Source organism: Chitinophaga sp. CB10 (assembly GCA_001870995.2).
Classification (GTDB): Bacteria; Bacteroidota; Bacteroidia; order Chitinophagales; family Chitinophagaceae; genus Chitinophaga.
The window spans coordinates 230,687-288,357 of the sequence record MLAV02000006.1; the positions used below are offsets into that span (position 1 = coordinate 230,687).

Consider the following 57,671-nt stretch of genomic DNA (forward strand, 5'->3'; position numbering starts at 1 on the left):
CTGACAGCGGGATGGTGATTGTGCCTACCGAGCTGCTGCCGGATAACGGCTTGCTGCTGAAAAACATTGTATTGCAGCTGGCGGCCTACAACCAGCTGCCGGCCGATTTTGTACAGTGGCTGGACCAGCATAACCACTTCTGCAACTCCCTGGTGGATTCCATTATCCCCGGTGCGGCGGATATTGATTGCGGTTATGAGGATCAGCTGCTCATTATGTCGGAAGCCTACCGCCTCTGGGCTATTGAATCCGGCAGCGAGCGCGTAAAGGAAATACTCTCCTTTGCCGCGGCGGACAGCGGGGTGGTGATCACGCCGGATATCAACGTATTCCGCGAGCTGAAGCTGCGCCTGCTCAACGGCGCGCACACGCTGAGCTGCGGTATTGCGGCGCTGGCAGGCATCGACACAGTAAAAGCCGCCATGGGCAATGAGCCAATGGCCGCCTATATCGAAGGCCTGCTGCTGCACGAAATTATTCCTGCCATAACGGACAGCAATATACGCCAGGATGCGGCTGTGCGTTTTGCTGCCGCTGTGCAGGACCGTTTCCGCAATCCTTATATCGACCATAAATGGCTGAGCATTTGCGGAAACTTCACCTCCAAGCTGAAAACAAGGGTAGTGCCTATCCTCCTGCGCTATGAACAACGCATGCAGCAGGTACCGGCCCTCATCGCCCTCGGCTTTGCCGCACACCTGCTGTTTATGAAGCAGGAGCACGGCCTGCCGGTAGACGACAGCTTTGCCGCTTATTACAAACAACTCTGGCAGGAACATGAGCTGCCGGAAGTAGTACGGCTCAGCCTGGCCAACAGTGCGCACTGGGGCGCGGACCTCAGCGCATTGCCAGGTTTTTCCAGAACAGTAACAAATATGCTGCAGGCCCTGATCAGGGAAGGTATGAATGCTTACCTGGAAAGAGTAGCGGCGGAAATAATTATCTCCTGATCATGAAGCAGAAAGTATTAAAAGTACACCCGGCGGATAATGTGCTGGTGGCTTTACAAGACCTCGAAGCAGGCAGCGTGGTGACCTATAACGGTACCGACTATACGCTCAAGGAAAAGATTCCGGCAAAACATAAATTCACCACCAGTCCTTTGCAGAAAGGGGACAAGATCACCATGTACGGGGTGCTGGTAGGGAAAGCGCAAACGGACCTGGAAACAGGCGTGCGCATCTCCACCGAAAACGTGAAGCATGCGGCCAACGGCTACGCCCTTTCCCCGGAAAGGCGCACCGCCTGGCATATCCCGGACATCAGTAAATGGAAGGACCGCACCTTTATGGGCTATCACCGTGCCGATGGCAGCGTGGGCACCGGCAACTACTGGCTCGTTATCCCGCTCGTGTTCTGCGAGAACAGGAACGTGGAAGTGCTGAAAAACGCCATGCTCAAAGAGCTGGGCTATGCCAAGCCGGATAAGTATGCCTCCTTCATGCAACAGCTGATTAAGATACAGCAGTCCGGCGGCGATGTGCAGCAGGTACTCGCCACCACCTGGACGGCCGAAGAAGACGCCGACGCCGGCAAACGCATTTTCCCGAACGTGGATGGCATCAAATTCCTCACCCATGAAGGCGGCTGCGGCGGTATCCGCCAGGATGCCCAAACGCTTTGCGGGCTGCTGGCTGGCTACATCACCCATTCCAACGTAGCCGGCGCTACGGTGCTGAGCCTGGGCTGCCAGAACGCGCAGATCAGCATGCTGCAGGACGAGATCAAAAAACGCGATCCGAATTTTTCCAAACCACTCTATATACTCGATCAGCAACAAACCGGCTCTGAGCCGCTGCTGATCACCAACGCGATCAAACAAACCTTCGCGGGCCTCATGCTCGCCAACCAGGTAACCCGCCAGCCGGCCCCACTCAGCAAGCTGACGATAGGGCTGGAATGCGGCGGTTCCGACGGCTTCTCCGGCATTTCCGCCAACCCGGCCATCGGCTATACCAGCGACCTGCTGGTGGCGCTCGGCGGTTCCGTGATACTGGCCGAGTTCCCTGAACTCTGCGGCGTAGAGCAGGAAATGAGCGATCGTTGTAAGAGTGTGGAGGATGCCAACAGGTTCATTGACCTGATGCGTACCTACGCCCTCCGGGCAGAAGAGGCAGGCTCCGGATTTGACATGAATCCTTCTCCCGGTAACATCAAAGACGGCCTGATCACTGACGCCATCAAATCCGCAGGCGCCGCTAAAAAGGCAGGCACCTCGCCGGTGGCAGCCGTACTCGACTACCCGGAAAAGGTACAGCGCCCGGGTCTGAACCTGTTGTGCACCCCCGGTAACGACGTGGAGTCTACCACGGCGGAAGTAGGCAGCGGCGCCAACATCGTCCTGTTTACCACCGGCCTCGGAACGCCCACCGGTAACCCGATTGCGCCGGTCCTGAAGCTGAGCAGTAATACCAAACTATTCCAGCATATGCCTGAAATCATTGACATCAACACCGGTACGATCATCGACGGTGAGGAAACCATTGAAGAAGCCGGACAACGAATACTCGACTACGTGATAGAAGTAGCCAGTGGAAATATTCCAGCGAAATCTGTAGTAAATGGTCAGGATGACTTTATCCCCTGGAAAAGAGGTGTTTCATTGTAATATTCAAATTCCACAAACAGATGAGAAAGAAATTTCTGGACGAGAACTTCCTGCTGAATACAGGTACCGCCGAACGCTTGTACCATGATTTTGCGAAGGAGATGCCGATTATCGATTACCATTGCCACCTGCCACCCGCGCAGATTGCAGCCGATACCCAGTTTGAAAATATCACGCAGGCATGGCTGTACGGCGATCACTATAAATGGCGCGCCATGCGCATCAACGGGGTGCATGAAAGCTATTGCACCGGCGATAAATCCGATTACGAGAAGTTTGAGCAATGGGCGGCCACCGTTCCAAAAACCCTGCGCAACCCGCTCTACCACTGGACGCACCTGGAGCTGCAGCGCTACTTCGGGGTGAATGATATCCTCAACAGCGCCTCTGCCCGGAAGGTGTACGACCATGCCAGCCAGCTGCTCCAACAGCCGGAATACAGCGTGCGTGGACTGCTCCGTAGCCGCCATGTAAAAGTGGTATGCACCACGGACGATCCGGCGGACGACCTCCGGTACCACCAGCAAATGAAAGCCGAAAACTTCGGTATCCGCATATTCCCGGCCTTCCGCCCGGATGCCGCGATGAACGTGGATAACCCCGCGGTGTATAACGCCTACCTCCAAAAGCTGGAACAGGCGGCTAACGCCAGCATCCGTACCTACGACGATCTGCTGCAGGTACTGCAGCAGCGGCACGACTTCTTTGCGGAAAACGGCTGTACCGTATCCGATCACGGTATCGAGGAAATTTACGCGGACGCCTATACGGAGGCGGAAGTGCGCAGCATCTTCAACGAGGTAAGGGCCGGCAGGCAACTATCGCTGACGGATATACGTAAAATCAAATCCGCCCTGCTCTTTGAACTCGCCGTGATGGACTGGAAGAAAGGCTGGGTACAGCAATACCACCTGGGCGCCTTGCGTAACAACAACTCCCGCATGATGCGCCAGCTGGGCCCTGATACCGGCTGGGATTCCATCGGCGACTTCTCGCAGGCACGCGCCCTGGCGAAGTTCCTGGACCGGCTGGACAGCAATGACCAGCTGACCAAAACCATCATCTACAACCTCAACCCCGCAGATAATGAACTGATGGCCACCATGACGGGTAACTTCAATGATGGCAGCATTGCCGGCAAGGTGCAGTTTGGCGCCGCCTGGTGGTTCCTGGATCAGAAAGAGGGGATGACCCGGCAGATGAACGCGCTGTCGAATATGGGCCTCTTATCCCGCTTTGTGGGCATGCTGACGGACTCCCGCAGCTTCCTCTCTTACCCCCGCCACGAGTACTTCCGCCGCCTGCTCTGCGATATACTCGGGGAGGAGATGGAGAAAGGAGAGATACCGGATGATATGGAACTGGTAGGAAATATGGTGAAGGATATCTGTTATAATAATGCCAGCGAATACTTTGGATGGAAATAAAACCGAAAGTCCCCTGCAAACGCAGGGGACTTTTTCGTACTAAAATAAAAAACCAACCTCGGGAATAGGAACCAGTACTGTGGCAGTACCCGCCCCTTACTCTCCGAATATCTTTCTCAGTTCCTTATCCAGCTCATCTCCGCCGGTACCTACTTCTTTAAAGATGATCCTGCCGCTTTTATCCAGCAACAGTTTCGTCGGGAAACCGGATACGGCGTACATGGCCACCAGGTCCTGCTGATCCTTATCGTAATCGTTCAGTACATGCAGCCAGGGCAGGCCATCTGTTTGCACCGCCTTTTTCCATTTCTCTTCTGCATCCGCCAGTTCGGCCGATTTTTCGCTGGCTATACCGAGGATCTCAAATCCTTTCTCCTTGTATTTTGCATATAATTCCTTCAGATGCGGATTACCCTGCCGGCAAGGGCCGCACCAGCTGCCCCAGAAATCAATTAAAAGGTATTTTCCGGTGAGAGAACTAAGGGAGAGCGGGTTGCCGTTCAGGTCTTTCTTCGTGAATGCCGGCGCTTTACTCCCCACAGCAGTCGTCCTGATCCCTTTGATACGTTCCGCCAGGTTACTGCCCATCGGCGTAGCTTTCATATCCGGGGAAAGTTGGTTAAATGCCTTTTCCAGGTCGTTGATGGCATAGCTTTCATATAAGCGGCTCAGCAACACCACGCTGACGTAGGATTTGGGGTGCGAGGCAATGAATGCCTTCTGTAGTTTTTCCTGTTCGTCCGCAAGCTGTTGGATGCTGGCGCTGATGGCCTTTCGCTGATTGCTGTCCGCCGGCGTTTTGTATTTCGTCATCTCCCGCCGCAACTCCCAGATTTTTCGTGTAAGCGGTACCGTTTTCTTTTTCAGGCTGTTGAATGCTTCGTTTAGCTTGCCGCCTGTAACAGTGGCGCTAAACAGTTCACTGGCATCGCCCTTGATGGTAACGGGTTTGTCATCTATAAAAAATTCGAGGGTAGGGGCTGGCATAAACATGCCGCCTTTTACCATTTCGAACCTGGCGGAAGGATGGTTGCTGCTCATCATTACCAAAGCCGGACCTTTGATCGTGCCGGCAAATTCAAAATGGTCGCCTGACCGTACATGCCCGGTATCGGTTGTCCGGTGCATGCCGTCTACAACGGAGGCGGACAGCCGGTAACCGGCTGCGCCGGCAATATCGGCACTGATCGCATACCGCTTTTCCTGCGCCCGGGAAAGGGTGGCCAGCAACATTGTGCTGGCCAGGATAATGGTGGATTTTTGCATCATATAGTTCGGTTTAGAATCCCATCATGGGAGCGCTCATTACTTTTTTAGGGGCGGCTTTCGCGCCTTTTTCCAGGATATTTTTAACGGTAGCCTGCGCCTCTTCGGTAAAACCGGTGAAGCGTTCCATGATGTTGCCATCCGGGTCTACCAGGTACATGGTTGGAATGCCTGAGAACTGGAATTCTTTCATGGTCTTGTCCTTATTGTCGCTCAGGAGTTGCAGCCAGGGCATGTTTTCTTCCGTCATCGCTTTCTGCCAGGCTTTTTTATCCGTGTCGATGGAGATACTCGCTACATCAAAACCACGGTCCTTATAGGCATTGTACAATTCCTTCACTTTCGGGATGGCCTGGCGGCATGGTCCGCACCAGCTGGCCCAGAAGTCAACCAGCAGGTATTTGCCTTTGTACTGGTCCAGCCCGGCCAGTTTGCCATCCGGCATCGGGTAGTTCACGGATGGCATGGGTTGCCCTGTTTTCAGTTTCCTGGCCTGGTTGGTATTGTAGATGATATTTTCTTTCAGCGCCTTCGCTTCGGTGAGCCATGGGTATTTGGCTACCAGCTGGTCCAGCAGCTTCATGGCCTTGTCATACTTTTCGCCTGCTTCAGTGCCGGCCATGCCGCGGATGGCATAGATCAGCACCGGCCTGTTAGCATAGGCCTGTATCAACGCTTCGTTGCGGCGCTGATAGTCTTCATCCAGCGGATTGTAAATGCGCCTTTCATTCTTATACGCCTTTACATTGCTGTCATTCTTTTGTTTCAGGTAATAATCGAGGTTGTATTCATCGATCATCCGCAGGTAATTCAAATCCGAATTCAGCTTGCTGAGCTGGATGAAACCATTGTCGTACGAGCCTTCCACGAAGTTGTAATGCGGAATCTTGATCTTCATCCGGGCGGTGTCATAACCGCGCATCTGTACTTTTACATCGGCGTCGCTCCAAAAGGTGGCATAGTCCCAATACATAGCATTGATCGTATAAACGCCCTGGTGGTCCTGTTTCAGCTTAAAGGAAAAAGTATTGTCCGGGCCAATCAGCGCGCTGTCTACCGCTACGCCTTTGCCGTTGAGTCCATCTTTCATGAGCCATACTTTATGCTCCTTCTGGTTGGGATCTGTAAATTGCACGGTTCCTTTTACAGTAATGGATTTTACCACTTTATCCTGCTGCGCCAGCAGGGTTGTTGGCATGGCCAAAATTGCCAGCGGCATCCACATCTTTAATACTGCTTTTTTCATTGGTGGTATGTTGATTTAAAAAGTTACTTGCGGTAAGGTGGAATTGTTTGTTGAATTAAAAAGCTGTTTGCTGTAATCCGGAATTATTCCTTGAATTAGATAGCTACTTGCTGTAATCCTGAATTATCCCTTGATTTAAAAAGCTATTTGCTGTAATCCGGAATTTGTTCCAGGTAAGGATTAATAGAAAATTCCCTGGAAGGTATCGGCAGCAGGGCGTGACTGGCGGGCGCGCCAAAGGATTTTATCCAGGCTTCCCTTTTGCCGAAGCGCTGCATATCCTGCCAGCGTTGGCGCTCGCCCACAAATTCGCGCCTGCGCTCCGCTTCAATCTCCGTGAGGAATGCCGTCGCAGACGCATAGTCGCTGTTGCGCTTCACGCTGGCTTTGCGCGCGCTGCGCAGTTGATTGAACGCCGTCACGTCTACTGTACCCTTGCGGGCATTAGCTTCTGCCACAATCAAAAACGCCTCGCTGTACCTGCAAAGGGGATAGGAGTTGGTATTTTCCTGCGGGTACTTGGTGAGGAAGTACACGGTGTCTGCAATGCTGGCGCCTTTTGCGCGTACATAAAATGCCCGGCGTACGTCAGTGGATTCATAGGATTTTACAATCGCGGAATCCACCCAGTTGTTGCCATTGCCGGCAATGCTGGCTCCTGCTTCTTTCCCCGGCCCCAGGAGGTTAGGCATGCCGTACATATTGGAAGTAGGCACGGGTGTTTCGTTGAGTTTGAACACCGCTTCCGTACTGTTTACGCCGGATTTGAAAATATCGCCGAAGTTGTTGCTCAGCGCCAGTTTGCCGGAGCTGATCACCGCGTTGGCGAGCTGCAGCGCCGCATCGTTTTTACCCTGGTTGAGGTAAAGGCGCGCCAGCAGCAGCTGCGCGGCCTGCCTGGAGCCGGTGAGCGGATTACTGTAATCGTCCAGCAGCTCTGCCGCTTTGAGCAGGTCTTTTTCCACCTGCGCCTCCACTTCGGCTACGGTGTTGCGCACCCCGCGCTGCTTGGGATCTTCGTTGCCATATACCAGCGGTACGCCGCCAAAGTGATCGGCCAGCCATTGGTAGGAGTAGGCCCGCAGCAGGTATGCCTCGCCGGCGGCCATGCGGATGGCCGTATCGCCGGCATGCGCCTGTTCATAACGGATCACCATATTCACCATGGCAATGGTGGCATAGGGCTGGCGGAAAACGAAAGTCAGCCCGTTGTCCAGCGGGGATACATTGTTGACCTCCCAGGTAGGAAAAGTCATCGACGTAAAGTCGTCGGACATTACATCCTGGTAGCCATAAAAGGAATACAATGAATTGTTCTTTGTAAACGTCAGCTTCGCGCCATTGATCACCAGCGGCAGATTAGTGCTGGTAAGTTTGTCGAAACTGATTTGCGTGTCCGGCACTATTTCATCCAGGTTCTTACTGCAGGATGCCAGTAAACAGGCCGTAGCTATGAGGAGCGGATATCTTAAGCATTTCATGTGGCAAACGATTTAGAATGTCAGGTCAAGACCGATAACGGCGGATTGCGGGTTTGGCATGTTGGAAGTAACAATTCCGGAGTTGGAAGCCGCTTCCGGATCAAAGCCGATGTACTTCGTTATGGTGAAGAGGTTTTGCGCCGCTACATATACCCGTGCTGAAGTCATTTTTACTTTGGTCAGCACCGTGGCAGGCACCGTGTAGCCCAGCGTAACGTTGCGCAGGCGGAAGTAGGAAGCGTTGTAGATGAACTGCGTGGAAGGGCGGTAGTTCCAGTCCGCCGTTTGCCCCGCTCCATGCCTGCCGGTGATGGCCCTCGGCACGTCCGTTACATCCCCGGCCTTGCGCCAGCGTTTGTTCACGATGTCGAACATATTCGGCATCGCGCCATAGAAGTCGATATCATAACTGCGCAGCGTCTGCTCGTAATAGTCATAGATCTTATTGCCGGAGACATAGCTGAACAGCGCTTCCAGGCTAAACCCTTTGTACCCCATCGTGATAGTGGTGCCGCCGGTAAATGCCGGCACGGCGATGGGCACGGTGATCATATCATTGGAGTCCCATTTGCCGTCTTTGTTTTGATCCTTATATACCATATCGCCGGTTTGTGGATCCACGCCCAGGGATTCATACACCATCACGGAACCTACGGACTGGCCTACTTTTGCTTTGGATTGCGGGCCGCCAAAAATAAAGGTCCCGTAGTTGGTCAGGGAGTCCTTGAGGCTGATGATCTTATTCCGGTTCACATTGAAGTTGGTGGCCACCTTCCAGCTGAAAGCCCTGCCGGCCTTGCTGCTGAGGGCCATCTCCACATCCACGCCGCGGTTGCGGATGTTACCGATATTGTCCGGGATGGACTGTGCGCCGTATATCCAGGAGATTTCGTTCCTGCTCATGAGGCCATCCGTAAGTTTGCTGTAGTAATCCACCGCCAGCGTCAGGCGGTTCTGGAGCAACGTCGCGTCAATGCCGGCATCCACCTGTTTGGTGCGTTCCCAGCGGATATTAGGATTGCCAATGAGGCCGTTCATCTGCAAGGCGGAAACGCCGTTGTAGCTGGTGGCCACCAGGAGGTTTTGCGCATCCCATAAGCCCAACGGCCGCATGTTGCCGCTGATGCCGTAGCTGGTGCGGAGTTTCAGCTGGGAAATCAAGCGGTTGCCATAGAGGAAATTTTCTTTGGCGATATCCCATCCGCCGGAGATGGAGGGGAACCAGCTGTAACGGTTTTCCTTCAGGAGCTTGGAGGAGCCGTCCCGCCGGATGCTGGCGTTCAGCAGGTATTTGCCCTGCCAGTCCATACCCGTACGGAGAAAGTATCCGTCGGACAATTCTTTGCTGTACGTATTGTAATTCGCAATCGCGCCAATGCTGCCATAGGCGGAGCCTGCCCCCGGGCCGGTGATGCCGTCCACTTTCGGGTAGCCGGTGAGGTCGTACCCGAGGCTGCTCAACTCGTTGCTGTAGTACGTGTAACCTGCTGTGGCATTGATGCCCAGGCGACTGATACGCTTGTTGTAAGTGAAGTAGTTGTCGAACGTAAAGTTGAAATTGTCCGTACCGGAAGTTTTGGTAGAGCCGCCACCGGACTTACCCAGGTAGGTATAGGGAGAATAGAAATCCCTGCTGATGGTATTCACTTTTCCTGCATTAAAAGCAGAGCGGAATTGCAAATCCTTTGTGATAGTGACGTCAGCTGCCAGCTTGCCGATATAACTGTTGGTTTTATAGCGGTTCTTATTATCGAGCATGGCGCCCAGCGGGTGTTGCTGCATACCAATGTAATACCCCAGCGTACCATCTGCATTGTAGATAGGTTCCTCCGGCGTATCGGGCCTGGCCTGGAACGCATAGGCGATGGGGTTGGAAATATTTTTGGATACGCTCTGGTTGATAGACAGGCCTCCGTTGAGTTTCAGCCAGTTGTTCACGGCCTGCGTAACGTCCAGCCGGCCGGTATAGCGCTCAAACCGGCCGGTGCCCCAGACCACTTCTTCGGAATAACGGCCGAGGGACATGAAGTAACTGTTCTTTTCCCCGCCGCCGCTCATGCTGGCCTGTACGTTGCTGACAGGAGCGTTTTTATTTTTGATCTTCTCAATCCAGTTGGTGCTTCGGTTGGCTACATTCAGTCCGTTTACCTGCGAAGTCAGCGTTTTGATTTCATTGTTCAACTGGCTTTTCTGGTTAGGGTCCAGGTTGGCGTTCGGATCGTTGAGCAGCCGGTTAATGTCTGCCAGGCGGTTGTTGCGGGCATCCAGGAAAGCGGATTTATATTCTTCAGAAGTAAGCATGCGCCGGGAAGTATGCACATTGTTCACTCCCGTATAGGCGTTCACGTTAAAGGTTGGTTTGCTGTTGAACTTTCCTTTTTTGGTGGTGATGATGATCACGCCGCTGCTGCCCCTGGCGCCGTAGATAGCGGCGGAAGCGGCGTCTTTCAGCACTTCCATGCTTTCAATATCCTGCGGGTTGATGGTGTTTAGGTTGATGCTGCCGCCTTCGACGATCAGTCCGTCGATTACGAGTAGGGGGTTTGTATTGGAGGCTGCCACGGATTGCGCGCCCCTGATCTGGATATTCGGGCTGTTACCGGGGCTGCCGCTGGTGTTGGCCACCCACACCCCGGCCACCCTGCCTTGGAGGGCTTTGCCGGCGTCGCTGACGATGTTTTTTTCCGGCGCAAGGGCGGCGCTGCCCACGGTGGAAATGGAATTGGTCACCGTCGCCCGTTGCTGGGAACCATAGCCCACTATTACGGTGCTGTTCAAATCCACCGCACGCACTTTCATCAATACCGGCCCGGTGCTGATCAGCGAAGCTTTGATGATCACATTTTCAAAACCCATGCTCGAAATCTGCAGTTGGGCATTGGCCGGTACGTTCAGTTCAAATTCGCCCTCCGCATTGGTGGTAGCGCCTTTGGTACTGCCTATTACTTTTACCGTGGCTCCGGGTACCGGTTGTTTGGTCAGGGAGTCCTTTACCGTTCCCCTGAGTATTTGTTGCGCCGCAGCGGTCATGCTGCCCCCTAAAAGCAAAGAAAGGGATAAGATAATTAGCTTTCTCATACAATAGTTGGTTGATTTTTGTAATGGATACCCAGCTGGAATAGGCTCCCAAGGTACTTATCCGCTTTATTACTGTAGCGGAAAAAGGACGTACGGAATGAAAAAAAGTACAATCAGGATTTTTACAGGTACGAAAAAAAGAATGCCTTAATTCCCGCCATCTACGGGCAGATTAATGTAATTTCATCGCCTGATCATATGAAAGCGCATAAGGAACCATACCGCTATCTCGTACACCTGGCCATCTTCGTGGCGCTGTTGCTGTTGTACACCTACCGGCAGCTGCCCTACGCATTTGCGACTACCTTTGCCACCCGCTGGCTGCTGATACGTTATTTCCTCTATGGCCTCATCAACTTCCACCTCTTTTACCTGCTGGTGTTCTGGCTGATCAATCAACCCGTTAAGGAACACCGTTATTTCAGGTCCGTCTGGATAGCTGTTGCCACGGCAGCGGCCTTTACCTGCCTGAAATATGGCGTGGGGAAATGGATAGGAGCCGATGTGGTGCTGCAGAAGATGATCTCATTACTCTCCCCGAAGGGGGGAAAACCCATAGCCCCTACTTTATTTACCTTTTGGGAATATAGCCGGATGGCCTTTAAAACCAGTATAGGCGTGGTGATCCTGGCATTTGGCTACCGCCTCTTCCTGGACTACCGCAACGAAGATCCGATGGAGAGCCAGCTCTCCCTCGTTGCCTCCAACGCTTCCCGCCTGAGTGCCGGCTCGCAGTTGCTGCTGCAACACCTGAAGGCGCTGAACCCTTTGCTGACGGACGAATTCCGCCGCGGCGAAGAAGGCGTGCAGGCCATTCTCCTCATCTCCGAGTTACTGCGCTACCTGCTCTATGATAAGGAAACGACGGAAGGCGTTACCACGCTCAAAAAAGAACTCTACTTTTTACAACAATACATTTCCCTGCGGGCATGCCTCTATCCCCACCAGCAGCTGGAATTACAAGTGACGGGGGAGGAGGAAGGCATCCGCGCCATTCCCATGGAGCTCTTGCTGGCAGCGGAAAAGCAGCTGGGGCAGTTGCAGCATTACCAGGGAAGGTTACTGATTGACATCCGGATCGAACAGCAAAAACCGGTATTGGAAATTAAAGGCCGGCAGGTGGCCGTCGCATAAATCATCATGAACGTGAACAGGAAAAATAGCCGCGAATTTTTATGGTTGCTGTTGCTCTATATGGCAACGGTACTCGGCATGGGCCTGTTTACCCTCACCGTGTACACCCGGGAAAGCCTGACGGTGCTGGCCATCCGGGAAGGCGTATTCGGCCTGTTCAACTTTTTCCAGTTCTATATTTACTTCCGGTGGATCGTGCCTGCCTTCCTGCGTACGCGCAGCTGGCAACGCTTACTGCTGCGGGTAATCCCGTTGCTGACGGTGTGTAACAGCTTCAAATACCTGGTAGCGGCAAAAGTTTTTCCCACGATTATGCTGTACCAGGGCTACCGGTACGATCTCATGAGTCGCCGCCGCATTGAGGTATTTACCACCTACGGCGCTTATTTTATCAACGCCTTATGGACCAGCCTCGTGCTGCTGGCCGCCGCTTTTGCCGGCCGCCTCTTCCTGCACTGGCTCCGGGAAGATAAGCGCAGGGCCCTGCTCCGCCAGCAGCAAACCAGGGCGGAATCAGGCTTCCTGAAAATGCAGCTCAATTCCCATTTCCTCATCAACAGCCTGAACAGCATTTACGCGCTGGCCATCACCAACTCCCCGGAAGTGGCGCCGGCCAATAATACGCTGGTGCACCTCCTGAGCTATATGCTGGACCAGCCGGATGATATTGACTTTCGCAGCCCGATCCGCGAAGAAGTGCAGTACCTGCAGGATTTCATTAGCCTGCAGCAACTACGTACAGGCGTGAAGGATGGTATCCGGGCAAACTTCGCGGAAACCCTGCCTGATAAACAGATTGCGCCGATGCTGCTGGTGCCCTTTGTGGAGAACGCGTTTAAACACGGCGTCACCAATCAGCCGCAAAGCCCCGTTACCATTGCTTTGGAAGGGGATGAGCAGGCGCTGAGCTTCGTGGTAAGTAATAAAAAATCGATTTTCAATAAAGATAAAACCGGTGGCATAGGACTGGAAAATGTACGCAAGCGCTTACAGCTGATCTATCCGCAAAAGCACGAACTGCACATCACTGATACGGAAGCGGACTATCAATGCCACCTGAAAATATACTGGTAATATGGCGTTAAAATGTATTGTGGTAGACGATGAGCCGCTGGCCATACAGGTGCTGCTGGCCTTCATTAAAAAGATGCCGGAGCTGGAACTCCTGCGCAGTTTCAATAATCCGCTGGAGGCGCTGGCGTTTATGAAAAGCAACCCGGTGGACCTGGTGTTTCTCGACATACAGATGCCGGAGCTCAGCGGCATGGAGTTTATGCAGCTGCTGCAAAACGACGCTTCCGTCATCATCGTTTCCGCGTACGACGATTACGCGGTGGAGGGATTTGAAAAAGAAGCGCTGGACTACCTGCTGAAACCCGTTTCCTTTGAGCGGTTTGTGAAAGCGGTGCAACGCGCCGTCAGTCGCAGAGCCTTGCCGGAAAAGCCTTCCGCCAACCTGGGCAAGCATCTTTTTGTGCGTACGGATAAGCGCATCATCCGGCTCGACATCAGCGATATCCTCTACATCGAAGCCCTGCGCAATTACGTAGCCATCCAAACGCCTACGCAAAAAATCCTCACCCTGCAAAACCTGCGCAGCTTCGAAGACGCGCTGGGCAAGGAGTTTATGCGGGTGCATAAATCCTTCATCGTTGCGTTGAATAAGATCGACAGCATTGAAAGGCAGCGGATTTTTATACAGCAATACCATGTGCCTATCGGCGACGCTTACTTCAAACAGTTCATGGAAGCCATCGCCATGCTGAAATAAAAAGCGGCTCCGGTCAGGTTGCCGGAGCCGCGTTATCATTATCCTCTTCTTGGTCTGCCGCCACCGCCGGAAGGCGCGGTGCGTGGCGCAGGCCGTGGCGGCGTGCTGAAGTTCTGTTGCCGCATGCCGCCGCGGTCGCGCTGCATTTGTATGCGTTGCATCTGCTGCTGTTGGGGCGGAGGCGCTACCCGCCAGCCGTTGTTCTGCCGTTGTTGCCAGCTGTTGTTTTGGCGGCGGTAGATGTTGCCATCCCCGTCGGACATGATGTTGTTTTGTCCGCGCGAAGGCCGGGCTTCCGGCCGGGTAGGGAGGCGGTTGGAATTGCCGGGAACGCGGGATGGCTGGTCGTTACCACCCGGCGTAATATTACCGGGGACTCTGGAAGGCCTGTCGTTACCACCCGGCGTAACATTGCCGGGTATTCTGGAAGGCCTGTCGTTACCACCCGGCGTAACATTGCCAGGCACTCTGGAAGGTCTGTCATTCCCCCCTGGCGTAACACTGCCCGGTACTCTGGAAGGCCTGTCATTCCCTCCCGGTGCAACATTCCCAGGCACTCTGGAAGGCCTGTCAGCACCCGGCGTAACATTCCCCGGCACCCTCGAAGGCCTGTCATTCCCACCCGGCAGCCTCGACGGCCTGTCCACCGTTTGTATATTCACCCGGTCCCGGTACAAATTATTGCTGATCCCCGGTCTGCCGGGATAGGTATTCCCGCCTCTGACCGGCCGTTGGCCTGCATTGATTGGCCGGTTGTAATTGATATTTGGCCTGTTAATACTCCAGTGCGGGCGGCCGTAGTATCCGCCGTTATAACCCCAGGGCCTGAACGGAGGGCGGTACAACGGAGGGCCGAACCAGCCGCCGTAATATCCGCCGCTCCAATAGCGGAAGTTCATCCAGCCGAAGTTGAACGTCCATCCGAAGCCCAGGCTCCATCCATACCAGGGGTTGTAGCTTACGCCAAAGCCCCAGGTCAGCGGCCGTGGGTAATAGACAGGTCCCCACCATGGCCGGTAGCGCCAGCCGGTGCCCCAAACGATGGTAGGGCCGTAGATGTAGCAGTTGAGATATCCCGGCGTATAGCCGGTATAGATATATTGGGGAGTTACTTCGTAAATATAGACGTAGCGGGTGTTGTAAGCCTCGCTGGTGGCGGGGATGCGGTCCACGTCCGCCGGGCGGTCCGTACTCAGTTCCCAGGGGCCGGTAGCGGAGTTGCTGGTAAACCACACGCCATTGTCCACCGCATAGAACCGGTTACCGGCCTGCAGGACGGTCAGGTTGCTGTTTTCCGCCAGTGAGAGGTTAGTGCCTTCGATGGGTTGAAACCGTGGCGCGCCGTCGTACGTCACGTTCGTTTGTGCGCTGGAACGGTCTACCTTGGCCGTCTGCGGGATTTCCGCATCCACCACGGCTTCTTCTGCGGCGGCGGTACCGGCTACATTGGCCAGCACGCCGTCCTTTTCGGACCCTTCGGGAATCTTTGCAAAATCTGCCGGCAGCTCGTCGCTGGGCACGTACTTCCAGGGTCCCTGCAGGGAAGGGGAGCTGTACCATCTGCCTGCCAGCAGGATGTAGTTCAGCTGGGTGTTGATGTCTTTGAAAATATCTTCCAGGGAGTTATCGACATATAGCAGGCTGGTGCCCTGGAGGTTTTTATAGGAGGCCGGTCCGTCTGTTTGTATCAGCTCTGCCGGCGTGGTACGCACTATTATATCAAGGGGGAGTGGGTTGTTAAATTTGGGGAGAGAGTCATTTTGCTCCTTCGCTTTAAGGTCCGCGTCAATGGTCCTGATAGTGGCCGGGATGTTCCGATGCACTACATACCCTGATTTCGCATCATTGGAAGAGTACCAGAAGGTCCCGCCGTATAAATAGTACCTTTTGTCGGTCGGATTCTGTACAATAAGGTTCGGGGTATTGACCACCCGCTGCATATTCAGGTCTTTATCCAGCTGCAGGCGGGGCTCGCCGTCCATGATTACGAGCAGGGAGGGCTTGGTCCGGTAAATCACCTCGGGCGGATCGGTGTTGATGTTGTTATCCCGGATGCGTTGCTCCGCCCTTACGGAGGTGAGCAGTTCATCGAGGGACATGGTCAGGTCCCATTTCGGCACTTCCTTTTCCAGCAGGCTGGAAATTTGCAGGAGCCTGCTGTTGTCCGTAATGTCAGGAATCTTTATCCGCGTTACGTTCAGTGTTTCCAGCGTGGTAGTGCGATTGATTTTATCGGTATTCATGAGGCAGTTGGCCCACACCACGCCAAAGATGGGCTCCGAGGAACCGGTTTCCCTAACGGATACGGCTGCACGAATAAAAAGATTATTGCCCTGCAAGCTTTCGGGTTGGGGCTGGTAGATAGTGATCCTGCCGCCGCCGTTGATGGGGATTTCTTTTGGCCAGCTGATGTCTTGCCCTGCCGCCGTGAGGCAACAAAGCAACAGCAGCCCGGTGATTAATTGTCGCATGAAGAGGGTTGTTACTGGTGAAATAATGACAATCCGGTAAGGGTATAACAGCACCGGGGGCCCGTTGGTTGATTACGCTGCCACATACCCGCAATCCCAATCCCTCCGGGCCCAATAAAATGACTAACCATCATCCCCTTGGTTTAAACCCATTTGTCCCTTTTTTATTCCCCTCCAATCTTTGCGTGCTTATGCCCCCTCTGCCCCTCTGCGAGAAAAAACTCCCCTCCAATCCTCCGCGTGCTTACGCCCCCTTATGCCCCTCTGCGAGAAAAAAACTAACTTTCACCATTAAACACACCACAATGACGCAACGACTCATCTTATCCTCACTCATACTCCTCGCCGGCGCCCACCTCCGCGCCCAGGAACAATATGAGCTGAACAGCGACTGGAAATCAATGCCAATAAAGGAAGTAAAGCTCGACGGAACCGCCATCTCCCAACCCGGGCAGCAACTCCGCAACTGGCAACCCGCCATCGTGCCGGGCACCGTCCTCACCACCATGCTGCACAACAAACAAGTACCGGACCCTTTCTTCGGCATGAACAACAACCGTATCCCGGATATCTATGCCACCGGGCCGGAATACTATACCCGCTGGTTCGTTAAGGACTTCACCGAACCCGCCCCCGCTGCGGACGGGCAGGTATGGCTGCACCTGCGCGGCGTGAATGACGGCTGCGATATCTACCTGAACGGAAAAAAAGTAAACCCCGCCACGCACCACGGCGCTTACCTGCGCCAAACCTATAACATCACTTCCTTCCTCGCCAGGGATGGTAAAAACCGCCTGGCAGTCATCGTATATCCGCCGGCGATACCCGGGAACCCCAACGGCGGCCAGGGAGGCGATGGCGCCATCGCGCGCAACGTAGGCCCGCAGTACACGGCAGGGTGGGACTGGATCCAACCCATGCGGGACCGCAATACCGGCATCTGGGATAAAGTAACCATCGAAAAAACCGGCGCCGTACGTATCAAGGACCCGCACGTCATCACCCTCGTGCCAGGCATACGCCAGCCGGAAGGCCCTCAGGCGCCCGCCACTATCAAAGTATCCGCCACGCTGGAAAACGCCGCTGCTACCGCTGTATCCGGCGTGCTTAAATATGTATTGAATGGTAAATCGATTCAGCAACAGGTAACCCTTGCCCCTAAAGGTATTACGACGGTCGCCCTGCCGGACCTGCAGCTGGACAACCCCCGGCTCTGGTGGCCCGCCGGCTACGGCCCCCAGCACCTCTACCAGCTGCCGCTGGAATTCACCGCCAACGGCAAAGTGAGCGACCGGGAAAACGTAGAGGTGGGCGTACGGGAAATACAAACAGCCTGGAACACCCACACCCGCAGCAGGGAAATCCGCGTAAACGGACAACGCATCTTTATCAAAGGCGGCAACTGGATCACCTCCGACGCTATGTTCCGCTTCAGCAAAGAACGCTACGACGCGGAAGTGCGCTTCCACCGCGATATGAACCTCAACCTCATCCGCATCTGGGGCGGCAGCCTCACGGAAAGGCCCGAGTTCTTCGAAGCCTGCGATAAATACGGCCTGCTGGTGTTCCAGGACTTCTGGATGTCCGGCGACTGCAACGGCCGCTGGCTCGACCCTAAAAAGAAGGACGACCAGTGGACCCGCCGCCAGTATCCCAACGACCACGGCCTGTTTATCCGCAGCGTGGCGGACCAGGTAAAAATGCTGCGCAACTACCCATCCCTCGCAATCTGGTGCGGCGGTAATGAAATCACCCCGCCGCAGGACATCCTCGCCGCCATGAAGGATAGCATCCTCCCGGTGCTGGATGGGACCCGCTACTTCTTCGACTATTCCAATACCGACAGCATGTCCTACAACTTCATCGGCGGCAATGGGGACGGGCCTTACGGCATCCAGCCAATAGAGCGCTTTTGGGCCCACCGCACCTTCCCGTTCAACTCGGAAGTAGGCTCCGTGGGCGTGGGGGATATCGCCAGCCTCAAAAGATTCCTCCCGGCCGAAAACCTTGTAGCGCCTGACTTTGCAGCCAATAAAGTGGACAGCGTATGGGATTATCACAAATACATCTCCTATGACAACCACCTGGCGCCATATGGCCCCGCGAAAAACCTGGAAGACTGGGCCAACAAAGCGCAACTGGTCAATTACGACCAGTACCGCGCCCTGATGGAAGGCTTCAGCGCGCATATGTGGGACTGGTACACCGGTACCATCATCTGGAAAACGCAGAATCCATGGACGGCCTTACGGGGACAGATGTACGATTATTACCTCGATCCCAACGCCTGCCTGTATGGCCTCCGCAGCGGCAGCAAGCCCTTGCACGCCATGTACGACCCGGTGAATAAAATCGTCATGGTGGCGAACAATACCTTCCAATACCACCGCGATCTCATGCTGGATGTACACGCATACGATATGGCCGGCAAACAATATCCCATAGATCAATTATTCGTGGAGGCAACCCCGTCGAATGTCCAACGCCATATTGAATTGAAAACAAAGCTGGACGCACTGAAAGAGAAAAAGGGCCTCTTCCTTTCCCTGCGGCTCCGTAATCTCCGCAAGGAAATAATAGATGATAATTTCTATTGGTTGCCTGCGGCAGATGGTAACTACAGCGGCTTACAGGAGCTGCGGCCGGTCAAACCAACGATCACGGCTATACGCCGAAATCAGGAAGTACTCGTTACCATCCATAACCCTGCAAACGGGCCGGTCGCCTTTTTCAACCGGGTTTCCCTGCTGGATGCGAAAACTAAAGAAAGAATATTGCCGGTATTTTACTCCGATAATTACGTGTCGGTATTACCGGGTGAAGAGCGGCAGATCGTGATCAGCGGCGACAGGGCAGCCGCCTCAGGCAATGCGCTGGTAGAAGTGTACGGACAAAACGTTGCCCCGCAGCAGGTGAATATTCAATAACTTTCTGCCGGAATTTTATAATTTGTCCGCCGATCTTTAATCAATACATGTTATGAAAAAATTACTATCAGTGATGGTTGCGGCAGTACTTACACTGGCCGCAACCGCACAGGAAAAACCCCGTTACTGGGAGGATGTGCAAACCATCAAAAAGTACGACCAGCTGTACACGCCGCCGGCCCATCCGCTGCTGTTTATCGGGAGCTCCTCCATCCGTAAATGGGGCGACCTGGAAAGGACCTTTGCGCCTTACACCGCCATGAACAGAGGGGTAGGAGGGGCTGTCATCAACGACATTATTTTTTACCTGAACGACCTGGTATTTGCCTACCAACCCAAACAAATAGTGATTTACGTAGGTGATAACGATGCCGCAAAGGAAGAATACACCGCCGATACCATCCTGCATCATACCCAACAACTGCTGACTGCCATTCGTGCAAAACTGCCGCAGACGCCGATCGTGTACATCTCCATCAAGCCAAGCCCTTCCCGGGAAAAGTTCATGGACAAGATCAAAGCCGCCAATAAGCTGATCAGGGACTACGTGGCCAGCCAGCCACACATGCAGTTTGTGGACGTCTTCCGCCCGATGCTGGACGCCAAAGGCCACAACAGGCCCGAACTCTTCCTGGACGACATGCTGCACATGAACAGCAAGGGGTACGATATATGGCGCAAGGCATTGCTGCCCTATCTGAAGAAATAAGCCCTTATACCCAATCTGCACATTTTCATCTTATTACAATAATTCTACATTCAAATGTTGCATCGAAAATTCAGGGTATATTTGTAGTCCTATGCTAAATGATCTGCGGCGCACAGTAAATGAAAAGATTGTCAATCTCTGGAATGCCATTGTGAATGTTGGCGTTCATCCGGGCATGCCTTTCATGGAAGTGCGCCGCACCAAGATGCTCAACCTGCTGGCCTTACCCTGTATTCCATGCATGTTCTTCTTTTGCCTGCTCAACTGCTACCAGGGCCGCTACCTGTTGTCCGGCCTCAACCTGGCTACCACCCTGGGCGCGCTGGGCGTCCTGTACCTGCACTACAACCGGAAATACCTCACCGCGCGTTTATCCCTCATCGTTACCAGCGCCATCGTGTACACGTTCACCGGCTTTTTTTACCATAACGGTTCAGAATATTTCCTGATCAATATTGTAATCGTGGTCGTGCTGGTGTACGACAACTGGTGGGTCGTCGGACTGTCCTGCTTATTCCTGATCACCGTATTCCTCGGCATCGTCTATTTCCCCCAGCATTTGGATGGAGTAGTGCCCGTACCGAAGGAACGGCTATGGTTAAACGCTACCATCTCCCTGGCATTCCCCGTGATAGGATTGACCTTCTTTAAGATCATCCATTCCGATTACCAGCAGCAGATAGAAGATTCCAGGGCCAACCTCATCAATATGAACAAGGATAAGGAAAAGCTGTTCTCCATCGTGGCGCATGATGTAAGGAGTCCGCTGGCAACGCTGGAAGTACTGCTGGATATGTTCCTGAAAGGCGAATACCCTGAAAAGGATATGAAAGAAGCCGCACAGGTCCTGCACGAAAAAGTGGCCCAGCTGGGAGGCTCCCTGGACAACATCCTCCGCTGGAGCAGCCGGAGTATGAAAGGCATACACGCCAATCCAACGCTGTTCCCGCTGCTGCCGCTGGTGACGGACGTGCTGTATTTCTTCCGCCTGCAGCTGATGCAGAAGAACATCGCTATCCATATGAAAGTGGATGAAAATGTGGTGCTGTATGCCGACAGAGATCATGTTTCAGTGATACTGCGTAATTTCATCAGCAACGCCCTGAAATTCAGCTACGCCGGGGGCGATGTGCGCATTACCGCCAGGCTGGAATCCGACCAGGTGGCCATCACCATCACCGACGATGGCAAGGGCATGACGCCCAAACAGGTAGGGGAGCTGTTTTCCTACAGCAACCACCCCGAATATGGCACCAACGGCGAACGGGGCACCGGCCTCGGGCTGGTACTATGCCGGGAGTTTGCCGTGCAAAATGGCGGCAGGATCGACGTGGAAAGTATGATGGGAAAAGGTACCAGCTTCACCATCCTGCTCCCCGCAGTAGCGCCTGCAGACGATGAGGACGACTGTTTTAATTAAAAACGTACGAAGTACGCTTAATATATTTATTTTATTCATTTTGTTGTTGATATTCATTTTTTTATTATTTTACGGCCCCCAAAAAAATATTGACATTCTCTCTATAGGATTAACAGGGAATGTCCGGAACGAAGGTTCTGAAAAATTTAGATTTTGCTTATGAGGTAGACGGGCCGGACTTATTCTTATTCACCGGCCCCTCAATAACGACCTCGCCTATACGCAGGCCCGTTTACTGAAGTCGATAACCTTTTTTGGCTTGCAGTTGTTAACCAGGTAATAGCCCATTCAATTTATGGAAAGCAGTAAAAATATGGTAATCAGGCTGCTGTCAGCCGCCGGCATCAACGTCAACGGGGATATGCCCTGGGATATTCATGTGCATGATGAACATTTTTACCCCGCCGTCCTCAAATACGGATCGCTGGCACTGGGAGAGTCCTACATGGCCGGCTGGTGGGATAGTCCTGCCCTGGACCAAACCATCTATCACATCCTCAAAGCCCGCCTGGACGAAAAGATAAAAGCCAGCTGGGCCCTCAAAAGGGATATCCTGCTATCCCGCCTGTTCAACTTCCAGCATCCGGAGCAGGCGTTCAGGAACGGCCGCCGCCACTACGACCTCGGCAACGACCTCTTCAGCCGCATGCTGGACCAGCGGATGACCTATACCTGCGCCTTCTGGGAGCATGCCGGTAACCTGGATGCCGCCCAGGAGGAAAAACTGGACCTCAGCTGCCGCAAGCTGCACCTGCGCCCTGGAATGACGGTGCTGGACATCGGCTGCGGCTGGGGAAGCTTCGCCAGATTTGCCGCGGAAAACTATGGCGTGCATGTGACCGGCATCACCATCTCCGAAGAGCAGGCCCGCCTCGCCGCAGAACGCTGCAAAGGTCTCCCGGTAGATATCCGCGTAATGGACTACCGAAGCATGACGGAGAAGTTTGACGCCATCGCTTCCCTGGGGATGTTTGAACACGTGGGCTACCGTAACTATCACGCCTATATGAAAATAGCCCGGAGCTGCCTGCACGACAACGGGCTGTTCCTCCTGCATACCATCGGGGGCAACCGCTCCTTTACCATGGCCGATCCCTGGCTGGGTAAATACATATTCCCGCATGCCACCATCCCCTCCATCGCACAGATCGGCAAAGCGATCGAAGAGTACTTCGTGATGGAACACTGGGAGAACTTCAGCGTGAACTATGATAAAACCCTCATGGCCTGGTACCAGCGTTTCAACGATCACTGGGAAGAGCTGAAAGATAACTACGATCCTACTTTCCGCCGGATGTGGAACTACTACCTGCAATCCTGCGCAGGCTCCTTCCGGGCGCGTTGCAGTCAGCTCTGGCAGGTCGTTCTATCGCCCTACGGCGTGGAAGGCGGCTATAAAGTCGCGGAAAAGCAACCCGCCGCAACGGAAAAATTCCTACATTCATAGCCAAACCTTATTTCAACCTGCCGCTTATGGCCGATTACAGGAAGCTACCCGATCATATTACCGGCCTGGACGACGAGGCCGTATCCCAATCCCGTCAACAGTTCGGAAAGAACGAATACGCCTCCAGGCAGAAAAGCCGGCTGCTGGAACTCTTGTCCGAGCTGCTGTCAGAACCTATGCTCATCCTCCTGGTGGCTGTCACTATCATCTATTTCATTTTGGGGGAAACCAGCGAAGCCTATTTTATGCTCGCCGCCATCCTCGTGGTGTCCGGCATCTCTATCTACCAGGAAGGCCGCAGTAACCAGGCTTTGGCCGCCCTGAAAAAAATTAACCAACCGCTCACCCTCGTCGTACGGCATAAAAAAATCAGGGGCATCCCCACGGCGGAAGTAGTGGTGGGCGATGTCATGGTGGTGGAAGAAGGCAATACCATCAACGCGGATGGTACGGTCATCCATGCAAACGACTTCTCCGTCAACGAATCCGCCCTTACCGGGGAAGCCTATACGGTGTTTAAAACCCCGGATGGCGACAATGCCGTGTACAGCGGCACGCTCGTAGCGTCCGGCCTCGCCTTCGTGAAAGTGGAGAAGGTAGGCGCGCAAACAAAGATCGGTCAACTGGGCAGCGCCATCCTCACCATGAAAGATGAACCCACACTGCTCCAAAAGCAGATCGCCGCTTTCGTTAAAGGCATGGCCATCATCGGCATCGCCGTGTTCCTGGCCGTGTGGGGCTATAATTATTACATCAGCGGCAGCGTGATCGACAGCCTGCTGAAAGGCCTTACCCTGGCCATGTCCATCCTCCCGGAAGAAATCCCCGTGGCGTTTACCACGTTCATGGCTTTGGGCGCGCGGCGGCTCATGCAGCTGGGCATCATCGTGAAAAAGGTACGGACCGTAGAAGCCCTGGGCAGCGCCACCGTAATTTGTACGGACAAAACCGGCACCATTACGGAAAACAGTATGCAGCTGCATAACGTGTACGACCTGGCCACAGACGCCGTGTACGGGCCGGATAGCTGGAACGCGCCGGCAGCGCGGGAAATCATCACCTGGTCCATGTGGGCGAGCGAGCCGGTGCCTTTTGATCCCATGGAAAAAACATTGCATACCGTTTACGGCAAAATAACGGACAAGGATATACGCAGCAATTATCATTTCGTACATGAGTACCCGTTAGGAGGCACGCCGCCGATGATGACGCACGTGCTGGAAGATGCCGGCGGCAACCGCGTGATCGCTGCCAAAGGCGCGCCGGAAGCCATTATGGCCGCCGCCCGCCTGGATGAGGAAAGCCGGCAGAAGATCCAGGCGCAGCTGCAGGCCTTTACCAACCAGGGTTACCGCGTACTCGGCGTTGCCAGCGCTGCATTCAGCGGCAACGATTTCCCGGCGGAGCAGCAATCGCTCCCATTCCGCTTCTTAGGGCTGATCACTTTTTATGATCCCCCCAAAGCCAATATCAAAGAGGTATTCAATAAATTTTATGACGCAGGGATAATAGTAAAAATTATTACGGGAGATAACAGCGCCACTACGAAAGCCATCGCGGCCCAGGCCGGACTGCGCGGGGCAGGGGCCAGTATCGACGGGGACGTCCTCATGCAGCTGGACGAAAAGGAACGCCAGGTAAAAATGGAATCCGTTAATATCTTCACCCGCATGTTCCCGGAAGCAAAGCTGGCGGCCATTAACGCACTGAAGGCGGAAAATGAGATCGTGGCCATGACGGGCGACGGCGTCAACGACGGGCCGGCGCTCAAGGCCGCCCACATCGGCATCGCTATGGGGCGCAAAGGCACGGAGATCGCCAAACAGGCGGCAGCGCTCATCCTCAGTACGGACGACCTGAGCGGGATGGTCGACGCAGTAGCCATGGGCCGCCGTATCTACAATAACATCCGCCGCGCAGTGTTGTACATCGTGGCCATCCATATTCCCATCATCCTCACGGTATCCCTGCCGCTATTCCTCGGCTGGCTGTACCCGGCTATCTTCACACCGATGCACGTCATCTTCCTGGAAATAGTGATGGGCCCTACCTGCTCCGTCGTGTACGAAAATGAACCGCTGGAAAAAAATGTCATGAAAATACCGCCGCGCCCTATCAATGAAACCTTCCTCAGCTGGGAGGAGATGGGCCGCTGCATCCTGCAGGGCCTCCTCATCACCGCCGGCGTGCTGGGTGTGTACCAGTGGGCGGTAGCGCAGGGCTATTCCGAACAGCTTACCCGCAGCATGGTATTCACCACCCTCATCATCGCCAACATCTTCCTGACGCTGGTGAACCGTTCCAACTATTATTCCTTCATTGCCAGCATGAAAAACCGGAATATGCTGATGGTAGGCGTGATCCTCGTTACTGTGCTGCTCACGCTCATTATGCTGTATGTGCCACCCGTGGCGGCCCTGTTTAATATTCAGGGCTTAACCGCCCTGCAACTGGGCATCTGCGCCGTCGTAGGATGGCTGAGCGTGATCTGGTACGAGGGCGTGAAAGCGGTGCACCGCATGCGCCAGCGCTAAAAAGCTGGTGGTCCCCGCTACTACAGCAGGAAAACAGACCAGCGCTACCGCAATGCAACAGCATACACCTTCCCATCCGCGCTGCTGATATAGGCGACGCCGTTAGCTGCCACCGGCGCGGATGTAAAGGGTCCCAGTTTATACAACTCCTGCATAAAATCCACAGTTGTCTGGTACAGCGCGGGGTTCGCGCCGCCGGCGCTATGCATAAAGTCAATCAGCCCAGCGCTGTTGAGTACCGTGCCTGCATGCTGCTTTCTGCCGGGTGTATCCAGCGTATCCAGCAATTGGCCATCCGCGGCGTTGACCATAAACAGCCGCCCTGTAAAATCCCCGTACAGTAGCGCGTTTCCGGCCAGCGCCGCCGCGCCGAATACATATCCCCCGCCTTTATGGGTATAAAGTTCCCTGCCGGTAGCTGCATCCAGGGCCACCATTGAATAACTATCGGAAGTGCCCACATAAATATGCCCATCCCTGGCTACGGCGCTGCCTACAATCCACGGATCGCCCGCATCCCAGTGCCATTGCTCTTTCCCTGTTTGCAGGTCCAGCGCATACAGCTTCGTATCCCGCGTGCCGAGGTACACCGTGTTGTTATATATCAGGGGCGTAGCTTGTATGCCTTCCAGGATATGATGGTATTTTTCATCCTCGTCTGTCTTGAATTTCCAGCGCAGCTGCCCCGTAGCGGCATCCAGGGCGTAAATATAGGTATCCCAGCTGCCGGCAATCACCAGGCCCGCAGCAGTGGCCACGCCGCCGTGTATGGGGCCGTTGGTCCGGTATTTCCAGACCAGCTTACCGGACAGCTTGTCCAGCGCATACAGGTAACCATCGCTGCTGCCAAAGTACACCCGCTTTGCATCCACAGCAGGAGCGGAGAGGAAGAGGTCATACTGGTCCTCCATGTACAGGCTATCCGGCTGCATGGTATAAAGTCCTTTCCCGCCTATCCTGCGTTCCCCGCCGGTGACGAAGCGCCAGCGGACCTTGCCGCTGCGGGCATCCAGGGCATAATACCCGCCGTACGTACCCACGTAGAGCAGGTGGCCATCCACATGCGGTTGCCCGGCCACGCCGCCCGCCAGGCGCACCTGCCATTGGGCGGCCCCCGTAGCCGTATCCAGGGCCTTTATATCCCCCGCGGCGGACCCTGCAATAATATGCCTGCCATGCAGCACGGGAGCGGTGAAAACCTTGCCTTCCAGCGCGGCAGTCCACTTAACGGGGCCAAATCGGTTGTATTGGGAAAAAACAGCGGTGGGGAATAGTAACAATAAGGCTAATGCACTCAGTTTCATAAGTTTTGGAATTAGGGTAGGAGGTAAGATATAAAATTAAAATTATATTCTAAGGAGCCTGGCGGGGACGTTTGATTAGTTTTATGATAAATTGCCTACCTTTGCATTACTAAAATGATAGTTTATGTTGTTGAACTTTGAATGGTTCCGGACCTTTAAAACCATCTACGAAACCGGCTCCCTCACCGCCACCGCCCAGGCGCTGTACGTGTCGCAGCCCGGCGTGAGCCTGCACCTGAACTCCCTGGAAGCCTACGTGGGCTACAAGCTGTTCGACAGAACCGCCCGTAAAATGGTGCCCACCGAACGCGCCAAAGTGCTCTATAACTACATATTAGAAGCGGTGAACAAGTTAGAGGATGCCGAAACACATTTCCATAAAAGCGCAGCTACCAATAAGTCAACGATCAGCGTAGGTATGTGCCTGGAAACGTTTCAGTTTACATTGGAACAGTATATTTCTTCCCTCCCCTTTAACATTAATATCAAATTTGGAGAATACCCTGAAATGCAGCAGGACCTTGACCATGGAGTACTGGACCTCATCATCACGCCTCAGAAAGGTATCCAGCCTAACCTGGAATATAAACCCTTTTCCAAGGAACGCATTGTGCTGGTAGCCGGCGGCGCGCAGGACCTCTCCGAATTCAATGCCCTCATCGATTCCAAAAAAATCGCCGAAGCGGAAGCCTGGCTGAAAGATCAAACCTGGTACACCACCGCGGCGGATATGGAAAACATGCGAAAATTCTGGCACCTCAACTTCAACAAACACCCGGACTTCAGGCCAAACTATATCGTGCCCAATAAATGCTCCATCGTTCGCTGTATGAGCGATGCCACAGGATTTGCCATCATCCCGGATTTCCTCTGCCGCCACGAGCTGGCCAGCGGCAAACTCAAGGTGGCCTGGGCCGGCAATAAAATAATGGAAAACACCCTCTACTTCGGTAAACGCAAGAAAACCATGTACAGCAAGGAAATCGGCATGATCGAAGCCGTGTTTGAAGACCAGGCGGAAGAGTTTTCCAATGCCGCCTCCGCCCTCATCCCCGCTTAAAGGTGAAAGGTAGGATGCATTAACTGGTAGTTCTTTAGCGCCTGCGTGGTAGTGCCGCCGTAATGGCGCCCTATCGGGATAATGGTTTTGTTGATCTCTATCTCGTTGCTGTTGAACTTCTCAATCTTCGGGATAGACACAATGAAGGACCGGTGTATCCGCACAAACATAGACTCCGGCAGCTTTTCCTCCATTTCAGAAATGGAATGATAGGTTTTGTACACCTCTTTTGTTGTAGTGATCAGCAGGTAGTTTTTCTGCGACTCGAAATAGAGAATATCATCGAGGTAAATTTTCACCATCTTCTTGTCCGACTTCACAAATATAAACGGAGGTTCCTTCTCCGGGGCTTCCGGCTTGTTGGTTTCCAGCAGCTGCTTGCTGTCCAGCTTAATGAAACGGTTGATCGCCTTCAGGAAACGCTCAAACGGAATAGGTTTCAGCAGGAAGTCCACTGCATCGAGGTCAAACCCATCCACTGCATACTGGGCATGAGCCGTGGTGAAAATCACGTTGGGCGCAGGCGTCAGCGAACGGATGAAATCCACCCCGCTGATCCCCGGCAAATTAATATCTGTAAAAATTAAATCGATCTTATGGGTATTAAGGCATCGTATCGCCTGGGTGCCACTGGTAAAAGTACCCGCCAGGTTGAGCACCTCAATGCGGCTGATGTAAAGCTGTAGCAGGTCCGCCGCGGGCTTCTCGTCTTCAATGATAATGCAATTAATACTGTTATTCATTTGATTCCAATTTCAGTTTCAGGTACACAAAATAACTATCCTCGTTCTGACTGATCTTCAAGGTATGATTTTCTCCGTAAATCAGATTCAATCGCCGCTTTACATTTTCCAGGCCTACCCCGCCGCTATGGCCGTTGAACAACTGGTGCCCGCTATGCCCCGGCACAGCGCTGTTCTCTATTTTGGCCGTCAGCCATTCCTGCTGGATGGAAATGGAAATAGTGATCCAGCTGTCCCCATACTCATTCGGCATGCTATGCTTAAAGCTATTCTCCACAAAAGCCATCAGTATAAACGGTTCCAGGAATTTATTGTCAGGATTCCCATCTATATGAAAGCTGATCTGCTGGTGATGGTCAAACCGCACCTTTTGCAGCGCGATATAATCTTCCAGGTACTTTATCTCTTTCTCCAAAGGAATGCGCGTCGTATTGATCTCATAAATGGAAAACCGCAGCAGGGACGACATGCGGGCCACTATCTCCGCGGATTCAGGGCTGGTCATCAGCGTTTTGGCATAAAGCGTATTCAGTACATTGAAAATAAAATGCGGGTGAAACTGGTTGCGCAGTATCAATAACTCCGCCTGCGTCTTTTCCTCCGCCATTCGCATAGACCGGTGCTGCTCCCGCATCCAGTTGTAAAACAGCTTCACGGAAAACGGGATCGTTACCACAAACTGCAGTTTGATGATGCTGTAGATAAACGGCGAAATGCTGAGCAGCGGCTCCTTTTGCCACTGGGTCAGGAAGTATTCGAGGATAAAGGTATTGTCGATCCAGCGCTGAATCACCGCAAACAGCAGTATCAGCGGGATGTACAGCAGGATGAACAACCAGATCTTATTGCGGAAAAGCAACCGCTCCATCATCACTTCCAGTACAATCGCCACAAACAGCGCCCGCATGGGCAGGCTGATGATCTCGGAGGCAAACGCATTCCGGTAATCATGGAAAGGGCCGGCCTGTATAAATCCAAAAAGTAAAACGTATAAAATCCAGTAGATGGCGTAAACACTCTTTTTCCCCAGCCTGGAACGCGGTATAGCTATCATAAGTGGACGCGAAATTACCATTTAAGCTAAAAAATAATTGTCAAACGGCCGCTTTTTTATACGAACGACGCCTTTTCTTATACTAACTGCATAAAATGCCGGTCACCGGATTTATGTAGCAGGAACGGGGTTGTAAGTATAAGCACCCTTTACGGATGAAGCAGGTTTACATAAATTGCCGCATTGAATTTCACGCTCCACTTATGACGAAGAAACTGATAGCCGGACTGTTGATGTTGTGTTCCACCGCTGTTGCCTATGCCGCGCCACCTGCCGTTTACCCGGTAAACTGGTGGACAGGAATGCGTACGAATAAACTGCAATTACTGCTCAAAAGTGACGACACCGCCTTTAGCCAGGGAAAGATCGATGTACAATATAAGGGTATCCAAATCCTGGGCGCCCATACTTTCGAAAACGGCAAATACCTGGCCGTGGATATTGAAATTGCGCCGGATGCGCAACCCGGCAATGTAGATTTCGTCTATACGCTCAAAGGAAAAAAATCGCATATCTCCTGGCCGCTGAAAGCCCGTAAGGGCGAGCCCGGACGCACGTTTGCACAGGGCGTCAGCACGGCGGATATGATTTATTTCATGCTGCCGGACCGCTTTTCCAACGGCGATCCGACGAACGATAGGGTGAAAGGGTACCGGGATCAGTCGCTGGACCGCAGCGATTACTACGCCCGCCACGGGGGCGACTTCCAGGGCATCATCAATCACCTCGACTATTTCCGGGAGCTGGGCGCTACCGCCATCTGGATGACGCCCGTCATGGAAAACGATATGCCCTCCCGCACAGAGCATGGCTACGCCATCACCAATCCTTACCAGATTGATAAACGCTATGGCGGCAACGAAGGCTATAGGATACTGAGCGACTCCCTCCATCACCGGGGCATGAAACTCGTGCAGGACGCGGTGTACAACCATACCGGCACCTGGCACTTCATCGTGCAGGACCTGCCTGCGGCCGACTGGCTTAACCAGTGGCCCACCTTCACCGGCACCAGCGCCCGGGAACAAGCCCTGTTTGATCCGCATGCATCCGCCATTGATAAGCGCCGCATGACGGACGGCTGGTTTGTAAAGGAAATGCCGGACTGGAACCAGCGCAATCCGTATGTAGCCAACTTTATCATTCAAAATTCCATCTGGTATATTGAAGAATTCGGCGTGGATGCCGTGCGTATCGACACCTATATGTACAACGACCAGGAGTTTGGCAACTTGTGTAATGCCGCGCTGCTGAAGGAATACCCGCAGCTCTCCATCTTCGGGGAAGTGCTGGTGCAAAACACGCCTAACCAGGTGTACTTCGTACAAAACAATATCAATACGCCGTTCAAGAGCAACCTGCCCGGCGTGCTGGACTTCCAGGCGCTGTTTAATGGCATCGTGCCGGCACTCACCCAGGAAGTAGGCTGGAACACAGGCGTGATACAGCTTTACAACGTGCTCGCGTACGATTTCCTGTATAAAGACCCCACCAAAAACGTTTTACTGCTGGATAATCATGATCTCAACAGGTTTTTTTCTGTTGTGAAAGAAGATCCGGCGAAGCAGAAGATCGCCTACACGTGGTTGCTGACCTGTCGCGGCATCCCACAGCTGTATTACGGAAGTGAAGTCCTAATGAAAGGCGAAACCAGACCGGATGGCCTCGTACGCCTCGATTTCCCCGGAGGCTGGCCAAACGATAAGCAAAACGCCTTTACCGGCGAAGGCTTAACAGATGCGCAAAAAGAAGTACAGCAGCTTGTAAAAAAGTTAGGTACATATCGCAAAAATTCTTCTGCATTGAAATACGGACAATTGATGCAATTTGCGCCGCAGGATGGACTTTACGTGTACTTCCGTTACACCAATGATCAAACGGTGATGTGTGTCATGAACACATCCAAAGAAGCAAGGAAGATAGATTTCAATTACTTCAACGAGCGCACCGCGGGATTCTCCGCTGCCACAAACGTACTTACGGGCGATCATTTTAAACTGGATGGCAATACGGTTATCCCGGCCATGCAGTCATGGGTTTTAGCACTGAAAAAAGAAGAATAACAAATGGAGAGGCCACTTTGTAAAACTGAAACTATATATCATCCAACAATTCACTTCGTTATGAAAAAGTTCTACCGTAGACTTTTTACAGCAGTGATGGCACTGTTGCTATGCGCGTTTTCCGTGCAGGCGCAGGCGCAGGTCAGCGGAAAAGTCACTGATGCCGAATCCGGCGAATCCCTGCCGGGCGTAAGTATCCAGATCAAGGGTACTAACAGAGGCACGCAAACTGATGCCCAGGGACACTATTCCATTTCCGGCACGACCCCTGCCACCGTCCTGATTTTTTCCTTCCTCGGCAAAGCGCCCCAGGAAATTACCGTGGGAACACAGCAATCCCTTGACGTTAAGCTCGCTGACGATCACCGCACGCTCAATGAGGCAGTGGTGATAGGCTACGGCGTTCAAAAGAAGAAAGATGTGACCGGTAGCATCACTACCATCTCCTCCAAAGATTTCCAGAAAGGAACGATTCAAACGCCTGACCAGCTCATTGTGGGTAAGGTGGCCGGCGTGGCCATTACTTCCAACAGCGGCCAGCCGGGCGTGGGTAGTACCATCCGCATCCGCGGTGGTTCTTCCCTGAATGCCAGCAACGATCCGCTGTTTGTGATCGATGGGGTACCGCTGAGCGGATCCACCATCAACGGCGCTCCCAACCCGCTGGCGCTCATCAACCCGAATGATATCGAAAGCATGACGGTACTCAAAGATGCCGCCGCTACCGCTATCTACGGTTCCCGCGCTTCCAACGGGGTGATTATGATCACCACGAAAAAAGGAAAGTCCGGCGCTCCTAAAATTACTTTCAACACAAACATAGGCGTGGGTAAGATCACCAAAAAAGTAGACGTGCTGACGGCCGATGAATTCCGCCAGTATGTAGACTCCCTCGGCGCCCCTGCGCAGAAAGCCCTCATGGGCAAGGCCAGCACCGATTGGCAGGATCAGATCTACCGCACTTCCATCAGCAACGATAACAACCTGAGTGTGGCCGGCGCATTTAAAAATATGCCTTACCGCATCTCCGCCAACTTCACCAATCAAACCGGCGTGCTGATCACCGATAACCTGAAACGCAGCTTCCTGGGAGTAAACCTGAATCCTTCCTTCTTTGATAATCACCTGAAAGTGAATATCAGTGCCAAAGGCGTGATTTCAAAAGCCCATTATGCCAACCAGCAGGCCATCATCAACGCCGTGCAGTTTGATCCGACACAGCCGGTGTATGACAGCGCCAGCCCCTTCGGCGGCTACTTTGAGTGGTATAGCAAGGACCCCGCTACGGGCACGGTTACACTGAATCCGAACGCGCCGCGCAACCCGGTATCCCTGATCCGCATGCAGGATAATAACAGCGAAGTAAAACGCAGTTACGGCAATATCGAATTCGATTACAAATTCCATTTCCTGCCTGACCTGCGGGCCAACTTAAACCTCGGCTACGATGTATCCCAGGGTAGCGGCACTACCTTCGTGCCTGCAGAAGCCGGCCAGCAGTACACCGTAGGCGGCCAGAACAACCACTTCCTGCAGAAAATGAATAACCGGGTAGGGGAGTTTTACCTGAACTACGTTAAAACTATTCCGGCCATTAAGTCCAACATCAACGTGCTGGCAGGTTACGGTTATTACGATAACAAAACCACCAACTACAATTACCCGAGCTACAACGCCAAAGGGGAAGTGATCGAAGGCAGCGAGCCGAAGTTCCCGCTGGATATTCCGCAGAATACCCTCATCTCTTACTACGGCCGTTTGATCTATACTTTCGATGATAAATATATCTTCGCGGGCTCTATCCGTACGGACGGGTCCTCCCGCTTTGCGCCGGAAAACCGCTGGGGCGTATTCCCTTCCGCAGCGCTGACCTGGCGTATCAACCGGGAAAATTTCCTGAAGGATGCCAGGGCCCTCAACGACCTGAAGCTCCGCCTGAGCTACGGTATCACCGGTAACCAGGATGGTATTGCCAACTACTCCTACATGGCTATTTACTCCACCAGCTCCAACAGCAGCATGTACCAGTTTGGCAACAACTGGTATAACATGCAGGCGCCGGCGGCTTATGATAAGAACATCAAGTGGGAACAAACCGAAACCTACAACGCCGGCGTGGACTTCGCCTTCCTCGACGATCGCCTGAGAGGTAGCGTGGACGCGTATTGGAAGAAAACCAAAAACCTCCTCAATACCGTGCCTATTCCTATCGGTTCCAACTTCAGTAACCAGATACTCACCAACGTAGGTAATATTGAGAACAAAGGGGTGGAGCTGAACCTGGAAGCTACGCCGGTTGAAAAAGGCAAGTTCTCCTGGAACGTCAACTTCAACCTCACCCTGAACCAGAATAAGATCACGAACCTGACCGCCGTTACCGATCCCAGCTTCGTAGGTAACCTCACCGGCGGCATCACCGGCGGTACCGGCCAGTCTATCCAGATACACTCTGTAGGCTACAATACCTTCGCGTACTACGTGTACAAACAGGTGTACGATGCCAACGGCAAACCGGTTGAAGGCGTGTACGAGGACCTGAATAAGGACGGCGTGATCAACGAGAAAGATATGTACCGTTATAAATCCCCGGCGCCTAAAGTGTTCCTCGGTTTCGGTACCTCGCTGAATTACGACCGCTGGTCGCTCAGCACTTCCCTGCGCGCCAACCTGGGCAACTATATGTACAACAACGTGGCGTCCAACTTCGGCGTAAGAAGGAATATCCTGAACCCGCTGGGACTGCTCAACAACAGTACTACCGACATCTATAACACCAACTTCTTCAATAACCAGTACCAGTCCGACTACTACGTACAGAATGCCTCATTCCTGCGTATGGACAACCTGAGCCTCGGTTACAACTTCGGTTCCCTGTTCAAAAACACGGCGCACCTGCGGTTGAACGCATCCTGCCAGAACGTGTTTGTCATCACGAAATACAAAGGGCTGGACCCGGAGATCAGCAGTGGTATCGACTACAACCTGTATCCAAGATCAAGGACATTCACGCTGGGAGCTAACCTGGAGTTTTAATTAAAAAATTTTGGTAAGATGAAAAAGAACTTTCTCAAAATATGTGCGCTGGCGGCAGTGGTAGGTTTTAGCTCCTGTACCAAGGACCTGGACCGGATGCCGACCAATTCCACCACTGCGGATATTGCCTACGGTTCCCTGCAGGGATACAAGCAGGTGCTCGCAAAAGTCTACGGCAGCTTTGCGCTGGCCGGTAACAATGGTACCTCTACTTCTGACCTGGCGGGTATTGACCCGGGGCAGGCCGATTTCCTCCGCCTCTTCTGGAATGCCCAGGAGCTGCCTACGGAAGAAGCCATGTGCGTTTGGAACGACCCTGGCATCCCGGATTTCCATAACATGAACTGGACCAGCAACAACGTGCTGCTGGCGGCACTGTACAACCGTGCGCTGTTCCACGTAACCGTGGCCAACGAATTCCTCCGGGAGTCCACCGATGACAAGATCGCTGCCCGCGGCTTTTCCGGCAAGGATGCAGAGGAGATTAAAACCTACCGCGCGGAAGCGCGTTTCCTCCGCGCCTTCGAATACTGGGTGCTGATGGACCTCTTCGCCAACCCGCCGTTTGTAACGGAAAAAGATCCGATCGGAAAATATATTCCGCCGCAAACCACCCGCGCGGAACTGTTCAAATATATAGAGTCGGAACTGCTGGCCATAGAACCGCTGGTAGTAGCCGCCCGCAATAACGAGTATGCCCGGGTAGACCAGGGCGCTGTATGGGCGCTGCTGGCGCGCCTCTACCTCAACGCGGAGGTGTACCTCGGAAAAGGCAACGGTAAATACACCGAAGCCATCACCTATTCCTCCAAAGTAATCGCAGCAGGTTACTCCCTGAAGTCCGATTACAAAGGATTGTTCCTGGCAGATAATAATACCGCCAACCCGGAAATCATCCTGCCGATTGTATATGACGGGGTGAATACGCAGAATAATGGTGGTACCACCTTTATCATCAACGCTGCCATCAACGGGGATATGAATCCTGCTTCCTTTGGCGTGCCAGGTGGCGGCTGGGGCGGCAACAGAAGCACCAGCGCGCTGCCGGGCCTCTTTGCCGACAGGAGCGGCGCTACGGACAAGCGCGCCATGTTCTACGGCGATAAACCGGAAATTGTGGACGTTTCCCAGTTTGCCGAAGGGTTAAGGGTAGTGAAATACCGCAACGTAACTTCCACAGGGGTTACGCCGCCGGCGCCGGGTGGGTCTTTCAGCTCGGTGGACTTCCCGCTGTTCCGCCTGGCAGAGCAATACCTGATTTATGCCGAAGCGGTAAAACGCGGCGGCAGCGGCGGTAACGAAACTACCGCCCTGGGTTACCTGAACGCCTTACGGGAACGCGCCTACGGAAATACTTCCGGCAACATTACCAGCTATAACCTGGATTATATCCTGGACGAAAGAGGACGCGAATTGTACTGGGAAGCCTTCCGCCGTACGGACCTGATCCGGTTCGAGAAATTCACGGCCTCCGGCTACGTATGGCCATGGAAAGGCGGTGTCAGGGACGGCAGGGGCGTGGAATCCTTCCGTACCATCTACCCGCTGCCAGCTACTGACCTGACAGCCAACCCGTCCCTCAAACAGAATGCAGGCTACTAAAACACGTTATCATGAAAAGAACTATTTATCAATATATCATGGCCGGGATGTTTGCAGCAGCCCTGGCGTCCTGTAAGAAAGACGAGGTGAAAACCATTGCCCAGCCAGGCACCGCGCCTATGCTGAGCGCCAGCGCGGATACCGTCATCCTGAAAAAGGATCATGCGGCGGACAATGCGGTTACCTTCAAATGGAACGCCTCCAGCTTTGGCTTTAACGGGGTGGTAAAATACAGCCTCGAGTTCGCGAAAAAAGGCGACAACTTTGCCACCGTGAAAGCAGTGACCGCCGATACCCTCAGCAAAACGCTGACAGTGGCGGAACTGAATACCATCGCCAACGGGCTGGAAGTGGACAATGGCGTGCCGGCGGACCTCGAGGTGCGCGTGAAAGCCATTATCAGCGACAACTTCCAGGCAGCGTATTCCAATACCCAAAAGCTGGTCGTGAACTCCTACCTGGACCTCATCGATTACCCGAGCATGTATGCGCCGGGCGATTACCAGGGCTGGAACCCCGCGGGAGCGGCCAAACTGGTATCTCTGAAATCGGATAAAGTCTACGAAGGATACGCTTATTTCTCCGCCGCAACCACTACGTTTAAATTCACTTCCCAGCCAAACTGGGATGGTACCAACTATGGAGGTACCAGCAGCGGCAATAAGGGCGTGTTATCCGCCACCGGCGATAACCTGCAGGTGACCGGCGCCGGTTATTACTACCTCACACTGGACCTGGGCTCCAATGCCTGGTCCGCCACGCTGACCACCTGGTCCATGATCGGCAATGCCGCCAAAGGCTGGGATACGGACCTGGATCTGACCTTTGATCCGGCTAAGAACGTATGGACGGCCACGGCCGACCTCTCCGCCGGCGAATTTAAGTTCAGGGCCAACCATGCCTACGATATCAACTACGGCGATAATAAACCCGGCGATCCTTTCCTGAACAGGGACGGGGCCAACATTAAAATTACCGAGGCCGGCACGTATGACATTGTGCTGAACCTGAGTATTGCGGGCAACTATTCTTACACCCTCAAAAAGAAATAGTTTCTAACGTGAGGAGCCGGCAACGGCCGGTTCTGATAATTATAAGGGCAAACGGAATGAAGGGCCGGCTCCTGCAAAGGGGCGGCCTTTCGTTTTTTGGGGCGGCACTGAGGAATTTTTTGCCCGCTTCGGGCGGCCGGGCAGCAACCCCGGCAGGCGCGGAGCCGTTAATTTTGGGTTACGTTCACAGATATGTGAAAAAATTACAGGCGCGCCCGGCAGGGTCTTAACAGCCGGTTCAAATGCCCGTACCGCCTTGTGTATGAAGGAAATAAGCGGCTTATTAACCTATGATTTTCAACCCCTCCCGTTACGAAACTTTTCATTTTTCTTTTCCACATGTAACAATCTGAGAACCAAAATTGTAATTTAGCGGGATGGTTGTGTCATGAACGTACTGCGTATAGGCATAATTGATATAAAAAAAATTTCGGCAAATGGATTCCAGCAGCGGACAACCGGAGAAACCAGTAGTTTCCAGGGGGATAGATAATTTCTTCCTGGACATCTATCGCATCTTCCAGTTTATCAAACGCTTTTTCAGAGAGGCGTTACGCCCTCCATTGGAGGTTAAAGAGTTTATCAGGCAGTGCTACATGGTAGGGTACAAATCCCTCACGTTAATCACCATGACCGGCTTTATTACGGGCCTGGTATTTACCAAACAATCACGTCCATCCTTATCTGAATTCGGGGCCACTTCCTGGCTGCCTTCCCTGATCGCCATCGCGGTGGTAAGGGCGCTGGCGCCGTTGGTAACCTCCCTGATCTGCGCAGGTAAGGTGGGTTCCAGCATCGGTGCGGAACTTGCTTCTATGAAAGTGACAGAACAGATCGATGCCATGGAAGTATCCGCCATCAACCCGTTTAAATACCTGGTAGTGACCAGGGTCATGGCTACCACCGTTTGTATCCCCATCCTGGTGTGTTATACCGGCCTTGTAGCCCTCCTCGGTTCTTACCTGGATATTCATCTGAACGAGCATACCAGCTTTGTGACCTTCTTCCAGAATGCGTTTAAAAATATCACCTTCCTGGATTTCGGCACCACGATGTTCAAAGCGATCGCCTATGGCTTTACCATCGGTATAGTAGGCTGTTTCCAGGGTTGGAGAGCTACGCAGGGTACGCAGGGCGTAGGTAAAGCCGCAAACGTATCCGTAGTAGTGTCCATGTTCCTGATCTTCCTCGAAGAAGTAGTAATTGTACAGGTGGCAAACTCTATCAGATAGCAGTATGAAGAATTTTAAACCAAATATCGATTGGCAGGATAAGGTGATCGACATACACGATCTCTATAAATCCTTTGGCTCCAACCATGTACTCCGCGGCATCAGCCTCCAGGTGCATAAAGGGGAAAACGTGGTGGTACTGGGCCGCTCCGGTACCGGTAAATCGGTATTGATCAAAATAATGGTAGGTTTACTCTCCCCGGATTCCGGCGAAGTAAATGTACTCGGCAAGGAAGTTCCCGGCCTCTCCGTAGTGGAACTGAGGGAACTCCGCCTGCGGGTAGGCTTCTGCTTTCAGAACGGCGCGCTGTACGACAGTATGACCGTTGGCGAAAACCTGGCCTTCCCCCTCAAACGCAATACCCCCGGTATTACCCGGGCCAAGGTGAAAGAAATGGTGGCCACCGTGCTGGATGCCGTAGGGCTTTCCCAAACCATCGACCAGATGCCGGCCGAGCTGTCCGGCGGCCAGCGCAAACGTATAGGTATCGCACGTACGCTGATCCTCCGCCCGGATATTATGCTCTACGATGAGCCCACCGCCGGGCTGGACCCCATCACCTGTACGGAAATCAATAACCTTATCAACGAAGTGCAACATCGCTTTAATACCACTTCCATCATCATTACCCACGACCTCACCTGCGCCAAAGCCGTAGGGGATACCATCGTTGTAATGAAAGAAGGCAGGTTCATCAAACGGGGACCGTTCGACGAAGTGTTCGATTCCAATGATGAACTGATCAGGGAGTTTTATGATTATAATTTTATCCAGTAATTTATGAAAGATACAAGTAACAGAAGGTCGGTCATTGTTGGGATATTCATCCTGATCGGCGTCCTCATTTTTATCGCTGCCATCCTGACCCTCGGCGGACAAAAGAAAGCTTTTGTGTCCGCAGTCAGAGTGAAGGCAATCTTTAAGGATGTGAACGGCCTGGCCGAAGGAAACAACGTATGGTATTCCGGTGTAAAGGTGGGTACCGTTAAAAAGATCACCTTCCTCCGTCACGACGAAATCCTCGTGGAAATGAACGTGGAAAAGAGCGCCGCCAAATACATCCACAAGGACGTATTGGTGAAGGTAAGCTCCGACGGGTTCGTGGGTAACAAAATCATCGCCCTCTCCGGCGGTACGGATAAAATGCCGGATATTGAAGACGGCGACCAGCTCCAGGTAGAAACCACCGTTGGGGCGGACGAAATCATGAACACCTTACAGGTTAATAATAAGTCCCTCGTAGAAATCACTTCCAACCTGAAAGTCATCACCAAAAAAATGATGGACGGGGAAGGTACCGTAGGTAAACTGCTGACGGACGATGCCGTGTACAACGAGCTGCAAGGCACCATAGCCGCCCTGCAGAAAACGGCCAACAACACCCAGCGCCTCACGGAAGGGCTCTCCGCCTATGCGGCCAAGCTGCAAACGCCGGGCTCCCTCTCCAACGACCTGGTGACGGACACCGTGGTATTTGCCCGCCTGCGCAGTACCATGAAACAACTGGATGTGGTAGCCGCCAACGCCAATACCATGGTGGAAAACCTGAAAGCTACCAGCGCCAACCTGAATCAGAACCTCAACAGCAGCAATACCCCTGCCGGCGTGCTGCTCAGCGACCGGCCAACAGCGGAATCCCTCAAATCCACCCTTCAGAACCTGCAAAGCAGCAGCGAGAAGCTGGATGAGAACATGGAAGCGCTCAAACATAATTTCCTCCTCCGTGGCTACTTCCGCAAACAGGATAAAAAAGCCCGGAAAGAGGCCGCCCAGCGGGCGAAAGACTCTGCAAGACTGGCCCAGTAATAACGGGGCCGCCTGCAATGGAAAGAGCGAATGCACGAAGGTGCGTTCGCTCTTTGCTTTTGGGCGCTTGCTGCTACAAAATCCTTACTTTTGCTATCTGACTTACAGCAACATATGAACATTAGCGTCAATAAATATATCAGCGATACCGGCTTTTGCAGTCGCAGAGAGGCGGACAAACTGATTGACCAGGCCCGTGTAACCATCAACGATAACATCGCCCTCAAAGGGGACCGCGTCAACGAAGGGGACGTCGTGGAGGTGGATGGCGAGCCGCTGAAAAAGAAGAAGACCACCGTGTACATCGCCCTGAATAAACCCAAAGGCATTACCTGCACTACGGATAGAAAGGATAAAACCAATATTGTCGATTACCTGAACTATTCCAGCCGCGTTTTCCCGATCGGGCGACTGGACAAGCTCTCCGAAGGGTTGATCTTCCTCACCAACGACGGCGACATCGTCAACAAAATTCTCCGTGCCGGCAACCAGCACGAAAAAGAATACGTGGTTACAGTGGATAAGCCCATCACCCTGGATTTCATCAAGGCCATGCGCAGCGGGGTGAAAATCCTTGGCACTACCACCTTGCCGGCATTCGTGAAGCAGGAGGGTACCAACCGCTTCCGCATCATCCTCACCCAGGGGCTAAACCGCCAGATCCGCCGCATGTCCGAAGCGCTGGGCTACCGGGTAACCGCCCTGAAAAGGGTGCGTATCATGAATATCGCCCTGAAGGACCTGCCGCCTGGCAAATGGCGCTATTTCACCAAAGACGAAATCAACACCATCAACAGCATGGTGGCCAATAGCAGCAAAACGCAGCATAGCAACGATAACAGCGGAATGGACGAATAATGCATCAAAACTATGGACCTGACTTTTAACTCCACCTACCAGGCTGCCGTAAAGGTGGCGGAACCCGTTTCCAGCCATTTCCAGCAGCACTTGTACATGGCCCGGGAAAACGGAGAGGAGGACCTCGCCACCGTGCCATCGGCAAAAATCATTGAACGTATGATCGACATTGCCTTCTGGGCCAGCCTGCGCCGGGAAGAAGGCAATGCCACCCGCATATCCCTCGCTTTCCTGCAACCCTGCCAGGCAGGCAAACCCCTCCTGTTCGCGCACCGCATTCCACTCACGCCCAACGCGCTCACCAAGTTAGCGCCCGGCGTGGAAAGGGCAGGCATCCATATCGGTATCTGGTACGAAGGGAATGAACTGTATATCTGGGGCACCACTACCAAGCTGCCCAACCTCTGCTTTGTGCTGGACGTGGCGGAACCCGGCCTGCTGGTGGTCAAACACCGGCGACTCCTCGGCCTCGGCAAGTTCACCAACGTGGCCGTGCTGAAAGGGGACCAGGTCAAAATCGTGGACGAAGGCTGCAGCATGAAAAGGGATATCCCGGATATTCTCAGCTCCCTGCTGGGGCATAAGTCTTCCCCGGTATGGAACAATCCTACCAATGTGCTGATCCAGATCGCCGTATCAATGCGGGCGCACGGCAAAGGCGGCATCCTGCTCGTCACGCCGCCGGATGACGACAGCTGGCGGGATTCCATCATCCACCCGCTGACCTATCCCATTGCGCCGGCGTTTTCCGGCGTGGCGGACCTCGTCCGGAGGGACGACCGCAGCGTCAGCGAAATTTTCTGGCAGAACGCCCTGCGCAGGGAAGTGGATAATGTGAGCGGACTCACCGCCGTGGATGGCGCTACCATCATCAATTCCCGCCATGAGCTGCTGGCCTTCGGCGCCAAGATCACCCGGTCCTATAATTCCACGGCCGTAGAACAGGTGATGATGCTGGAACCCGTGCTGGATGGGCGCCCGCACGTCGTGCATCCGTCCGGGATAGGCGGTACCAGGCACTTGTCCGCCGCGCAGTTTGTGCATGACCAGCGCAACTGCCTGGCGCTCGTCGCTTCGCAGGATGGCTATTTTACGATCTTCTCCTGGTCGCCGTCCATACAGATGGTGCAGGGCCACCGGATTGATATACTGCTGATGTAAAGGCGGCACGCCGCAGCGTTTATCCCTTCACGTTATACGCCCGGATCTTAATACAGGAAGGCGCTTTAATATGTTCCAACTTACCGGCAGGCGTTAACGCGCCTGTCTTTTTATTTCTGCGGAACAGCACTATATCATCGCTGAGCTGGTGGGCTACCAGCAGGAAGTTGCCCGTAGGGTCTATCACAAAGTTACGCGGGTGGTTGCCGCCGCTGGCTGTAATGGCGGTTTTGGTCAGCATCCCCGTATGTGCGTTCACGTTATAGGTCACAATTATATTCTCCTTGCCGCGGGTGCTGGCATACAAAAATTTCCCGTCAGGGGAGAGGTGTATGTCCCCGGAGCCATAATCTTCCGCTGCCGGCAGCGCGTGCGCGGAGATGGTTTGCAGCGGCGTCAGCGCGCCGTTAGCGTACCGGTAGGCAACGACGTTGCCGCTGATTTCCTCTATACAGTACCCGAATTTCCCGTTGGGATGAAAGGCGAAATGCCGGGGCCCGGCGTTGCGCGCAGTGGGCGTGGCGGGCGGTTGCGCGGGCGTGAGCGGCGCAGGGCCGGATTGCAGGCGGTACCAGTGGATTTTGTCCGCGCCGAGGTCCGGCGCATACACGTAGCGCCCGTCCGGACTAAACCCGATGGAATGCACATGCGACTGCTTTTGCCGTGGGCCGGTGCTGCTGTCCTTAATGGCGATCGTTTGCCCCGGCGTGCCGATGGAGCCGTCCGGCAACAGGGGATGGATGCGGAGGCTGCCGGCGGTATAGTTGGCATTCGCCAGCCAGGTATTGGTTTTGTTGACAGCTACGTACACCGGGTTTTCCCCTCCGGACGACTGGCTGTTGAGGAAGCGCAGCCGCCCCTGCAAGCTGTCAAATGCGTAACTGCTGACGGCGCCGCCGTTCGGCACCCTGGATTCCGTGGCCGCATACAGGAATTGCCCGTTGTCGCTCAAATTGAGATAGGAGGGGTTGACCACCTCGCTCAGGGCGGAGACTTTCGTTGCCGCGCCCGTGGCGGGATCAAAACGGTAGACGTATATCCCTTCCTGGCCGGCAGCGCCGTTGTAGGAGCCAACGAACATATAATAACGTTGCGCATGGGCGGAAATGGCAAGCAGGCAGGCTGCAGCGAAGCAAATGCATTTGTGGAACCGGTACATAGGCTGCAAACATATAAAAAAAATGAGGAAGCCCCCATCCCCGGAAGCTTCCTGCTATCGCCATTGACAAGTAATAAGGGTTATTGCGCTGCGGAATTATCCATGTAGATATATTCCCAAAGGTGACCATCCAGGTCCTGGAAGCCCTGCGTGTACATCCAGCCATGGTCCTGCGCTGCTCTCGGAATGGAGCCGCCTGCGGCAACCGCTTTGCGCATAATGTCGTCCACTTCTTCCCGGCTGCCGGCAGAGAGGCAAAGGATGGTTTCCGTTACATGACTTGCATCTGCTACCTTTTTATCGGTGAACGTTTGAAAAAATTCTTCTTTCAGCAACATGAAATAGATCGTGTCGGAAACTACCATGCATGCCGCTTTTTCGTCCGTAAACTGGGGATTGAACGTATAGCCCAGTTTGGTAAAAAAGTCCATCGTTTTATTGAGATCCTTCACGGGTAAATTCACGAATATTTGTTTGTTCATAGCTTTTGTTTTAACTACTGCAAACATACGATCCGCGCGATTGCCCGCTGCTGTGTTATCCCGACAATTACCGGGGCGATTCCGACATCATACCGCCGTACTGATCACATTATTTGTCGTATAGTCGTTCCCGATAGCCGCAAACAATGCCCTTTTCGGCAATGGTTTCAGGAGGTAATTTTCCGCGCCCTCGTCGAGGAAGCGCAGTTGTTCCTTTTCACACGCGGAGCCGCTGACGATGATGATGCGCGACTTTGGCGAGAGTACCTGTACCTGTTGAATAATATCATGCCCCGTCATATCGCCGAGGTAGGCGTCCAGCAGGATGACGTCCGGCTGCCATTCCCAGGCGGCTTCCAGCCCTTCCTTACCGCTGAAGGCCTGCCTCACCTGGATACCGGTATCGTCAAAATAACGGCGTACATATTTCTGGCTGAAGGAATCATCATCCACTGTCAATACTTTGAGGCCCTGCAGGGAAGCTTCGTTGGCTGCCTGCTTCAGCGGCGGCGCAGCGGCGGTTTCCAGCGGGAAGCTCAGGATAAAGGTGCTGCCTTTATTTTCCACGCTGTCCAGCAGGAGGTCGCCGCCAATACCTTTGGACAGTGTGGCGGCCACGTACAGGCCAATGCCGGAGCCCTGCAGGAAGCTGTTTTTTTCTGTTTCGTAGAGGTCAAAGATGCGGCTCATTTTTTCCTTGGACATGCCCATACCGCGGTCGCGGACTTTCAACACCAGCGTATCGTCCTCTTTCGCCAGCGTGATGGTCACGATGGTATTATCCCGGGTGAACTTGATCGCATTCACGACCAGGTTGATGACGATTTTATTCAGGGAGGTTTTGCAGGCATAAATAAATCCCGGCACCTCGTCGTCCGTTTCTACAATGAGCTTCACGTGCTTGCGGTCCGCCTGGTACTGGAAGGAGCGGGCAATCCCCTTGAGCCATTCCGCCGGCGCAAAAATTTCAGGCTGCAGCTGCTGGCGCTGGGATTGTTCCAGTTCCAGGAAGTTGTTGACCACGGAGAGCGCATAGCTGCTGCTCGTATTCAGGTCGTGCATGTACTCCATGAGGGGCATATACACCTCGTTCTTTTCAATTTCCTTCGTCAGCACTTCCGTGATGCCGGTGAGGGAATGCAGCGGATTGCGGATCTCATGGCTGAGGATCTGCGATAGTACCGACTTTTCGTCCAGCGCTTTTTTCAGCGCCGCGTTGGAGAGCTGCAGCGCCTTGATCAGCCGGTTTACATGCAGGCTGAAAAACGCCACGCCGGAAGTAGTGAGTATAAACAGGCAGCCGGCGCAGATATCCTTGAACAGGGCTACGGATTGCAGGCCATTTTCAGGGATGGGCCGCAGGAAGCCGGTTCTGAAGTTAAGTTTGATCACCAGCAGTACCGCCACACAGGCCACTGCGCTGATGATGATGGTCTTTACCTGTTTAAACAGCAGCAGGGTGAAGATGATCAGGAACACCGCCAGCATCGTTTCCCCTACAATCGCCCCTTTCCCGATGGCCAGTATCAAGGCGGCCAGGTTGGTAATCACCAGGAAGCAGGCGCCCGCCACATTGGTTTTGCCCATCTCCACAAATATCATCAGGCAGGCATATGATACGGCCGTAGCGGTGCCCAGTATCATGAAAAAAGGGTCTTTCGTATATGCGAATAAGAGGGCACAATAACAAAAAGTCAATGCGGCTGCCAATATGCTGAGGGTAGTAATAACAATGTTGCCATCACCGCCGTCAACGGCCGGCGCCCCTGTAACGTTTGGTGGTTCAGTTTTGAATAGGATCATGGTAACTGAGGGGTTTGTTTTATAAACGAGAAAAGTGGTAAGATGTATTTTTTTTATATGTTAATAAGATGTTAATCCCATTGTGAATCAGTTCCCGTTAACACTTGCGGAAGCGCGTAGCAGGCTGCCGTATATTGGTATTGGTCCTGCAAGGCAGCCATGCAGCCGGTACCTGCAGGCCGCGTGGAACCATTGCTCCTTACGGATGCGCCGCGCCTAGAATTTTCCATGGCTGTTGCGCCGCTCCGCCACGGGCGGAATATACTCGATCGTGTCCCAGTGTTCTGCAATCCGGCCGTTTTGAATACGGAACAGGTCATAGAAGGCGCAATGGATCTTATCCATATACCCTTCGCTGACCGCCAGCACGAAGTTGCCTTCGCCCAGTATCTTATGCACCCGCTGGTATTGCATGGTAACGCCGTGCTGCGCCCAGTCTGCCAGGGCCTGCCCCAAACCGGATACGCCATCGCCTATACCGGGATTGTGCTGGATATAGTAATCGCCGTCGAAGTAGTGGCCCAGCTCCTCCATCTTGCCCTGTACCAGGATTGTATGTAGGAAGTTGCCCACCAGCTCCTTGTTGGCGGCGGTTTGATCCAGGTCTGTAATGTCCGCGCTGCCATCCGTCATACTATGGCCGCTGGGATTGTGGAGCGCAGGGCGGGCTTGCAGGTTGTCCCAGTGTTCACAAATGGTATCCCCGTCGAACCGGAAGATATCAAACCCCACCTTCGGGCCGAAGAATTGATAATCGCTATGCGCAATCACATAATCATCGTCCTGCAGCACGCGCACGGTATTCACCCGGGCGCTGCCGGGCTCCAGCTGTTGCAGCAGTTCGCGGAAGCCATCGAGGCCGGTAGCCACAGCGGGATTATGCTGGATGTAATGTTGCGGATGAATGTAAGCAATAGGGGCAGCCGCTCCTGTTTCTATGGATTTCAGCAGATCGGTGACCATCTGCTTGCGATTGTTTTGCATAAAATGGCTTGTTGCGGAAGAAAGGAAAAGGCGTTATACAGTTCAAACAAGCGGTTGGGAGTAGTATCGACCAGGCGTATCTGTATCCGCAGTAAAGGTACGGCTAATTGTTGGATGTTGCGCCGGCAATCGCAGCGTGATAATTTGAAAAAAATCGAACTAAAGCGGTATGCCGCCAGTTCTTTAAACATAAAACTCACCTGTATGAGAAAGCTCATCTCTTTTCAATTCCTCACCCTGAACGGATATTTTGAAGACGCCAAGGGGCATACCGACTGGGCCAGCCAGGGAGCGGATCAGCGCGATTTTGCCGTTTCCATGCTGGAACAGGAAAACGTGGTGCTCTTCGGCAGGATCACCTACGAACACATGATCGCCTGGTGGCCTACTGCAGCGGCGGCGCAGATGGACCCGGAGATGGCCGCGGGTATGAACAATGCCGATAAGATCGTTTTCTCCAATACCCTGCAAACGGCCGCCTGGAAAAATACCACCATCAGCAGTGGGGATGTGGTGGCAGCGGTGCAACACCTGAAAAAATCGCCCGGCCCCAACCTGGCGCTGCTGGGCAGCAACAGCATCCTCACGCAGCTGGCGGCCCATCAGCTGGTGGATGAATACCAGCTGATGATACATCCCGTGGCTATCGGTAACGGGCACACGCTGTTGGGCGGATTGCGCCACCGGCTGCCGTTACAGCTCATTTCCAGCCGCGTGTTTTCGAACGGCGTCGTGTTGCTCACCTATATTCCGTCCGCCAAAAATATTCCGGAAGAAGCGAGATGATTTCGGTAAATTAGATAGCTCAACGGCATTTGGATTTTAAAGACGGACACTATGAACCAGGAACAACACGCGCCACTGGATAACCCGGCCTGGCATGCGCTACAGACCATCCAGCGATATTATGCGCAAGGCACTGACACCGTACAGCGGTATATGAGTAACATCCTGCCTTTTATGGCTTATAACACGGAAGCATTTACAGGATTGGAACCCCTGCAACCCTGGATCAATCCTGCCGGGGAAGATATTTTCATCATCGGCCGGCTGCCGGCGCTGCCACAGGGCTGGGCGCTGGATTCGGAGCTGGTTTGCGTGCAGATGGTATCTGCCAGGCAACCGGCCACCCCGCGCCATGAGGAGGAAGTTATCAGGCTGACGGAAGAAGACCGGGAGGAGATGGTGGATTTTGTAAACGAAGGCCAGCCCGGCTATTTCAAGGAAGATACGCCCTCCCTGGGCAACTATTACGGCATCCGCAAGGAAGGGAAGCTGATAGCGCTGGCGGGCCAGCGCATGAAGCTGCCCGGCTACACGGAAGTCAGCGCCGTGATCACGCATCCGGATTACCGGGGTAAAGGCTATGCCCAACTGTTAACCACCGTCGTAGCGCGGGATATCTATGCCAACGGGGACGTGCCTTTCCTCCACGTGGTAAGCGCCAATGCCAGCGCCATTGGCATCTACAAGCGGGCCGGGTTTGAAATCCGCCGCGGTATCTCCTTCTGGAAAATTAAAGCGAAGTAGCCCAAAAAAATAAGGTAGCGTCTTAGACAAGACGCTACCGTTCCTAAGCATAAACAAATTAGCAATCATCAAAAATTTATCCGCACTGTTCCAAACAGCAAGAGAACACTATGGATATAACTACAGGCATCCATGGTAGATTAATGGTGAGAATGTTTTCGTGTTTTAACCAACCTGACACACGCATGCACCGGGTTTGCGGCCGGCCATTTCCTGTCGGGATTCATTTTTTCGACATTTAATTGATTGCTTGTTTCCTTAGTAAAAAAGGTAATGATGCTATTTGTTCTGTGCTTAGGATACGGGACTTTTAATGCAGGCAAGCGCCGTAAGTTGATGATATTTAATGGTATTTTTAGTTATTCTGGTCTTATACTAACATGGAAGTTCATAGAATGTTTATATGGCCGGAAAAAATTTTTCAGAAAGTCCTCAGGATTAACAGGGCAAACCCCGGCAAGCGCCATCGCTGCCGGGGTTTGCGGTCATGTAAGAGCAAACTTAAGTATTAGCTGTTGTAAATGGCGGCAAACTCCTGCGCAAAGTCTTCCAGTTTTATTTTTCCGGGGGTAGGAGGATGCTGGTCAAACTCTGCCCAGAGGCTTCCTTTTCGCAGCGCCTGGCCCATCTCAACGAACCGGCCGGCCATTTCGGCGGACATGCCGGCATCCAGCATGGATTTCCGGGTTCCTTCATCGTCAAAGGCTACCCAGGGCAGATCCGCCTTGCCGATGGCTTTGCCGATGGCGGCAGCTACTTCCGCAGCGGTGCGGTCATCGCTATAAATGTACTTCACCGATGATCCCTGCGCAGGCTCCTGCAACGCTGCGGCCACCGTGGCGGCAATTTCTGCCGGGTGAATGAGGATCAGGCGCGTATCCGCCGGGTAGTTGTTGCCAATAATCCCCATTTGCCGGATCATCTCCACATTGTTTAGGAAATTATAGTAGAAGAAAGGCGCACGCACATGCGTAAGGCCGATGCCCGGAACCTGGTTAAGGATTTTTTCCACCTGGTGCGAGCCTGCGATAGGGCCGTTGCCGCTTTCCAGGTGCGCGCCGATGCTGCTGAGGTTCACCACCCGTTTTACGCCGGCCGCGGTAATGGCTTTCGCGTAATTGGCCGCTATGTTAGTTGCATACGCAATGAAATCCGCTGCGATGAAAGTGGGAGGGGTCATGGTGTACACGGCATCCGCACCGGTGAAGGCATTGGTTAAAAATGCCGCGTCTTCCAGCGATCCGATGGCGGGGGTAGCGCCCAGGGCCGCTATTGCGGCTGCTTTGGAGGGGTTGCTGCTGATGATGCTTACTTCGTGGCCGGCGGCTACTAATTGTTTGGCCAGTGGCTGACTGATATTTCCGATAGAACCTGTGATTACGATTTTCATATCTCTTGTTTGATTTTGTATCACAAAAGTATTTTTATACTTACTTTTGTACAAGTACTTACCCTAAAGTATGTATGATATGACAGCGATCAAGGAACTCTCCACCATCCAGGAAAACAAGCACCAGGCTTTCAAAACCTGCCCGGTAACTTACGTGATGAGTAAAATAGGCGGCTACTGGAAGCCCATTATCCTCTTTTACCTGCTGACAGGGCCCAAGCGCTATTCGGAGCTGCGCAAGGCCATCCCGGGCATTACGGAAAAGGTATTGATACAGCACCTCAAGCAGCTGGAGGCGGACAACCTGTTGATCCGGGAATCCAGGCCGGTGGTGCCGCCTTACGTTACCTATACGCTCACGGAAGCCGGCGCCGGGTTGAGGCCTGTGTTACTGGCGATGGCGGAATGGGCATTTGGCCCGGGAGGTTTGGATGCTGCGGAGATGGGTAAGAGCCTGGACGACTTCCCCGGATAGCGCCATCGTTCCCATGGCAGCGCCCGCGCGGGTTTGCGGACTAGCCGGGACTTTATTCCCCGCGGCCGTAAATCTCTCTCCCCCCAAAAATTAAAATTAGAATATGGTAAGAATCCGCTGCCGGCACGCCTAACGGCACCATCTTTGTGCCGTGGCGGCACATGTGGAATAAATTATTAGAAAGTCTGGACCACCTGCCGGGATTCGTCTGGAATCTGCTGCTGGCAGGTATTGCCGTTTTGGCTGGCTTATTGATCAAAGCTTTATTATCGTTTTTTCTCCATCGCTCCGTAAAAAAATCGGCGGAGTTCTCCCTCGTACACAGCGTGCTGCTGCGGCTGGGCAAGGCGTTCAACTACTTCCTGCCGCTGCTGTTGCTGAACATGAGCATTCCCCTGATGCGGGTGCAACCCCGCTACCAGGAAGTGCTGAGCCGCTTCGCGGAAATAGCGCTGACGCTGTCTTTTGCGGCAATCGTCATCGGCATTGTGCATGTGCTGGAAGATTATATTTACAGCACCTACGATCTTAAAAAATCCAACAACCTGAAAGAACGGAAGATCCGCACGCAGCTGCAGTTTATCCGTAAACTGGCCATAGGCATCATTCTCGTCGTAACGGCCTGTATCATCCTGCTGAGTTTCGACAGTATGCGCAAGCTCGGCGCGGGCCTGCTTACCGGTGTGGGCGTGGGCGGTATTATCATCGGTTTTGCCGCGCAAAAATCCCTTGGTAACCTGCTGGCCGGCTTCCAGATTGCGTTTACGCAGCCCATCCGGATCGATGACGTGCTGGTGGTGGAAGGCGAATGGGGCAGGGTGGAAGAAATTACGCTGACGTATGTGGTGGTGAACATCTGGGACCAGCGCAAACTGATCCTGCCTATCAACTACTTCATTGAAAAACCGTTTCAGAACTGGACCCGCAGCAGTGCGGAAATACTGGGTACCGCGTTCCTGTACCTGGATTATACGACGCCGGTGGATAAGCTGCGGGAAGAATTTGAACGGTATATCGTCACGCATCCGCTGTGGGATAAGCGCGTGAAAACGCTGGTGGTGACTAACGTTACCGAGCGTACGATAGAAGTGCGTTGCCTTATCAGCGCCAGAACTTCCGGCGAGGCGTTTGACCTCCGCTGCGATATCCGCGAGCACATGCTCAGATTTGTAAGGGAGCAGTACCCGGCATGTTTGCCGCTTACGCGAGCCGCGCTGGATGCGCCCGCCGCAGGAAATGCATAACATGCAAAGAGCCGCATACAGCGGCTCTTTTTTTATGAACTGGTTTAAATTTTGATCAGCGTTTACCGGATACTGTCCACTAAATACACCAGTAAAAACAGGCTCATTAATACAATGAAAATGGTGAGGGTGGTGAGCAGGCCGGTGGTGTGCAGGTACCTGCCCGATTCCAGTTCCTTCTTTACGTCCTGGTATCGTTTGTAGGCGAGGATCGCTGTGAGCATGCCTACCGCTACCAGGATAATACCTGCAATGCCGGAGTAGCCGTGGGATGGAAGGGCAACATCCCTGCCGAGGGCCAGGCCGATCTGTTTTACGAAAAGGGAAAATTTGACAACGACGAAGCCGAAGGCCATCAGGCCCACCGCCGTGCGAATCCAGGCCAGGAAGGTTCTTTCATTGGCAAGATGATCATTGGGGCCGCCGGGTTTTCCCTGTTCCATAAGCAGATGATTTATCCTAAAAGTTACAGATTTTTTCGCGGTAACAGCAACCGGATGATCTTTATTTATTAAACTTACGTATATATTACTACGTTATTTTTTGTTTTGCATGAGAAAAGGAAGTTATTACACCGGCACCAGCGGGTTAGTACTGCCATACAAGAATAAGCAATTTTACCCCGAGCCACTTAGAGATAAGAGCCGCCTGGAGGTGTACGGAACTTTGTTCAATACCATTGAAATCAACAGTTCGTTCTACAACATTCCCATGCATAAAACGATGCAGCGCTGGGCTGCCGGCGTGCCGCCGCATTTCAGGTTTACGTTTAAGCTGTGGCAGGGCGTTACGCATGTGCGCGACCTCGACTTCAAGCCCGCTGATGTGACGCGTTTTATGGACGTCATCGCCGGCGTGGGAGAGAAGAAAGGCTGCCTGCTTATTCAACTGCCACCGTCCTTACGGGCAGGGGCTTTGCAGCGGGTGCAGCATTTGCTGGACGCCGTCCGCGAGGCGGACGCCAGTGGCGAATGGCGGCTTGCCGTGGAATTCCGGCACCTCTCCTGGTACCGGGAAGAAACTTACCGCCTGCTCAATGATTACGGCGCGGCGATGGTCGTGCATGATAAAGCCAACGTGGGCTCCCCCCTGGAGGACCTGGATGCCGATTTCGTGTACGCCCGCTTCCATGGCCCGGAAGGGAACTACCGCAGCAGCTACGAAGATAGCTACCTGTATGAATATGCGCATTATGTGCGCGACTGGCTGGATGCCGGGAAGGATGTGTACGCGTATTTCAATAATACCATCGGCGATGCCATCCATGATTTGCAGGTATTGGAAAGGTATGTGCGGGAAAGGGAATAACATTTACGTATGTACGCACGCGTTAGTAACGGGTACGTACATACGTAAACCAGGATCTTACAGCAGCGCCTTCTTCAAATTGCCGATAGCCGCGCTATGCAGCCCGTGGTGATAAGCGGAAAACGCCAGGGCGCCTCCCAGGTCGTTAATGAGCAGTCCGTTGGACAGCGTCACAGGCGTATAGCCGTCGAAGTGGCCTGCTTTATACAGCTCCGTTACCCGTGGCAGGGCCGCTGCCAGCTCCTGTTTGATCAGCGCGGTATCTTCGTCGCTGAGTACGCCTTCCGGTTTGGTGCCGCGGCGGAAGCGGGCCATGAATGCTTCGTCCAGGTTGGAAGGCTTCCCGGCGGCCTTGTAGAACATAAGCTCGTCCGTCACCAGGAGGTGACCCAGGTTCCAGAGAATATTATTGTTAAATCCCGCCGGCACGCGGTTCAGCTGTTCGTTGCTCAATTCATTGAATAAATCCAGGTACCTGTTTCTGATGTGGCTGATGACTTCGATATTGGTGGCAATCATAGTATAAATTTTGAGCCGTGAAAGTAGTAAAATTTCAAAACAGCCCCATCAGCCTTTACAGATAAATTCTATACAGTTTATGCCATTAAAACTGAATGATGAAAACGTACCACATGGTATTGTGCTGGGAGATGGCGTGCATGGAATACTGGTAGTTCAGCACCTGCAGGATGCTCAGCACCGGCGCTGTGGGCGCAAAGGAGGCCCAGCTGAACAGCAGTTGTCCGCCGGGGAGGATGAACTCCCTGGCTTCCGCCAGGAAGCGCTGTAGCAGCAGTACGGGCGGATTGCTGATTTTCCAGATATCTTCCAGGATGGGGAGGTTGCCGAAGATGAAATGATATTTACCGGTGATGTTATCGAACAGGTCCGACTGGACGACGCTGATCTGCTCCGTATAGCCGTGCATGCGGACGTTCAGTTGCGTGTTGGCCACCGCCCTTGGGCTGATGTCCGCCGCGACGGCCGCCGCCGCGCCGCCGCGGACAGCGAGGATGCTGATGATGCCGGTGCCGCAGCCGATGTCCAGCACGCGGCGGCCCTGCATGTCCGGCAGGTGTTGCAGGAGCAGGGGCGTGGAGTTGGTCAGTTGTTTATCGGGAGAAAATACGCCGTCCAGCGCCCAAAGTCGTATATCCTGCACCGTTATTTCGTAATCCGGGTGGTCGAGCAGGTAGCGCCAGGGCGTGATCTTCCTGCGATGGAGGATGATCTTCTGGTAGAGCCTGAAGGGCCGCTGGCCCAGCGTTTGGCGCAGGTAGGCGATGATGTTGTGCTTATGGAGGCTGTAAGGCGTGGGGTATTGGTCGAAAAAGAGGGAGAGGGAATGGTACAGCGCTTCATGATCTGGGTAATGAATGGCCGCCGGCACGGAAAAGGTCAGGTAGTTCCTCCCGGCCAGCGCCTTCATTACCTGTGGGTAGGTTGGTTGATAATCTCTTTGTATGTTCTGGTAGAAATATTCTTTCAGGGGGCCGTAATCTTCTTCCTGCCCGTTGACGACGATGACCAGCATGCCGTTTTCCGTCAGCGCGGACAACATTTTGTCTACCGCCGCCTGCTTGTGCTGGAAGTAATAGAACACGTGCGAGGCGATGATGAGGTCGTACTGCTGCGGTAATACCGCTTCTTCCCAGCTGCTGTTGATTACCTGCACCTCTGCCGGCAGTTGTACCCCGTCTGTATTTTTTTCCACTACTGTATATTGCCGGAAGTAATGCCCCAGCTGCTGGTGGAAGACGGGCGTGGTGCCCATGCCTATTTCCAGGCAGGATTGGAGCTTTTCGTGGGCCATCAGTTTGCGGATGCTGTTGATGATGATGGTCTTTTCGTCCGACTGCCGGGTGAATTCGTTGAAATATTGCTGGTTGAAGAGGAGCGCGTCAGTAGTCATTGTTTTGGCGTTTACTTTAAGTTAATGGGTAAGACTGCATCGGGGTTGCAGATTTTACGCACCCCTGCGGAACAATTCGCCGGGTTCACTGTTCTACCTGGTTGTATGGAATCAGTTGCATTAAACAGCGCGGCAGGCCGCTGGATTATGATCTCCGCCATTATGGCGAGCACCATGGCGTTTATTGACGGTACAGCGCTGAACGTGGTGCTGCCTTCCCTGCAGCATGCGCTGGATGCCAGCGCGGCGGCGCTGTTCTGGGTATTGAATGCGTACATGCTCATGCTGGCATCGCTGATACTGATCGGGGGCGCATTGGGGGACAGGCTGGGGCGCAAGCGTGTATTTATGGCCGGTATCATCGTATTTATCATTGGCTCCGCCTGTTGCGGTATTTCGGCTACGGCCGGGCAGCTGATTGCCTTCCGGGCATTGCAGGGGGTTGGCGGCGCGTTTATGATCCCCGGCAGCTTAAGCCTTATTTCCGCTACCATTCACGAAAAGGAGCGGGGCAAGGCGGTGGGCACCTGGTCCGCCGCTACGACGTTTGTGACCATGGCGGGGCCGCTGCTGGGCGGTTGGCTGGCGGATGCCGGCTGGTGGCGCTACATCTTTTTCATCAATGTACCGTTGGGCTTGGCCGCGCTGCTGATCCTGTGGCGGCATGTGCCGGAAAACCGCGATGAGGAGGACGTGCAGGGGCCGGTGGATTATCCCGGCGCAGTCTTCATTGCACTGGGCCTGGCATCGCTGACGTATGGCTTCCTGTCCATGCCGGCGGCGGGGTGGCAGCATCCCCGTGTATTCGTCACCGTTATAGCGGGCGTCCTCTTGCTGGGGGTTTTTTTGTGGAGAGAATCAAGGATTCCGTTCCCGATGATGTCCCTCAAGCTGTTTCAGAACCGCGTTTTCCTGGGCGCCAATCTTTTATGTTTCTTTCTTTACGCGGGCCTGCACGGGGCCATGTTGTTTTTATCCCTCAACCTGGTACAGGTGCAGGGGTATTCGCAGTTGCAGTCCGGCTTTACCTTCCTGCCGTTTTCCCTGATGATGATCCTGTTTAGTCGCACCATGGGCGCGCTGGCGGACAAATACGGCCCCCGCCTGTTCCTCACTGCCGGCCCGGCGATCGCCGGCATCGGGATGCTGCTGATGTCCACCATCAGGGAAACGAGGGGTTTTGCCGATTATTTCAAAACCTATTTTCCCGGCATTATGATCTTTGGCGCAGGGATGGCCATTACGGTATCCCCGCTAACGGCGGCCGTGATGGGGTCCGTAGGAAAGCAGCTGGCCGGTACGGCTTCCGGGGTGAACAACGCCGTAACGCGGATTGCCACGGTATTTTCCACCGCCGTTTTTGGCGGGCTGGCGGTGATGTTTTTTTCCACCTATACGCAGCATGCCGTGGCCGGCCTGGGGTTGAATGCCCGGGAGCAGGCGCTGGTGTTGCAGCAGGCCGCCTCCCTGGGAGATGCGAAAGCGCCCGCAAGCGTAGTGCAGCAGGCGCAGGTAGCGGCTATTTATAAAGCGGCCTTTATTGATACCTATAGTCATATCCTGAAAATATGCGGGGTGCTTGGCCTGGTGGCCGGACTGCTGGCATTCATCTACCTGAAAAATAACCAGGCCAGTGATAAAAATTACTCCCAATAGCATGGTTTGTACAGCTGCGGCCATGGCGTAAGCGCTATTTTTACAGTGAACCTAATGTACTGGTTATGAAACTGTTTAAGTACCTTATTTCTTGTTCCTTAATAATTATTACGAGTATGACCGCATGTTCGCAGGATGAAAAGCACCGGAGCGTGAAAGATTTGCTGACGGCTGCTGCCGATAATGACACTACCGCCATTCAATCCCTGTTGAAGGCAAATGCCAACCTGGAGGCGCGCGACAGTAAAAAACGCACGCCGCTGATGGTAGCCGCCTATCATCATCATACGGCCGCCGCCGCCATGCTGATTACTGCCGGCGCGGATGTAAACGCGCAGGATGATATGCTGAACAGTCCGTTCCTCTACGCCGGCGCGGAAGGCTATACGGATATACTGCAACTTTGCCTGCATGCCGGCGCGCGCTTCGACGTGTACAACCGTTATGGCGGCTCCGCGCTGATCCCGGCTTGCGAAAGAGGGCATGTAGACGTCGTGAAAACCTTGCTGGCCGTGAAGGATTTCCCGATCGACCATGTGAACCGCCTGGGGTGGACGGCCTTGCTGGAGGCTATCATCCTTAGCAATGGCGGGCCTAAGCATGTGGAAATTGTGCAGTTACTGGTAGATGCGGGGGCTAATGTGAACCTGGCGGATGGAGATGGCGTGAGCCCGTTGGCGCATGCCCGGACTAAAGGTTTTACGGCGATCGTGAAGATATTGGAAAAGGCGGGCGCCAGGTAGGGCTATGCGCCTGTAAGGCGGGTTACAGGCGCATAGGTGAATGTTTTGAAAGTGTTGTGCGGGGCTTAGAAACTATACTTCACCGCCACATAAAAATTCGCCGGCGCCTGTACAAAATACTTCACATTACCCAGTCCATCCGTCGCGCCATTATTGTAGTAATGCGCATTGGTAACGTTGTTGGCAAACAGGGAGAAGGTATAACGTTGAAGGCTATACTGCGCGCGGGCATTCAAAAGAAAGTATCCGTCCAGCAGGGCGGTGTTCGCAAAATCGATATAGGAACCGCTCTGGTAGCGGCCTGCCAGCCCCAGTACCCAGCGGTCCCGCCGGTAGGTTACTTCCTGGTTGATGATCCATTCCGGCGTCAGCACCGGTCTGAAAGTAGTTTCCTGTTCTTTGATCGCGCTATGGTTAAACGAGCTGTTGTTGCTTAAAGTAAAACTTTTACCCAGCTGGTAGCTGGCGCTGAATTCCACGCCGGTTCTGTAGCTGCG

The 57,671-nt window shown here is 53.6% G+C and carries 45 protein-coding genes (2 of these 45 running past the window's edge); 28 read left to right on the forward strand and 17 right to left on the reverse strand.

Annotated elements, in window-relative coordinates; all coding sequences use genetic code 11:
- The 3 genes in view from BOC67_RS11015 to uxaC are tightly spaced (at most 20 nt apart) and all read left to right on the forward strand, a layout consistent with a single transcriptional unit that may run on beyond the window.
- A protein-coding gene (locus tag BOC67_RS11015; RefSeq protein WP_291910219.1) for a tagaturonate reductase crosses the window boundary here: on the forward strand, nucleotides 1-950 show its 3' portion. The gene continues 514 nt to the left of window position 1, outside the view; 950 of the gene's 1,464 nt are visible here — the last part of the coding sequence; its start codon lies off the left edge, out of view; its stop codon occupies nucleotides 948-950.
- 2 nt (nucleotides 951-952) lie between these two features.
- Nucleotides 953-2,608, forward strand: coding sequence for a UxaA family hydrolase (locus BOC67_RS11020; protein ID WP_291910221.1), 1,656 nt, complete (start codon nucleotides 953-955; stop codon nucleotides 2,606-2,608).
- 20 nt (nucleotides 2,609-2,628) lie between these two features.
- On the forward strand, nucleotides 2,629-4,035 hold the full coding sequence (uxaC, locus tag BOC67_RS11025) for a glucuronate isomerase (protein ID WP_291910223.1): 1,407 nt from the start codon (nucleotides 2,629-2,631) through the stop codon (nucleotides 4,033-4,035).
- Nucleotides 4,036-4,131: 96 nt separating this feature from the next.
- On the opposite strand, the gene BOC67_RS11030 is transcribed toward uxaC, so the two are convergent.
- The 4 genes from BOC67_RS11030 to BOC67_RS11045 form a co-directional block, all read right to left on the reverse strand.
- Entirely contained in the window at nucleotides 4,132-5,304 is a 1,173-nt protein-coding gene (locus tag BOC67_RS11030; RefSeq protein WP_291910225.1) for a TlpA disulfide reductase family protein, read from the reverse strand.
- Nucleotides 5,305-5,314: 10 nt separating this feature from the next.
- Nucleotides 5,315-6,547: a TlpA disulfide reductase family protein gene (locus BOC67_RS11035; RefSeq protein WP_291910226.1), complete on the reverse strand. Its 1,233-nt coding sequence runs from the start codon at nucleotides 6,545-6,547 to the stop codon at nucleotides 5,315-5,317.
- 143 nt (nucleotides 6,548-6,690) lie between these two features.
- Nucleotides 6,691-8,028: a RagB/SusD family nutrient uptake outer membrane protein gene (locus BOC67_RS11040; RefSeq protein ID WP_291910228.1), complete on the reverse strand. Its 1,338-nt coding sequence runs from the start codon at nucleotides 8,026-8,028 to the stop codon at nucleotides 6,691-6,693.
- A gap of 12 nt (nucleotides 8,029-8,040) precedes the next feature.
- The gene (locus tag BOC67_RS11045; protein ID WP_291910230.1) at nucleotides 8,041-11,106 is read right to left on the reverse strand and encodes a SusC/RagA family TonB-linked outer membrane protein; all 3,066 of its coding nucleotides are present in this window, start codon (nucleotides 11,104-11,106) and stop codon (nucleotides 8,041-8,043) included.
- A 198-nt stretch (nucleotides 11,107-11,304) separates the two neighbouring features.
- On the opposite strand from BOC67_RS11045, the gene BOC67_RS11050 reads away from it, so the two are divergent.
- From BOC67_RS11050 to BOC67_RS11060, 3 genes are read left to right on the forward strand one after another with little or no spacing between them, the layout of a single operon-like run.
- Nucleotides 11,305-12,240 (forward strand): hypothetical protein, encoded by a 936-nt coding sequence (locus BOC67_RS11050; RefSeq protein WP_291910232.1) that lies wholly within the window; start codon nucleotides 11,305-11,307, stop codon nucleotides 12,238-12,240.
- A 12-nt stretch (nucleotides 12,241-12,252) separates the two neighbouring features.
- The gene (locus BOC67_RS11055) at nucleotides 12,253-13,314 is read left to right on the forward strand and encodes a sensor histidine kinase (RefSeq protein WP_291910234.1); all 1,062 of its coding nucleotides are present in this window, start codon (nucleotides 12,253-12,255) and stop codon (nucleotides 13,312-13,314) included.
- Nucleotide 13,315: 1 nt separating this feature from the next.
- Nucleotides 13,316-14,011, forward strand: a complete 696-nt coding sequence (locus BOC67_RS11060; RefSeq protein ID WP_291910236.1) for a LytTR family DNA-binding domain-containing protein — start codon at nucleotides 13,316-13,318, stop codon at nucleotides 14,009-14,011.
- 38 nt (nucleotides 14,012-14,049) lie between these two features.
- Here BOC67_RS11060 and BOC67_RS11065 read toward each other — a convergent pair whose 3' ends face one another.
- Nucleotides 14,050-16,482: a hypothetical protein gene (locus BOC67_RS11065; protein WP_291910238.1), complete on the reverse strand. Its 2,433-nt coding sequence runs from the start codon at nucleotides 16,480-16,482 to the stop codon at nucleotides 14,050-14,052.
- A 305-nt stretch (nucleotides 16,483-16,787) separates the two neighbouring features.
- Here BOC67_RS11065 and BOC67_RS11070 point away from each other — a divergent pair, with 305 nt between their 5' ends.
- The 5 genes from BOC67_RS11070 (at nucleotide 16,788) to BOC67_RS11090 (ending at nucleotide 25,519) form a co-directional block, all read left to right on the forward strand.
- A complete protein-coding gene (locus tag BOC67_RS11070) occupies nucleotides 16,788-19,409 on the forward strand; it encodes a glycoside hydrolase family 2 TIM barrel-domain containing protein (RefSeq protein WP_291910240.1) in 2,622 nt (873 codons plus the stop codon).
- Between the two features lie 52 nt (nucleotides 19,410-19,461).
- Nucleotides 19,462-20,118, forward strand: coding sequence for a GDSL-type esterase/lipase family protein (locus BOC67_RS11075; RefSeq protein WP_291910243.1), 657 nt, complete (start codon nucleotides 19,462-19,464; stop codon nucleotides 20,116-20,118).
- A 91-nt stretch (nucleotides 20,119-20,209) separates the two neighbouring features.
- Nucleotides 20,210-21,538: a HAMP domain-containing sensor histidine kinase gene (locus BOC67_RS11080; protein ID WP_291910245.1), complete on the forward strand. Its 1,329-nt coding sequence runs from the start codon at nucleotides 20,210-20,212 to the stop codon at nucleotides 21,536-21,538.
- Between the two features lie 295 nt (nucleotides 21,539-21,833).
- The gene (gene cfa / locus BOC67_RS11085) at nucleotides 21,834-22,985 is read left to right on the forward strand and encodes a cyclopropane fatty acyl phospholipid synthase (protein ID WP_291910247.1); all 1,152 of its coding nucleotides are present in this window, start codon (nucleotides 21,834-21,836) and stop codon (nucleotides 22,983-22,985) included.
- 26 nt (nucleotides 22,986-23,011) lie between these two features.
- Nucleotides 23,012-25,519, forward strand: coding sequence for a cation-translocating P-type ATPase (locus tag BOC67_RS11090; RefSeq protein WP_291910249.1), 2,508 nt, complete (start codon nucleotides 23,012-23,014; stop codon nucleotides 25,517-25,519).
- 44 nt (nucleotides 25,520-25,563) lie between these two features.
- On the opposite strand, the gene BOC67_RS11095 is transcribed toward BOC67_RS11090, so the two are convergent.
- Nucleotides 25,564-26,823, reverse strand: coding sequence for a PQQ-binding-like beta-propeller repeat protein (locus tag BOC67_RS11095; RefSeq protein ID WP_291910251.1), 1,260 nt, complete (start codon nucleotides 26,821-26,823; stop codon nucleotides 25,564-25,566).
- A gap of 124 nt (nucleotides 26,824-26,947) precedes the next feature.
- On the opposite strand from BOC67_RS11095, the gene BOC67_RS11100 reads away from it, so the two are divergent.
- On the forward strand, nucleotides 26,948-27,883 hold the full coding sequence (locus tag BOC67_RS11100; protein ID WP_291910253.1) for a LysR family transcriptional regulator: 936 nt from the start codon (nucleotides 26,948-26,950) through the stop codon (nucleotides 27,881-27,883).
- Here BOC67_RS11100 and BOC67_RS11105 read toward each other — a convergent pair.
- Both BOC67_RS11105 and BOC67_RS11110 read right to left on the reverse strand, forming a co-directional pair.
- Nucleotides 27,880-28,626 carry a LytTR family DNA-binding domain-containing protein gene (locus BOC67_RS11105; RefSeq protein ID WP_291910255.1) on the reverse strand — a complete coding sequence of 249 codons (747 nt, stop codon included), beginning with the start codon at nucleotides 28,624-28,626 and terminating at the stop codon, nucleotides 27,880-27,882. The genes BOC67_RS11100 and BOC67_RS11105 overlap by 4 nt on opposite strands.
- Nucleotides 28,619-29,680 (reverse strand): sensor histidine kinase, encoded by a 1,062-nt coding sequence (locus tag BOC67_RS11110; RefSeq protein ID WP_291910256.1) that lies wholly within the window; start codon nucleotides 29,678-29,680, stop codon nucleotides 28,619-28,621. The genes BOC67_RS11105 and BOC67_RS11110 overlap by 8 nt, the downstream gene beginning before the upstream one ends.
- A gap of 203 nt (nucleotides 29,681-29,883) precedes the next feature.
- Here BOC67_RS11110 and BOC67_RS11115 point away from each other — a divergent pair, with 203 nt between their 5' ends.
- From BOC67_RS11115 to BOC67_RS11155, 9 genes are all read left to right on the forward strand, one after another.
- Entirely contained in the window at nucleotides 29,884-31,743 is a 1,860-nt protein-coding gene (locus BOC67_RS11115) for an alpha-amylase family glycosyl hydrolase (protein WP_291910258.1), read from the forward strand.
- Nucleotides 31,744-31,803: 60 nt separating this feature from the next.
- Complete coding sequence (locus BOC67_RS11120) at nucleotides 31,804-34,776, forward strand: TonB-dependent receptor (protein WP_291910260.1); 2,973 nt, start codon at nucleotides 31,804-31,806, stop codon at nucleotides 34,774-34,776.
- A gap of 18 nt (nucleotides 34,777-34,794) precedes the next feature.
- The gene (locus tag BOC67_RS11125; protein WP_291910262.1) at nucleotides 34,795-36,378 is read left to right on the forward strand and encodes a RagB/SusD family nutrient uptake outer membrane protein; all 1,584 of its coding nucleotides are present in this window, start codon (nucleotides 34,795-34,797) and stop codon (nucleotides 36,376-36,378) included.
- An 11-nt stretch (nucleotides 36,379-36,389) separates the two neighbouring features.
- On the forward strand, nucleotides 36,390-37,430 hold the full coding sequence (locus tag BOC67_RS11130) for a SusE domain-containing protein (RefSeq protein ID WP_291910264.1): 1,041 nt from the start codon (nucleotides 36,390-36,392) through the stop codon (nucleotides 37,428-37,430).
- Nucleotides 37,431-37,867: 437 nt separating this feature from the next.
- The gene (locus tag BOC67_RS11135) at nucleotides 37,868-38,662 is read left to right on the forward strand and encodes an ABC transporter permease (RefSeq protein WP_291910266.1); all 795 of its coding nucleotides are present in this window, start codon (nucleotides 37,868-37,870) and stop codon (nucleotides 38,660-38,662) included.
- Between the two features lie 4 nt (nucleotides 38,663-38,666).
- The gene (locus BOC67_RS11140) at nucleotides 38,667-39,440 is read left to right on the forward strand and encodes an ABC transporter ATP-binding protein (protein ID WP_291910267.1); all 774 of its coding nucleotides are present in this window, start codon (nucleotides 38,667-38,669) and stop codon (nucleotides 39,438-39,440) included.
- A 3-nt stretch (nucleotides 39,441-39,443) separates the two neighbouring features.
- Nucleotides 39,444-40,469, forward strand: a complete 1,026-nt coding sequence (locus BOC67_RS11145) for an MlaD family protein (protein ID WP_291910268.1) — start codon at nucleotides 39,444-39,446, stop codon at nucleotides 40,467-40,469.
- Nucleotides 40,470-40,559: 90 nt separating this feature from the next.
- Nucleotides 40,560-41,327 carry a 23S rRNA pseudouridine(2604) synthase RluF gene (gene rluF, locus BOC67_RS11150; RefSeq protein ID WP_291910270.1) on the forward strand — a complete coding sequence of 256 codons (768 nt, stop codon included), beginning with the start codon at nucleotides 40,560-40,562 and terminating at the stop codon, nucleotides 41,325-41,327.
- A 12-nt stretch (nucleotides 41,328-41,339) separates the two neighbouring features.
- Nucleotides 41,340-42,488, forward strand: a complete 1,149-nt coding sequence (locus BOC67_RS11155; protein ID WP_291910272.1) for a putative sensor domain DACNV-containing protein — start codon at nucleotides 41,340-41,342, stop codon at nucleotides 42,486-42,488.
- A 19-nt stretch (nucleotides 42,489-42,507) separates the two neighbouring features.
- On the opposite strand, the gene BOC67_RS11160 is transcribed toward BOC67_RS11155, so the two are convergent.
- The 4 genes from BOC67_RS11160 to BOC67_RS11175 form a co-directional block, all read right to left on the reverse strand.
- The gene (locus BOC67_RS11160; protein ID WP_291910274.1) at nucleotides 42,508-43,647 is read right to left on the reverse strand and encodes a lactonase family protein; all 1,140 of its coding nucleotides are present in this window, start codon (nucleotides 43,645-43,647) and stop codon (nucleotides 42,508-42,510) included.
- An 80-nt stretch (nucleotides 43,648-43,727) separates the two neighbouring features.
- Nucleotides 43,728-44,129: a VOC family protein gene (locus BOC67_RS11165; protein ID WP_291910276.1), complete on the reverse strand. Its 402-nt coding sequence runs from the start codon at nucleotides 44,127-44,129 to the stop codon at nucleotides 43,728-43,730.
- Nucleotides 44,130-44,216: 87 nt separating this feature from the next.
- The gene (locus tag BOC67_RS11170; protein WP_291910278.1) at nucleotides 44,217-45,932 is read right to left on the reverse strand and encodes an ATP-binding protein; all 1,716 of its coding nucleotides are present in this window, start codon (nucleotides 45,930-45,932) and stop codon (nucleotides 44,217-44,219) included.
- A 216-nt stretch (nucleotides 45,933-46,148) separates the two neighbouring features.
- Nucleotides 46,149-46,916, reverse strand: coding sequence for a nuclear transport factor 2 family protein (locus tag BOC67_RS11175; protein WP_291910280.1), 768 nt, complete (start codon nucleotides 46,914-46,916; stop codon nucleotides 46,149-46,151).
- A 204-nt stretch (nucleotides 46,917-47,120) separates the two neighbouring features.
- Here BOC67_RS11175 and BOC67_RS11180 point away from each other — a divergent pair, with 204 nt between their 5' ends.
- Entirely contained in the window at nucleotides 47,121-47,702 is a 582-nt protein-coding gene (locus BOC67_RS11180) for a dihydrofolate reductase family protein (protein WP_291910283.1), read from the forward strand.
- A 51-nt stretch (nucleotides 47,703-47,753) separates the two neighbouring features.
- Complete coding sequence (locus tag BOC67_RS11185; RefSeq protein ID WP_291910285.1) at nucleotides 47,754-48,446, forward strand: GNAT family N-acetyltransferase; 693 nt, start codon at nucleotides 47,754-47,756, stop codon at nucleotides 48,444-48,446.
- 508 nt (nucleotides 48,447-48,954) lie between these two features.
- On the opposite strand, the gene BOC67_RS11190 is transcribed toward BOC67_RS11185, so the two are convergent.
- On the reverse strand, nucleotides 48,955-49,836 hold the full coding sequence (locus tag BOC67_RS11190) for an NmrA family NAD(P)-binding protein (RefSeq protein WP_291910287.1): 882 nt from the start codon (nucleotides 49,834-49,836) through the stop codon (nucleotides 48,955-48,957).
- 79 nt (nucleotides 49,837-49,915) lie between these two features.
- On the opposite strand from BOC67_RS11190, the gene BOC67_RS11195 reads away from it, so the two are divergent.
- Together BOC67_RS11195 and BOC67_RS11200 are read left to right on the forward strand one after the other, a co-directional pair.
- The gene (locus BOC67_RS11195) at nucleotides 49,916-50,311 is read left to right on the forward strand and encodes a helix-turn-helix domain-containing protein (RefSeq protein ID WP_291910289.1); all 396 of its coding nucleotides are present in this window, start codon (nucleotides 49,916-49,918) and stop codon (nucleotides 50,309-50,311) included.
- A 161-nt stretch (nucleotides 50,312-50,472) separates the two neighbouring features.
- A complete protein-coding gene (locus BOC67_RS11200) occupies nucleotides 50,473-51,555 on the forward strand; it encodes a mechanosensitive ion channel domain-containing protein (RefSeq protein ID WP_291910291.1) in 1,083 nt (360 codons plus the stop codon).
- Between the two features lie 62 nt (nucleotides 51,556-51,617).
- Here the strand turns inward: BOC67_RS11200 and BOC67_RS11205 are convergent, their stop codons facing one another.
- Entirely contained in the window at nucleotides 51,618-51,998 is a 381-nt protein-coding gene (locus BOC67_RS11205) for a DUF202 domain-containing protein (RefSeq protein WP_291910293.1), read from the reverse strand.
- 109 nt (nucleotides 51,999-52,107) lie between these two features.
- Between BOC67_RS11205 and BOC67_RS11210 the strand changes: the two genes are divergently transcribed.
- On the forward strand, nucleotides 52,108-52,863 hold the full coding sequence (locus BOC67_RS11210; protein WP_291910295.1) for a DUF72 domain-containing protein: 756 nt from the start codon (nucleotides 52,108-52,110) through the stop codon (nucleotides 52,861-52,863).
- A 57-nt stretch (nucleotides 52,864-52,920) separates the two neighbouring features.
- Here BOC67_RS11210 and BOC67_RS11215 read toward each other — a convergent pair whose 3' ends face one another.
- Together BOC67_RS11215 and BOC67_RS11220 are read right to left on the reverse strand one after the other, a co-directional pair.
- Nucleotides 52,921-53,382 carry a DinB family protein gene (locus BOC67_RS11215; protein ID WP_291910297.1) on the reverse strand — a complete coding sequence of 154 codons (462 nt, stop codon included), beginning with the start codon at nucleotides 53,380-53,382 and terminating at the stop codon, nucleotides 52,921-52,923.
- Between the two features lie 85 nt (nucleotides 53,383-53,467).
- Entirely contained in the window at nucleotides 53,468-54,775 is a 1,308-nt protein-coding gene (locus BOC67_RS11220) for a class I SAM-dependent methyltransferase (protein ID WP_291910300.1), read from the reverse strand.
- Nucleotides 54,776-54,880: 105 nt separating this feature from the next.
- On the opposite strand from BOC67_RS11220, the gene BOC67_RS11225 reads away from it, so the two are divergent.
- Both BOC67_RS11225 and BOC67_RS11230 read left to right on the forward strand, forming a co-directional pair.
- The gene (locus BOC67_RS11225; protein ID WP_291910302.1) at nucleotides 54,881-56,431 is read left to right on the forward strand and encodes an MFS transporter; all 1,551 of its coding nucleotides are present in this window, start codon (nucleotides 54,881-54,883) and stop codon (nucleotides 56,429-56,431) included.
- 116 nt (nucleotides 56,432-56,547) lie between these two features.
- Nucleotides 56,548-57,174 (forward strand): ankyrin repeat domain-containing protein, encoded by a 627-nt coding sequence (locus BOC67_RS11230; RefSeq protein WP_291910304.1) that lies wholly within the window; start codon nucleotides 56,548-56,550, stop codon nucleotides 57,172-57,174.
- A 65-nt stretch (nucleotides 57,175-57,239) separates the two neighbouring features.
- Here BOC67_RS11230 and BOC67_RS11235 read toward each other — a convergent pair whose 3' ends face one another.
- A protein-coding gene (locus BOC67_RS11235; protein ID WP_291910306.1) for a TonB-dependent receptor crosses the window boundary here: on the reverse strand, nucleotides 57,240-57,671 show its 3' portion. It continues 1,563 nt past the right edge of the window; the window shows 432 of its 1,995 coding nt (coding positions 1,564-1,995); its start codon lies beyond the right edge, outside the window; it ends in the stop codon at nucleotides 57,240-57,242.

Coding starts and splice junctions, on each gene's coding strand:
- BOC67_RS11020 (WP_291910221.1), top strand. CDS start 953: ATGAAGCAGAAAGTATTAAAAGTACACCCGGCGGATAATGTGCTGGTG.
- uxaC (WP_291910223.1), top strand. CDS start 2,629: ATGAGAAAGAAATTTCTGGACGAGAACTTCCTGCTGAATACAGGTACC.
- BOC67_RS11030 (WP_291910225.1), bottom strand. CDS start 5,304: ATGATGCAAAAATCCACCATTATCCTGGCCAGCACAATGTTGCTGGCC.
- BOC67_RS11035 (WP_291910226.1), bottom strand. CDS start 6,547: ATGAAAAAAGCAGTATTAAAGATGTGGATGCCGCTGGCAATTTTGGCC.
- BOC67_RS11040 (WP_291910228.1), bottom strand. CDS start 8,028: ATGAAATGCTTAAGATATCCGCTCCTCATAGCTACGGCCTGTTTACTG.
- BOC67_RS11045 (WP_291910230.1), bottom strand. CDS start 11,106: ATGAGAAAGCTAATTATCTTATCCCTTTCTTTGCTTTTAGGGGGCAGC.
- BOC67_RS11050 (WP_291910232.1), top strand. CDS start 11,305: ATGAAAGCGCATAAGGAACCATACCGCTATCTCGTACACCTGGCCATC.
- BOC67_RS11060 (WP_291910236.1), top strand. CDS start 13,316: ATGGCGTTAAAATGTATTGTGGTAGACGATGAGCCGCTGGCCATACAG.
- BOC67_RS11065 (WP_291910238.1), bottom strand. CDS start 16,482: ATGCGACAATTAATCACCGGGCTGCTGTTGCTTTGTTGCCTCACGGCG.
- BOC67_RS11070 (WP_291910240.1), top strand. CDS start 16,788: ATGACGCAACGACTCATCTTATCCTCACTCATACTCCTCGCCGGCGCC.
- BOC67_RS11075 (WP_291910243.1), top strand. CDS start 19,462: ATGAAAAAATTACTATCAGTGATGGTTGCGGCAGTACTTACACTGGCC.
- BOC67_RS11080 (WP_291910245.1), top strand. CDS start 20,210: ATGCTAAATGATCTGCGGCGCACAGTAAATGAAAAGATTGTCAATCTC.
- cfa (WP_291910247.1), top strand. CDS start 21,834: ATGGAAAGCAGTAAAAATATGGTAATCAGGCTGCTGTCAGCCGCCGGC.
- BOC67_RS11090 (WP_291910249.1), top strand. CDS start 23,012: ATGGCCGATTACAGGAAGCTACCCGATCATATTACCGGCCTGGACGAC.
- BOC67_RS11095 (WP_291910251.1), bottom strand. CDS start 26,823: ATGAAACTGAGTGCATTAGCCTTATTGTTACTATTCCCCACCGCTGTT.
- BOC67_RS11100 (WP_291910253.1), top strand. CDS start 26,948: ATGTTGTTGAACTTTGAATGGTTCCGGACCTTTAAAACCATCTACGAA.
- BOC67_RS11105 (WP_291910255.1), bottom strand. CDS start 28,626: ATGAATAACAGTATTAATTGCATTATCATTGAAGACGAGAAGCCCGCG.
- BOC67_RS11110 (WP_291910256.1), bottom strand. CDS start 29,680: ATGATAGCTATACCGCGTTCCAGGCTGGGGAAAAAGAGTGTTTACGCC.
- BOC67_RS11115 (WP_291910258.1), top strand. CDS start 29,884: ATGACGAAGAAACTGATAGCCGGACTGTTGATGTTGTGTTCCACCGCT.
- BOC67_RS11120 (WP_291910260.1), top strand. CDS start 31,804: ATGAAAAAGTTCTACCGTAGACTTTTTACAGCAGTGATGGCACTGTTG.
- BOC67_RS11125 (WP_291910262.1), top strand. CDS start 34,795: ATGAAAAAGAACTTTCTCAAAATATGTGCGCTGGCGGCAGTGGTAGGT.
- BOC67_RS11130 (WP_291910264.1), top strand. CDS start 36,390: ATGAAAAGAACTATTTATCAATATATCATGGCCGGGATGTTTGCAGCA.
- BOC67_RS11135 (WP_291910266.1), top strand. CDS start 37,868: ATGGATTCCAGCAGCGGACAACCGGAGAAACCAGTAGTTTCCAGGGGG.
- BOC67_RS11140 (WP_291910267.1), top strand. CDS start 38,667: ATGAAGAATTTTAAACCAAATATCGATTGGCAGGATAAGGTGATCGAC.
- BOC67_RS11145 (WP_291910268.1), top strand. CDS start 39,444: ATGAAAGATACAAGTAACAGAAGGTCGGTCATTGTTGGGATATTCATC.
- BOC67_RS11155 (WP_291910272.1), top strand. CDS start 41,340: ATGGACCTGACTTTTAACTCCACCTACCAGGCTGCCGTAAAGGTGGCG.
- BOC67_RS11160 (WP_291910274.1), bottom strand. CDS start 43,647: ATGTACCGGTTCCACAAATGCATTTGCTTCGCTGCAGCCTGCCTGCTT.
- BOC67_RS11165 (WP_291910276.1), bottom strand. CDS start 44,129: ATGAACAAACAAATATTCGTGAATTTACCCGTGAAGGATCTCAATAAA.
- BOC67_RS11170 (WP_291910278.1), bottom strand. CDS start 45,932: ATGATCCTATTCAAAACTGAACCACCAAACGTTACAGGGGCGCCGGCC.
- BOC67_RS11175 (WP_291910280.1), bottom strand. CDS start 46,916: ATGCAAAACAATCGCAAGCAGATGGTCACCGATCTGCTGAAATCCATA.
- BOC67_RS11180 (WP_291910283.1), top strand. CDS start 47,121: ATGAGAAAGCTCATCTCTTTTCAATTCCTCACCCTGAACGGATATTTT.
- BOC67_RS11185 (WP_291910285.1), top strand. CDS start 47,754: ATGAACCAGGAACAACACGCGCCACTGGATAACCCGGCCTGGCATGCG.
- BOC67_RS11190 (WP_291910287.1), bottom strand. CDS start 49,836: ATGAAAATCGTAATCACAGGTTCTATCGGAAATATCAGTCAGCCACTG.
- BOC67_RS11195 (WP_291910289.1), top strand. CDS start 49,916: ATGACAGCGATCAAGGAACTCTCCACCATCCAGGAAAACAAGCACCAG.
- BOC67_RS11200 (WP_291910291.1), top strand. CDS start 50,473: ATGTGGAATAAATTATTAGAAAGTCTGGACCACCTGCCGGGATTCGTC.
- BOC67_RS11205 (WP_291910293.1), bottom strand. CDS start 51,998: ATGGAACAGGGAAAACCCGGCGGCCCCAATGATCATCTTGCCAATGAA.
- BOC67_RS11210 (WP_291910295.1), top strand. CDS start 52,108: ATGAGAAAAGGAAGTTATTACACCGGCACCAGCGGGTTAGTACTGCCA.
- BOC67_RS11215 (WP_291910297.1), bottom strand. CDS start 53,382: ATGATTGCCACCAATATCGAAGTCATCAGCCACATCAGAAACAGGTAC.
- BOC67_RS11220 (WP_291910300.1), bottom strand. CDS start 54,775: ATGACTACTGACGCGCTCCTCTTCAACCAGCAATATTTCAACGAATTC.
- BOC67_RS11225 (WP_291910302.1), top strand. CDS start 54,881: ATGGAATCAGTTGCATTAAACAGCGCGGCAGGCCGCTGGATTATGATC.
- BOC67_RS11230 (WP_291910304.1), top strand. CDS start 56,548: ATGACCGCATGTTCGCAGGATGAAAAGCACCGGAGCGTGAAAGATTTG.